General features: G+C 34.0%; 71 protein-coding genes and 1 pseudogene. 15 read left to right on the forward strand and 57 right to left on the reverse strand.

What is annotated here, in order from left to right:
• Positions 1-326: 326 nt before the first annotated feature.
• The 29 genes from rplQ to rpsJ form a co-directional block, all read right to left on the reverse strand.
• Positions 327-695 (reverse strand): 50S ribosomal protein L17, encoded by a 369-nt coding sequence (rplQ, locus tag ACM595_RS06065; RefSeq protein WP_002482638.1) that lies wholly within the window; start codon positions 693-695, stop codon positions 327-329.
• Between the two features lie 18 nt (positions 696-713).
• A complete protein-coding gene (locus ACM595_RS06070) occupies positions 714-1,658 on the reverse strand; it encodes a DNA-directed RNA polymerase subunit alpha (protein ID WP_419744477.1) in 945 nt (314 codons plus the stop codon).
• A 75-nt stretch (positions 1,659-1,733) separates the two neighbouring features.
• Positions 1,734-2,123 (reverse strand): 30S ribosomal protein S11, encoded by a 390-nt coding sequence (gene rpsK / locus ACM595_RS06075; RefSeq protein ID WP_002482636.1) that lies wholly within the window; start codon positions 2,121-2,123, stop codon positions 1,734-1,736.
• Positions 2,124-2,146: 23 nt separating this feature from the next.
• Entirely contained in the window at positions 2,147-2,512 is a 366-nt protein-coding gene (gene rpsM / locus ACM595_RS06080; RefSeq protein ID WP_002482635.1) for a 30S ribosomal protein S13, read from the reverse strand.
• Between the two features lie 21 nt (positions 2,513-2,533).
• Positions 2,534-2,647: a 50S ribosomal protein L36 gene (gene rpmJ / locus ACM595_RS06085; protein ID WP_002482634.1), complete on the reverse strand. Its 114-nt coding sequence runs from the start codon at positions 2,645-2,647 to the stop codon at positions 2,534-2,536.
• Between the two features lie 31 nt (positions 2,648-2,678).
• The gene (infA, locus tag ACM595_RS06090) at positions 2,679-2,897 is read right to left on the reverse strand and encodes a translation initiation factor IF-1 (RefSeq protein WP_001118443.1); all 219 of its coding nucleotides are present in this window, start codon (positions 2,895-2,897) and stop codon (positions 2,679-2,681) included.
• A gap of 171 nt (positions 2,898-3,068) precedes the next feature.
• Positions 3,069-3,719, reverse strand: coding sequence for an adenylate kinase (locus ACM595_RS06095; RefSeq protein ID WP_011302604.1), 651 nt, complete (start codon positions 3,717-3,719; stop codon positions 3,069-3,071).
• A 17-nt stretch (positions 3,720-3,736) separates the two neighbouring features.
• The gene (secY, locus tag ACM595_RS06100; protein ID WP_037537939.1) at positions 3,737-5,029 is read right to left on the reverse strand and encodes a preprotein translocase subunit SecY; all 1,293 of its coding nucleotides are present in this window, start codon (positions 5,027-5,029) and stop codon (positions 3,737-3,739) included.
• The gene (gene rplO, locus ACM595_RS06105) at positions 5,029-5,469 is read right to left on the reverse strand and encodes a 50S ribosomal protein L15 (protein ID WP_002482631.1); all 441 of its coding nucleotides are present in this window, start codon (positions 5,467-5,469) and stop codon (positions 5,029-5,031) included. Before rplO ends, secY begins: the two co-directional genes overlap by 1 nt.
• 18 nt (positions 5,470-5,487) lie before the next feature.
• Complete coding sequence (rpmD, locus tag ACM595_RS06110; RefSeq protein ID WP_002482630.1) at positions 5,488-5,667, reverse strand: 50S ribosomal protein L30; 180 nt, start codon at positions 5,665-5,667, stop codon at positions 5,488-5,490.
• 16 nt (positions 5,668-5,683) lie between these two features.
• Entirely contained in the window at positions 5,684-6,181 is a 498-nt protein-coding gene (gene rpsE, locus ACM595_RS06115) for a 30S ribosomal protein S5 (protein ID WP_011302602.1), read from the reverse strand.
• Positions 6,182-6,201: 20 nt separating this feature from the next.
• Positions 6,202-6,564: a 50S ribosomal protein L18 gene (gene rplR, locus ACM595_RS06120; protein ID WP_002482628.1), complete on the reverse strand. Its 363-nt coding sequence runs from the start codon at positions 6,562-6,564 to the stop codon at positions 6,202-6,204.
• Positions 6,565-6,595: 31 nt separating this feature from the next.
• Positions 6,596-7,132 carry a 50S ribosomal protein L6 gene (gene rplF, locus ACM595_RS06125; protein WP_002482627.1) on the reverse strand — a complete coding sequence of 179 codons (537 nt, stop codon included), beginning with the start codon at positions 7,130-7,132 and terminating at the stop codon, positions 6,596-6,598.
• A gap of 27 nt (positions 7,133-7,159) precedes the next feature.
• Positions 7,160-7,558: a 30S ribosomal protein S8 gene (gene rpsH, locus ACM595_RS06130; RefSeq protein WP_002482626.1), complete on the reverse strand. Its 399-nt coding sequence runs from the start codon at positions 7,556-7,558 to the stop codon at positions 7,160-7,162.
• A 31-nt stretch (positions 7,559-7,589) separates the two neighbouring features.
• The gene (locus ACM595_RS06135) at positions 7,590-7,775 is read right to left on the reverse strand and encodes a type Z 30S ribosomal protein S14 (RefSeq protein ID WP_002482625.1); all 186 of its coding nucleotides are present in this window, start codon (positions 7,773-7,775) and stop codon (positions 7,590-7,592) included.
• Between the two features lie 21 nt (positions 7,776-7,796).
• A complete protein-coding gene (rplE, locus tag ACM595_RS06140) occupies positions 7,797-8,336 on the reverse strand; it encodes a 50S ribosomal protein L5 (RefSeq protein WP_002482624.1) in 540 nt (179 codons plus the stop codon).
• 25 nt (positions 8,337-8,361) lie between these two features.
• Positions 8,362-8,679, reverse strand: a complete 318-nt coding sequence (gene rplX, locus ACM595_RS06145; protein ID WP_002482623.1) for a 50S ribosomal protein L24 — start codon at positions 8,677-8,679, stop codon at positions 8,362-8,364.
• Positions 8,680-8,720: 41 nt separating this feature from the next.
• Complete coding sequence (gene rplN / locus ACM595_RS06150) at positions 8,721-9,089, reverse strand: 50S ribosomal protein L14 (protein ID WP_002482622.1); 369 nt, start codon at positions 9,087-9,089, stop codon at positions 8,721-8,723.
• 31 nt (positions 9,090-9,120) lie between these two features.
• The gene (rpsQ, locus tag ACM595_RS06155; RefSeq protein ID WP_002482621.1) at positions 9,121-9,384 is read right to left on the reverse strand and encodes a 30S ribosomal protein S17; all 264 of its coding nucleotides are present in this window, start codon (positions 9,382-9,384) and stop codon (positions 9,121-9,123) included.
• A gap of 26 nt (positions 9,385-9,410) precedes the next feature.
• Positions 9,411-9,620: a 50S ribosomal protein L29 gene (rpmC, locus tag ACM595_RS06160; RefSeq protein WP_002482620.1), complete on the reverse strand. Its 210-nt coding sequence runs from the start codon at positions 9,618-9,620 to the stop codon at positions 9,411-9,413.
• A complete protein-coding gene (rplP, locus tag ACM595_RS06165; RefSeq protein WP_002482619.1) occupies positions 9,610-10,044 on the reverse strand; it encodes a 50S ribosomal protein L16 in 435 nt (144 codons plus the stop codon). The genes rpmC and rplP overlap by 11 nt, the downstream gene beginning before the upstream one ends.
• A gap of 2 nt (positions 10,045-10,046) precedes the next feature.
• A complete protein-coding gene (gene rpsC, locus ACM595_RS06170) occupies positions 10,047-10,700 on the reverse strand; it encodes a 30S ribosomal protein S3 (RefSeq protein WP_002482618.1) in 654 nt (217 codons plus the stop codon).
• A gap of 24 nt (positions 10,701-10,724) precedes the next feature.
• Positions 10,725-11,078 carry a 50S ribosomal protein L22 gene (gene rplV, locus ACM595_RS06175; RefSeq protein WP_002482617.1) on the reverse strand — a complete coding sequence of 118 codons (354 nt, stop codon included), beginning with the start codon at positions 11,076-11,078 and terminating at the stop codon, positions 10,725-10,727.
• 28 nt (positions 11,079-11,106) lie between these two features.
• Complete coding sequence (rpsS, locus tag ACM595_RS06180; RefSeq protein ID WP_002482616.1) at positions 11,107-11,385, reverse strand: 30S ribosomal protein S19; 279 nt, start codon at positions 11,383-11,385, stop codon at positions 11,107-11,109.
• Positions 11,386-11,449: 64 nt separating this feature from the next.
• Positions 11,450-12,283, reverse strand: a complete 834-nt coding sequence (gene rplB, locus ACM595_RS06185) for a 50S ribosomal protein L2 (protein WP_002482615.1) — start codon at positions 12,281-12,283, stop codon at positions 11,450-11,452.
• 30 nt (positions 12,284-12,313) lie between these two features.
• Positions 12,314-12,589 carry a 50S ribosomal protein L23 gene (gene rplW / locus ACM595_RS06190; RefSeq protein WP_002482614.1) on the reverse strand — a complete coding sequence of 92 codons (276 nt, stop codon included), beginning with the start codon at positions 12,587-12,589 and terminating at the stop codon, positions 12,314-12,316.
• Positions 12,589-13,212, reverse strand: a complete 624-nt coding sequence (rplD, locus tag ACM595_RS06195; protein ID WP_002482613.1) for a 50S ribosomal protein L4 — start codon at positions 13,210-13,212, stop codon at positions 12,589-12,591. Before rplD ends, rplW begins: the two co-directional genes overlap by 1 nt.
• A 26-nt stretch (positions 13,213-13,238) precedes the next feature.
• Positions 13,239-13,898: a 50S ribosomal protein L3 gene (gene rplC / locus ACM595_RS06200; protein ID WP_037537923.1), complete on the reverse strand. Its 660-nt coding sequence runs from the start codon at positions 13,896-13,898 to the stop codon at positions 13,239-13,241.
• A 27-nt stretch (positions 13,899-13,925) separates the two neighbouring features.
• A complete protein-coding gene (gene rpsJ / locus ACM595_RS06205; protein WP_002482611.1) occupies positions 13,926-14,234 on the reverse strand; it encodes a 30S ribosomal protein S10 in 309 nt (102 codons plus the stop codon).
• Between the two features lie 358 nt (positions 14,235-14,592).
• On the opposite strand from rpsJ, the gene ACM595_RS06210 reads away from it, so the two are divergent.
• Complete coding sequence (locus ACM595_RS06210) at positions 14,593-14,979, forward strand: hypothetical protein (RefSeq protein ID WP_041079114.1); 387 nt, start codon at positions 14,593-14,595, stop codon at positions 14,977-14,979.
• Between the two features lie 265 nt (positions 14,980-15,244).
• On the opposite strand, the gene ACM595_RS06215 is transcribed toward ACM595_RS06210, so the two are convergent.
• Positions 15,245-16,579: an NCS2 family permease gene (locus ACM595_RS06215; protein ID WP_011302596.1), complete on the reverse strand. Its 1,335-nt coding sequence runs from the start codon at positions 16,577-16,579 to the stop codon at positions 15,245-15,247.
• A 110-nt stretch (positions 16,580-16,689) separates the two neighbouring features.
• Positions 16,690-18,828, reverse strand: coding sequence for a DNA topoisomerase III (locus ACM595_RS06220; RefSeq protein WP_002482608.1), 2,139 nt, complete (start codon positions 18,826-18,828; stop codon positions 16,690-16,692).
• Positions 18,829-18,951: 123 nt separating this feature from the next.
• Between ACM595_RS06220 and ACM595_RS06225 the strand changes: the two genes are divergently transcribed.
• The 3 genes from ACM595_RS06225 (at position 18,952) to ACM595_RS06235 (ending at position 21,809) form a co-directional block, all read left to right on the forward strand.
• Positions 18,952-19,824, forward strand: coding sequence for a GNAT family N-acetyltransferase (locus tag ACM595_RS06225; protein WP_069821518.1), 873 nt, complete (start codon positions 18,952-18,954; stop codon positions 19,822-19,824).
• Between the two features lie 199 nt (positions 19,825-20,023).
• Positions 20,024-20,881 carry a RhaT/GlcU family sugar-proton symporter gene (locus tag ACM595_RS06230; RefSeq protein ID WP_011302593.1) on the forward strand — a complete coding sequence of 286 codons (858 nt, stop codon included), beginning with the start codon at positions 20,024-20,026 and terminating at the stop codon, positions 20,879-20,881.
• A gap of 136 nt (positions 20,882-21,017) precedes the next feature.
• Entirely contained in the window at positions 21,018-21,809 is a 792-nt protein-coding gene (locus tag ACM595_RS06235) for a glucose 1-dehydrogenase (RefSeq protein WP_002482605.1), read from the forward strand.
• A 169-nt stretch (positions 21,810-21,978) separates the two neighbouring features.
• On the opposite strand, the gene ACM595_RS06240 is transcribed toward ACM595_RS06235, so the two are convergent.
• The gene (locus ACM595_RS06240) at positions 21,979-22,887 is read right to left on the reverse strand and encodes an AEC family transporter (protein WP_002482604.1); all 909 of its coding nucleotides are present in this window, start codon (positions 22,885-22,887) and stop codon (positions 21,979-21,981) included.
• 149 nt (positions 22,888-23,036) lie between these two features.
• On the opposite strand from ACM595_RS06240, the gene ACM595_RS06245 reads away from it, so the two are divergent.
• Positions 23,037-23,213, forward strand: a complete 177-nt coding sequence (locus ACM595_RS06245) for an SE1832 family protein (RefSeq protein WP_002482603.1) — start codon at positions 23,037-23,039, stop codon at positions 23,211-23,213.
• A gap of 64 nt (positions 23,214-23,277) precedes the next feature.
• Positions 23,278-23,595, forward strand: coding sequence for a membrane stabilizing protein MspA (gene mspA / locus ACM595_RS06250; protein ID WP_037537921.1), 318 nt, complete (start codon positions 23,278-23,280; stop codon positions 23,593-23,595).
• 344 nt (positions 23,596-23,939) lie between these two features.
• Here mspA and ACM595_RS06255 read toward each other — a convergent pair whose 3' ends face one another.
• The 3 genes from ACM595_RS06255 to ACM595_RS06265 all read right to left on the reverse strand — a co-directional run bounded on the left by ACM595_RS06255 (position 23,940) and on the right by ACM595_RS06265 (position 29,728).
• Complete coding sequence (locus ACM595_RS06255) at positions 23,940-27,113, reverse strand: efflux RND transporter permease subunit (protein WP_419744478.1); 3,174 nt, start codon at positions 27,111-27,113, stop codon at positions 23,940-23,942.
• Positions 27,114-27,350: 237 nt separating this feature from the next.
• Entirely contained in the window at positions 27,351-28,598 is a 1,248-nt protein-coding gene (locus ACM595_RS06260; protein WP_002482600.1) for a lipid II:glycine glycyltransferase FemX, read from the reverse strand.
• A gap of 368 nt (positions 28,599-28,966) precedes the next feature.
• A complete protein-coding gene (locus ACM595_RS06265) occupies positions 28,967-29,728 on the reverse strand; it encodes a VOC family protein (RefSeq protein WP_002482599.1) in 762 nt (253 codons plus the stop codon).
• Between the two features lie 395 nt (positions 29,729-30,123).
• On the opposite strand from ACM595_RS06265, the gene ACM595_RS06270 reads away from it, so the two are divergent.
• Together ACM595_RS06270 and ACM595_RS06275 are read left to right on the forward strand one after the other, a co-directional pair.
• The gene (locus tag ACM595_RS06270; protein WP_037537915.1) at positions 30,124-30,555 is read left to right on the forward strand and encodes a MarR family winged helix-turn-helix transcriptional regulator; all 432 of its coding nucleotides are present in this window, start codon (positions 30,124-30,126) and stop codon (positions 30,553-30,555) included.
• A 4-nt stretch (positions 30,556-30,559) separates the two neighbouring features.
• Complete coding sequence (locus ACM595_RS06275; protein ID WP_069821520.1) at positions 30,560-31,771, forward strand: MFS transporter; 1,212 nt, start codon at positions 30,560-30,562, stop codon at positions 31,769-31,771.
• A 223-nt stretch (positions 31,772-31,994) separates the two neighbouring features.
• Here the strand turns inward: ACM595_RS06275 and ACM595_RS06280 are convergent, their stop codons facing one another.
• From ACM595_RS06280 to glp, 7 genes are all read right to left on the reverse strand, one after another.
• Positions 31,995-32,345 carry a transcriptional regulator, SarA/Rot family gene (locus ACM595_RS06280; protein ID WP_002482596.1) on the reverse strand — a complete coding sequence of 117 codons (351 nt, stop codon included), beginning with the start codon at positions 32,343-32,345 and terminating at the stop codon, positions 31,995-31,997.
• Positions 32,346-32,749: 404 nt separating this feature from the next.
• Positions 32,750-33,772, reverse strand: a complete 1,023-nt coding sequence (gene moaA / locus ACM595_RS06285) for a GTP 3',8-cyclase MoaA (protein ID WP_069821521.1) — start codon at positions 33,770-33,772, stop codon at positions 32,750-32,752.
• 14 nt (positions 33,773-33,786) lie between these two features.
• Positions 33,787-34,395, reverse strand: a complete 609-nt coding sequence (gene mobA / locus ACM595_RS06290) for a molybdenum cofactor guanylyltransferase MobA (protein WP_002482594.1) — start codon at positions 34,393-34,395, stop codon at positions 33,787-33,789.
• 6 nt (positions 34,396-34,401) lie between these two features.
• Entirely contained in the window at positions 34,402-34,635 is a 234-nt protein-coding gene (gene moaD, locus ACM595_RS06295; protein WP_002482593.1) for a molybdopterin converting factor subunit 1, read from the reverse strand.
• A 5-nt stretch (positions 34,636-34,640) separates the two neighbouring features.
• Positions 34,641-35,087: a molybdenum cofactor biosynthesis protein MoaE gene (locus ACM595_RS06300; protein ID WP_069821522.1), complete on the reverse strand. Its 447-nt coding sequence runs from the start codon at positions 35,085-35,087 to the stop codon at positions 34,641-34,643.
• Positions 35,088-35,579 (reverse strand): molybdopterin-guanine dinucleotide biosynthesis protein B, encoded by a 492-nt coding sequence (gene mobB, locus ACM595_RS06305; RefSeq protein ID WP_037537907.1) that lies wholly within the window; start codon positions 35,577-35,579, stop codon positions 35,088-35,090. It abuts the gene before it with no gap.
• Positions 35,576-36,835 (reverse strand): gephyrin-like molybdotransferase Glp, encoded by a 1,260-nt coding sequence (gene glp / locus ACM595_RS06310; protein ID WP_419744479.1) that lies wholly within the window; start codon positions 36,833-36,835, stop codon positions 35,576-35,578. The genes mobB and glp overlap by 4 nt, the downstream gene beginning before the upstream one ends.
• Before the next feature lie 64 nt (positions 36,836-36,899).
• Between glp and moaC the strand changes: the two genes are divergently transcribed.
• On the forward strand, positions 36,900-37,388 hold the full coding sequence (gene moaC, locus ACM595_RS06315) for a cyclic pyranopterin monophosphate synthase MoaC (protein ID WP_037537903.1): 489 nt from the start codon (positions 36,900-36,902) through the stop codon (positions 37,386-37,388).
• A gap of 137 nt (positions 37,389-37,525) precedes the next feature.
• Here the strand turns inward: moaC and ACM595_RS06320 are convergent, their stop codons facing one another.
• Positions 37,526-38,026, reverse strand: a complete 501-nt coding sequence (locus tag ACM595_RS06320; protein WP_069821523.1) for a MogA/MoaB family molybdenum cofactor biosynthesis protein — start codon at positions 38,024-38,026, stop codon at positions 37,526-37,528.
• 14 nt (positions 38,027-38,040) lie between these two features.
• On the reverse strand, positions 38,041-39,045 hold the full coding sequence (locus ACM595_RS06325) for a ThiF family adenylyltransferase (RefSeq protein ID WP_069826091.1): 1,005 nt from the start codon (positions 39,043-39,045) through the stop codon (positions 38,041-38,043).
• 236 nt (positions 39,046-39,281) lie between these two features.
• Here ACM595_RS06325 and cudC point away from each other — a divergent pair, with 236 nt between their 5' ends.
• Positions 39,282-39,848, forward strand: coding sequence for a choline uptake/conversion transcriptional regulator CudC (gene cudC / locus ACM595_RS06330; protein WP_002482586.1), 567 nt, complete (start codon positions 39,282-39,284; stop codon positions 39,846-39,848).
• An 87-nt stretch (positions 39,849-39,935) separates the two neighbouring features.
• Here cudC and ACM595_RS06335 read toward each other — a convergent pair whose 3' ends face one another.
• From ACM595_RS06335 to ACM595_RS06370, 8 genes are all read right to left on the reverse strand, one after another.
• The gene (locus tag ACM595_RS06335) at positions 39,936-40,769 is read right to left on the reverse strand and encodes an MBL fold metallo-hydrolase (protein WP_069821525.1); all 834 of its coding nucleotides are present in this window, start codon (positions 40,767-40,769) and stop codon (positions 39,936-39,938) included.
• A 165-nt stretch (positions 40,770-40,934) separates the two neighbouring features.
• Positions 40,935-41,540, reverse strand: a complete 606-nt coding sequence (locus ACM595_RS06340; RefSeq protein ID WP_002482584.1) for an ATP-binding cassette domain-containing protein — start codon at positions 41,538-41,540, stop codon at positions 40,935-40,937.
• Positions 41,541-42,212: a molybdate ABC transporter permease subunit gene (gene modB / locus ACM595_RS06345; RefSeq protein ID WP_002482583.1), complete on the reverse strand. Its 672-nt coding sequence runs from the start codon at positions 42,210-42,212 to the stop codon at positions 41,541-41,543. It lies immediately after the preceding gene.
• Between the two features lie 12 nt (positions 42,213-42,224).
• A complete protein-coding gene (gene modA / locus ACM595_RS06350; protein ID WP_037537991.1) occupies positions 42,225-43,007 on the reverse strand; it encodes a molybdate ABC transporter substrate-binding protein in 783 nt (260 codons plus the stop codon).
• A gap of 198 nt (positions 43,008-43,205) precedes the next feature.
• Entirely contained in the window at positions 43,206-44,696 is a 1,491-nt protein-coding gene (gene galT / locus ACM595_RS06355; RefSeq protein WP_069821526.1) for a UDP-glucose--hexose-1-phosphate uridylyltransferase, read from the reverse strand.
• A gap of 3 nt (positions 44,697-44,699) precedes the next feature.
• Positions 44,700-45,701 carry a UDP-glucose 4-epimerase GalE gene (galE, locus tag ACM595_RS06360; protein WP_069821527.1) on the reverse strand — a complete coding sequence of 334 codons (1,002 nt, stop codon included), beginning with the start codon at positions 45,699-45,701 and terminating at the stop codon, positions 44,700-44,702.
• 35 nt (positions 45,702-45,736) lie between these two features.
• Entirely contained in the window at positions 45,737-46,897 is a 1,161-nt protein-coding gene (locus ACM595_RS06365) for a galactokinase (RefSeq protein ID WP_011302569.1), read from the reverse strand.
• Between the two features lie 104 nt (positions 46,898-47,001).
• The gene (locus tag ACM595_RS06370) at positions 47,002-48,006 is read right to left on the reverse strand and encodes a LacI family DNA-binding transcriptional regulator (protein ID WP_115338414.1); all 1,005 of its coding nucleotides are present in this window, start codon (positions 48,004-48,006) and stop codon (positions 47,002-47,004) included.
• 206 nt (positions 48,007-48,212) lie between these two features.
• Between ACM595_RS06370 and fdhD the strand changes: the two genes are divergently transcribed.
• Positions 48,213-49,010, forward strand: coding sequence for a formate dehydrogenase accessory sulfurtransferase FdhD (fdhD, locus tag ACM595_RS06375; RefSeq protein ID WP_002482577.1), 798 nt, complete (start codon positions 48,213-48,215; stop codon positions 49,008-49,010).
• Positions 49,011-49,078: 68 nt separating this feature from the next.
• Here fdhD and ACM595_RS06380 read toward each other — a convergent pair whose 3' ends face one another.
• From ACM595_RS06380 to ACM595_RS06395, 4 genes are all read right to left on the reverse strand, one after another.
• On the reverse strand, positions 49,079-49,816 hold the full coding sequence (locus ACM595_RS06380; protein ID WP_002482576.1) for a GNAT family N-acetyltransferase: 738 nt from the start codon (positions 49,814-49,816) through the stop codon (positions 49,079-49,081).
• Positions 49,817-49,852: 36 nt separating this feature from the next.
• A complete protein-coding gene (locus ACM595_RS06385; protein WP_011302565.1) occupies positions 49,853-50,401 on the reverse strand; it encodes a biotin transporter BioY in 549 nt (182 codons plus the stop codon).
• Positions 50,402-50,798: 397 nt separating this feature from the next.
• Positions 50,799-51,713 carry an ABC transporter substrate-binding protein gene (locus tag ACM595_RS06390; protein ID WP_041079134.1) on the reverse strand — a complete coding sequence of 305 codons (915 nt, stop codon included), beginning with the start codon at positions 51,711-51,713 and terminating at the stop codon, positions 50,799-50,801.
• A 183-nt stretch (positions 51,714-51,896) separates the two neighbouring features.
• The gene (locus tag ACM595_RS06395) at positions 51,897-53,048 is read right to left on the reverse strand and encodes an acyl-CoA dehydrogenase family protein (protein ID WP_037537889.1); all 1,152 of its coding nucleotides are present in this window, start codon (positions 53,046-53,048) and stop codon (positions 51,897-51,899) included.
• 151 nt (positions 53,049-53,199) lie between these two features.
• On the opposite strand from ACM595_RS06395, the gene ACM595_RS06400 reads away from it, so the two are divergent.
• From ACM595_RS06400 to ACM595_RS06415, 4 genes are read left to right on the forward strand one after another with little or no spacing between them, the layout of a single operon-like run.
• Positions 53,200-53,946, forward strand: coding sequence for an amino acid ABC transporter ATP-binding protein (locus ACM595_RS06400; protein ID WP_069821529.1), 747 nt, complete (start codon positions 53,200-53,202; stop codon positions 53,944-53,946).
• 26 nt (positions 53,947-53,972) lie between these two features.
• The gene (locus ACM595_RS06405) at positions 53,973-54,800 is read left to right on the forward strand and encodes an amino acid ABC transporter substrate-binding protein (RefSeq protein ID WP_370874424.1); all 828 of its coding nucleotides are present in this window, start codon (positions 53,973-53,975) and stop codon (positions 54,798-54,800) included.
• A complete protein-coding gene (locus tag ACM595_RS06410; RefSeq protein ID WP_037537886.1) occupies positions 54,800-55,483 on the forward strand; it encodes an amino acid ABC transporter permease in 684 nt (227 codons plus the stop codon). Before ACM595_RS06405 ends, ACM595_RS06410 begins: the two co-directional genes overlap by 1 nt.
• Before the next feature lie 13 nt (positions 55,484-55,496).
• Entirely contained in the window at positions 55,497-56,195 is a 699-nt protein-coding gene (locus ACM595_RS06415) for an amino acid ABC transporter permease (RefSeq protein WP_002482569.1), read from the forward strand.
• 351 nt (positions 56,196-56,546) lie between these two features.
• Here ACM595_RS06415 and ACM595_RS06420 read toward each other — a convergent pair.
• Positions 56,547-57,557: pseudogene (locus tag ACM595_RS06420) on the reverse strand (PTS sugar transporter subunit IIC); the annotation flags it as partial.
• Positions 57,558-57,671: the final 114 nt, after the last annotated feature.

Below are 57,671 nucleotides of genomic sequence, written 5' to 3' on the forward strand. Positions count from 1 at the left end.
ATTGCATAAGACCCCCTAAATTCCTTTGGAATTATGGTTCAGTCGATTACTATTGCTCCGCAATTGCATAAGACCCCCTAAATTCCTTTGGAATTATGGTTCAGTCGATTACTATTGCTCCGCAATTGCATAAGACCCCCTAAATTCCTTTGGAATTAAGGGGGTCTAATAATATAAAAAAGCGCGCACCCCATCATCATTTTTGAGTTCACGCTTTAAAGTTTTATTTAGTTTTGATGGGGTACTCTGAGCTAGACAATATTTGTATGTGGCAAACATTATCGTTGCACTCATTTGCTTTATATATAGTAGTACATGTATTTAAATTAAACTAATTCAATAATTACTGATTCAGCACCATCGCCGCGACGAGGACCTACTTTAAGAATACGAGTGTAACCGCCTTGACGTTCTGTATAACGTTCAGCAACTTCACCGAATAATTTTTGTAATGCAGTTTGTACTGTTTCATCTTCGTTTAAGATTTCAACATTACGTAAAGTTTTAGCTGCTTGACGACGTGAAGCTAAATCGCCTTTTTTACCTAAAGTGATTAATTTTTCAACAACACTACGTAATTCTTTTGCACGCGCTTCTGTAGTTTCAACACGTTCACTAACGATAAGTGAAGTAGCTAAGTCACGTAACATCGCTTTACGTTGATCAGAAGTACGACCTAATTTTCTGTAACCCATGAGTTAACCTCCTTTATATTAATCTTCTTTTCTTAAACCTAAACCTAGGTCTTCAAGTTTATACTTAACTTCTTCTAAAGATTTACGACCTAAATTACGTACTTTCATCATATCTGCTTCAGATTTATCAGCTAATTCTTGAACAGAGTTGATACCTGCACGTTTTAAGCAATTGTATGAACGTACTGATAAGTCTAATTCTTCAATAGACATTTCAAGTACTTTTTCTTTTTGATCCTCTTCTTTTTCAATCATGATTTCAGCATTTTGTGCTTGATCAGTTAATCCAACGAAGATATTCAAGTGTTCAGTTAAGATTTTTGCAGCTAATGAAACTGACTCTTGTGGTGTGATTGAACCATTTGTCCAAACATCCAATGTCAATTTATCAAAATCACTACTTTGACCCACACGTGTGTTTTCTACAGTGTAGTTAACACGTTCAACTGGAGAATAAAGTGAGTCGACTGGAATTACACCAATTGGTAAATCACTAGTTTTGTTTTGTTCTGCTAATGCGTAACCTCTACCCTTGTTAGCAACTAGACGGATTTTTAAATGTCCACCTTTTGAAACTGTTGCAATTTTAATCTCAGGATTTAAAATTTCAACATCACTATCATGAGTAATGTCACTTCCAGTTACATCGCCTTCATCTTTAACATCAATTTCTAAAGTTTTATCTTCTTCAGAATAGATTTTCAATGCTAGTTTTTTGATGTTCATAATAATTGTAGATACATCTTCAACGACATTGTCTATTGCTGAGAATTCGTGTAATACGCCTTCGATCTCAATGTACTTAACGGCTGCACCTGGTAATGAAGATAGTAGGATACGACGTAAGGAGTTTCCTAGTGTAGTACCGTAGCCACGTTCTAGTGGTTCAACAACGAACTTACCGAATTTAGCATCTTCACTAATTTCAATTGTTTCAATTCTAGGTTTTTCGATTTCAATCATTTACAAATATCCTCCTTGTTTACGTCGATTGATTTTTACTGTATTTCTCAGTGACCTGCGACAATAACAATAAAATTATACGCGACGACGTTTTGGCGGACGACAACCATTATGTGGTACTGGAGTAACGTCACGGATTGCAGTTACTTCTAATCCAGCTGATTGTAACGCACGGATAGCTGATTCACGACCAGGACCTGGACCTTTTACAGTAACTTCAACAGATTTTAAACCATGTTCCATAGCTGTTTTTGAAGCAGTTTCTGATGCCATTTGAGCTGCAAATGGAGTTGATTTTTTTGAACCTTTAAATCCTAATGCACCTGCTGATGACCATGATAACGCATTACCAAATTCATCAGTAATAGTTACGATTGTATTATTGAATGTTGAACGGATGTGTGCCACACCATTTTCAATATTCTTTTTCACTCTACGTTTACGAGATACTTGTTTACGTGCCATTTAAATTTTGCCTCCTTTACCTATTATTTTTTCTTGTTAGCTACAGTTTTAACTGGGCCTTTACGAGTACGAGCATTGTTTTTTGTTTTTTGTCCGCGAACTGGTAATCCACGACGGTGACGGATACCACGGTATGATGAGATTTCCATTAAACGTTTAATGTTTAAGTTTTGCTCACGACGTAAGTCACCTTCTACTTTATAGTTGTCAACAACTTCACGGATACGACCTAATTCATCATCAGTTAAATCTTTAACGCGTGTTTCTGGTGATACGTTAGCTTCTTCAGCAATTTTGTTAGCTGTAGTAGTACCGATACCGTACACATAAGTTAATGAAATAACAATACGTTTTTCACGTGGAATATCTACTCCTGCAATACGTGCCATAATTATTTACACCTCTCTTTATTAACCTTGTCTTTGTTTATGTTTTGGGTTGCTACAAATTACCATTACTTTACCTTTACGTTTAATGACTTTACATTTTTCGCAAATTGGTTTTACTGATGGTCTTACTTTCATTTTTAAACCTCCCTATATTATGGAGTGACGATTATTTATAACGATACGTAATTCTTCCGCGTGTTAAATCATACGGAGACATTTCTACTGTTACTTTGTCGCCAGGTAGAATACGAATATAATTCATTCTAATTTTACCACTTACGTGAGCTAAAATTTCATGACCATTTTCTAATTCTACTTTAAACATTGCATTTGGTAAAGTATCTAATACAGTACCTTCTAATTCAATTACATCTTGTTTAGCCATTAATTAACTTCCCCCTTTATGAAATAGTCGGTTATCGTCAAAAATCAACTCTAACCATACGTGTCTATAAGTGTTGTTAATCAGTTTAACAAATATAATGAATTACGTAATCGCATTGTCACTCTTATTTAATTATACCTTTGACATTACATAGACCGTACAAAGTTGATCTTATTTTAAATCTTCTAAGATATCAATGACGTCGTTTGTAACGACTTTAATATCTCTAGAACCATCAATGTTTTTCAAAACATTTTTATTATCATAGAATTCTAAGATAGGTTTAGATTGTTTTACATTGACGTTTAAACGATTAGCAACTGTTTCTGGGTTGTCATCTTCACGTTGATATAATTTACCACCGTCAAGATCACAAATACCATCAACTTTTGGAGGATTGAATACAAGATGATAAGTTGTTCCGCATTTCTCACAGATTCTACGACCAGTGAGGCGGTTCATTAATTCTTCTTCAGGTACCTCTATATTGATAACAGCATCAATTTCTCTATCTAATTCTTTCATGATATTACTTAATGCTTCAGCTTGTTCAATAGTACGAGGAAAGCCGTCAAGTAAGAATCCTTTTTTCGCATCGTCTTCAGATATTCTATCTTTAACGATACCCACAGTAACTTCATCAGGGACTAATTCTCCACGATCCATGTACGATTTAGCTTCTTTACCTAAATCCGTTTCATCTTTAATCGCTTTTCTGAACATGTCACCAGTAGATATGTGTGGAATTGGGAATTTCTTAACAATTTCACTCGCTTGAGTTCCTTTACCTGCACCAGGTAAACCCATTAAAATGATATTCATAAATGCCCTCCTACAATTTATCTACCACCAAAGCCTCTATAATCTTTTTGGCTCACTTGAGCTTCTAGACTTTTCATTGTTTCAATCGCTACACCAATTACAATTAGTAAGCTCGTACCACCAACCTGAATAGACTGTGGTAAGCTCATTACTTTCGTTGCAATAATTGGCAGAATCGCTATTACAGCTAAGAATATTGATCCGACAAAAGTTAAACGATAGAGAACTCTAGTAATATATTTTTTGGTTTGTTCGCCAGGTCTAATACCTGGAACATAACTTCCTTGTTTCTTCAGGTTATCTGCCATCTTTTCAGGATTAACTTGTACAAATGCATAGAAGTAAGCAAATGCTATGATGAGTACAACGTACACAATCATACCAATGTTATTCGATGGATTTGCCACGTCTGATACCTTTTGCGCCCAACTTGCGTCAGGGAAAAACAATGTCAATGTTCTTGGTAACAAGAAGAATGCCATTGCAAAGATAACTGGGATAACACCTGCAGAGTTAACTTTCAAAGGTAAATATGTTGCTTGTGAACCTAATCGTTGTGCTGATTGTTTCTTCGCATATTGAATTGGAATTTTACGAATAGCTTGTAGTACATATATTGCACCAACCGTTAATAATATCATTCCAATAATTAAGCCAATTACTTTCAACCAAGCCATAGAAGTATCATCTTGGCCAACAAAGGCCTGTTGATAAAACTGGATTAGTGATGAAGGTAATGAAGACAAAATACCAGCGAAGATGATAATGGAAATACCATTACCAACACCGAATTGAGTGATTTGTTCACCTAACCATATTAAGAATGCTGTTCCAGCTGTTAAAACAACAGCGATTAATAAATAACTAAGAATCGATTGATCCATGATCAATTGACCTTTTAAATAATTATTAAATTGGAAAGCCATCCCAATAGATTGGATAAAAGCAAGTACAATAGCAAAATAACGCGTTACGTTATTAAGTTTCTTTCTACCTGCATCACCTTGTTTTGCCCACTCTGAAAACTTCGGAACAATATCCATTTGTAATAACTGCATTACGATTGACGCAGTAATATAAGGCATTATACCCATGGCAAAGATAGAAAAGTTCTTCAAGGCTCCGCCACCAAATGTATTTAACAAGTCAGTGACACCTTGAGAACCTTGTTGACTGTCAAAAGCAGCTGGGTTAACACCAGGTGCTGGAATATAAGTACCTATTTTAAAAATAACTAACATTGCGAGAGTAAAAAAGATCTTGTTACGAACTTCTTTTGTTTTAAAGAAGCTCACAAGCGTTTCAAACATTAGATCACCTCGTGTGCTCCGCCTTTTGCATCAATAGCTTCTGCTGCAGATGCAGAGAATTTGCTAGCTTTAACTGTTAGTTTTTTATCAAGAGAACCAGTACCTAGTATTTTAATACCAGATTTTTCACTCTTAACTACACCAGATTCTACTAATAAAGCAGGAGTTACTTCAGTACCATCTTCAAATTTATTAAGTTGGTCTAAGTTAACAATAGCATATTCTTTACGGTTGATGTTAGTAAAACCTCGTTTTGGTAAGCGACGGAATAATGGTAATTGTCCACCTTCGAAGCCTGGTCTTACACTACCACCTGAACGCGCTTTTTGTCCTTTTTGTCCACGACCACTAGTTTTACCGTTACCAGTAGCTGCACCACGTCCAACGCGGTTACGAACTTTACGAGAACCTTCTGCTGGTTTTAACTCATGTAATTTCATATCGGCACCTCCTTAAAATTATTTTTCTTCTACTGTCACTAAGTGACTTACTTTGTTGATTTGCCCACGAATAGCAGGGTTATCTTCAACAACTACTGAAGAGTTTGTTTTTTTCAAACCTAAAGCTTCAACAGTTTTACGTTGTGTTTCTGGACGACCTATAACACTACGAGTGAGGGTAATTTGTAATTTAGCCATAACTTATTTTCCCTCCTTAATTGTATAATTCTTCTACTGATTTGCCGCGTAATTTCGCAACATCTTCAGCATTTTTAAGGTTTTTTAATCCATTGATTGTAGCACGAACCATGTTAATTGGTGTATTTGAACCTAAAGATTTACTTAAGATATCAGTGATACCCGCTAATTCTAATACCGCACGAACAGGGCCACCTGCGATTACACCAGTACCTGGTGCAGCTGGTTTCATAAATACACTGCCTGAACTGAAACGTCCAGTAATTGTGTGAGGTGTTGTACCTTCAACACGTGGAACTACAACTAAATCTTTTTTAGCTGCTTCAACTGCTTTTTTAATTGCTTCAGGTACCTCTTGTGCTTTACCAGTACCGAAACCAACGCGACCGTTCTTATCTCCAACTACTACTAATGCAGTGAAACGGAAACGACGACCACCTTTTACAACTTTCGCAACACGGTTAATTGTAACAACGCGTTCTTCAAATTCTTTCGCTTCTTCTCTACGAGCCATGTAAATGTCCCTCCTTTAAATTAAAATTCTAAACCATTTTCACGAGCTGCATCTGCTAAGGCTTTAACACGGCCATGGTATAAATATCCTCCACGGTCAAATACAATTGTTTTTACGCCTTTTTCGCTAGCTCTTTTAGCTACAGTTTCGCCAACTTTAGCTGATAATTCAACTTTTGATCCAGATTCATTTGCTAAATCTTTTTCTTGAGTTGAAGCTTGTGCTAATGTTTTACCATTTACATCATCAATGACTTGTGCATAGATGTGTTTATTTGAACGATAGATGTTCAAACGTGGTTTTTCTGCTGTGCCAGCTAATTTATTACGTACACGCGCATGTCTTTTAAGACGCACTTTGTTTTTATCAATTTTGCTGATCATCTTAATACTCCTTTCTTCTGAAAGTTATTTATTATTTACCAGTTTTACCTTCTTTACGGCGAACGTATTCACCTTGGTAACGAATTCCTTTACCTTTATAAGGTTCTGGAGGTCTTACTGAACGAATGTTTGAAGCGATTGCTCCAACTTGTTCTTTAGAAATACCAGCAACAGTTACTGTTGTGTTTTTCTCAACACCGAAAGTAATACCATCATCAGCTTTAATTTCAACTGGGTGAGAGTAACCAACGTTTAAAATTAAGTCATTACCTTGCATTTGAGCACGGTAACCAACACCAACAAGTTCAAGTGTTTTTTGGTATCCTTCTTTAACACCTTGTATCATATTGTTAATTAAAGCACGAGTTGTACCATGTACTGTTCTATCATCTTTAGAATCAGTTGGTCTTACAACTTCTAAAGTGCTTTCGTCTTGTTTATATGTCATTCTTTCATTCATTGTTCTTGATAATTCACCTTTAGGACCTTTAACAGTGATTGTGTTACCTTCAACACTTACTGTTACGTCGCTAGGGATGTCAATAATTTTTTTACCAACACGACTCATGTTATCGCACCTCCTTATTATTTATTATTACCAAATGTAACCTAGGATTTCTCCACCGATGTTACGTTTTCTAGCTTCTTTATCAGTTACAACACCTTCAGAAGTTGAAACTAATGCAATACCTAAACCATTAAGTACTTTAGGTACTTCGTTAGCTTTAGCATATACACGTAAACCAGGTTTTGAAATACGTTTTAAACCAGTGATAACACGTTCATTGTTTTGACCATATTTAAGGAATAAACGGATAACCCCTTGTTTATCGTCTTCAACGTATTCTACGTTTTTAATGAAACCTTCACTTTTTAAAATTTCAGCAATTTCTTTTTTAATGTTTGAAGCAGGTAATTCTAACTTATCGTGACGCACCATGTTTGCGTTTCTTACACGAGTTAGCATATCTGCAATTGGATCGTTGATTGTCATTGATTGTTGCCTCCTTTCAGACTATTTTCTATTACCAGCTAGCTTTACGAACGCCAGGGATTTGGCCTTTATAAGCTAATTCACGGAAACAAATACGGCATAATTTAAATTTACGATATACAGAATGTGGACGACCACAGCGTTCACAACGAGTATACTCACGTACTTGGAACTTTTGTTTTTTTTGTTGCTTAGCAACCATTGAAGTTTTAGCCACTTAATTAGCCTCCTTTAGAGATTATTTGTGAAATGGCATACCGAATTGTGATAACAATTCACGAGCTTCCTCGTCAGTGTTAGCAGTCGTTACGATAACGATATCCATTCCTCGTACTTTATTTACTCGGTCATAGTCAATTTCTGGGAAAATTAATTGTTCTTTAACACCTAAAGTGTAGTTACCTCTACCATCGAATGCAGTTTTAGATACACCTTGGAAGTCACGTACACGTGGAAGTGAAACAGCAATTAATTTATCTAAAAAGTCATACATTCTTTCACCACGTAGTGTTACTTTCGCACCGATAGGCATACCTTCACGTAAACGGAATGTTGCTACTGATTTTTTAGCTTTTGTAATTAATGGTTTTTGACCAGTGATAGCTTGTAATTCTTCTACAGCATCATCTAATACTTTAGTATTTTGAACAGCGTCACCGACACCCATATTTACAACGATTTTTTCTATTTTTGGAACTTCCATTACTGAACTGTAGTCAAATTGCTTAACTAAGTTTTGAGTAACTTCAGAATTGAATTTTTCTTTTAAACGGTTCACAGTGGATCCTCCTTTCAATTAATTATTAATTATTAGATTTGATTTCTTCGCCAGATTTTTTAGCGATACGAACTTTTTTACCATCTACGAATTTATGACCTACGCGTGTTGGTTCATTCGTTTTAGGGTCTAATAACTGTACATTAGAAACATGGATTGCTGCCTCTGTTTCTAAGATTCCACCTTCAGGATTAAATTGAGTTGGTTTTTGGTGCTTTTTAATTATATTGACACCTTCCACAACGACACGGTCTTTTTTAGGTTCAGTTGAAACAACTTTACCTTCTTTACCTTTGTCTTTACCTGCGATAACTTTTACGTTGTCACCTTTTTTGATATGCATGTGTGGCACCTCCTTAAATTTATATATTTATAAATGTTTTATTAAAGTACTTCTGGAGCTAATGATACAATTTTCATGAAGTTGCCTTCACGTAATTCACGAGCAACAGGTCCAAAAATACGAGTACCACGTGGGCCTTTGTCGTCACGAATGATGACACATGCATTTTCATCAAATTTGATATATGAACCATCGTTACGGCGTACACCTGATTTAGTACGAACTACAACAGCTTTTACTACTTCACCTTTTTTGACAACGCCACCTGGTGTAGCATTTTTAACACTTACAACGATAACGTCACCAATGTTAGCTGTTTTACGACCAGATCCACCTAATACTTTAATTGTAAGAACTTCACGCGCACCAGAGTTATCTGCTACTTTTAATCGTGTTTCTTGTTGGATCATGAGTTAAACCTCCTTTATCTTCACTATTTAATTAAATAATTACTGATTCTTCAACAATTTCTACCAAACGGAAACGTTTAGTTGCTGATAAAGGACGAGTCTCTTGTATCTTAACTGTGTCCCCTAATTTAGCTGAGTTGTTTTCATCATGAGTTTTGTATTTTTTAGAGTATTTTACTCGTTTACCATATAACTTGTGTGTTTTGTATGTTTCAACAAGTACAGTTATCGTTTTATCCATTTTATCGGAAACGACTCTACCTACATAAACTTTACGATCATTTCTTTCGCTCACTTTAGTAACCTCCTCTTTCAATTGAATTATTGATTCGCTTTACCTTGTTCAATTTCTCTTTCACGAGCAACAGTTTTTAGACGTGCAATCGTTTTTCTTACTGTGCGAATACGTGCAGTTTCCTCTAATTGACCTGTAGCTAACTGAAAGCGTAGGTTAAAAAGCTCTTCTTTTGAAGATTTGATTTGTTCTTCGATTTCTGAAGTGGTTAAGTCTCTAATTTCCTTAGCTTTCATTTGTTTCACCACCCAATTCTTCACGTTTTACAAACTTAGTTTTAACTGGAAGTTTGTGACTTGCTAAACGTAATGCTTCACGCGCAACTTCTTCGTTTACGCCTGCGATTTCAAATAAAATTCTACCTGGTTTTGCTACTGCAATCCAACCTTCTACTGCACCTTTACCAGCACCCATACGTACTTCTAAAGGTTTTTGAGTGTAAGGTGTATGTGGGAAGATTTTAATCCAAACTTTCCCGCCACGTTTCATGAAACGAGTCATTGCAATACGAGCTGATTCGATTTGACGAGATGTGATCCAAGACGTTGTAGTTGCTTGTAAACCATACTCACCAAATGTTACATAGTTACCGCCTTTAGAACGACCAGTAGTTTTAGGACGATGTTGACGACGATATTTTACACGTTTTGGTAGTAACATTACTATTTTCCTCCTTCACTAGTGTTCTTAGTAGGAAGAACTTCTCCACGATAAATCCATACTTTGACACCTAATTTACCGTAAGTAGTGTCAGCTTCTGCATGTGCATAACCAATGTCAGCACGTAGTGTATGAAGTGGAACAGTTCCTTCTGAATATTGTTCAGCACGAGCGATGTCAGCTCCGCCTAAACGACCTGAAACTTGTGTTTTGATACCTTTGGCACCAATTTTCATTGCTCTTGTAATAGCTTGTTTTTGTACACGACGGAATGAAGCACGGTTTTCTAATTGGCGTGCAATATTCTCAGCAACTAATTTAGCATCTAAATCAACTTTTTTGATTTCGATAACGTTGATGTGTACTTTTTTGTTTGTTAATGAGTTTAATTTGTTACGTAATTTTTCAATTTCTGAACCGCCTTTACCGATAACCATACCTGGTTTACCAGTATGAATAGCGATGTTGATACGATTAGCAGCACGTTCAATTTCAACGTGTGAAACTGATGCTTCTTGTAATGCGTTATCAATATACTTACGGATTTTTAAATCTTCGTGTAATAATGATGCGAAGTCTTTTTCTGCATACCATTTAGCTTCCCAATCACGGATTACACCAACACGAAGTCCGATTGGATTAATTTTTTGACCCACAGTGTACCCTCCTTAAAAAATATATTAAGCTTCTTTAGCTTCTTCTTTACCGTCACTTACGACGATTGTAATGTGGCTTGTACGTTTGTTAATTGCACTTGCACGACCTTGTGCACGTGGACGGAAACGTTTTAATGTTGGTCCTTCATTAGCATAAGCTTCTTTAACTATTAATTCATCAGTGTTCATGTCATAGTTATGTTCAGCATTAGCTAAAGCGGACATTAGTAATTTTTCTACTACTGGTGATGAAGCTTTGTTTTTTAATTTTAAAATTGCAATAGCTTCTCCAGCGCTCTTACCTCTAATTAGATCTAATACTAATCTAACTTTACGAGGTGCGATTCTTATTGTTTTAGCAACCGCTTTTGCTTCCATTCGAATTTCCTCCTCTACCTGTTAGAAATTATCTTCTAGTTTTTTTGTCGTCTGCAGCGTGTCCTTTGAAAGTACGAGTTGGTGCGAATTCTCCTAATTTATGACCAACCATATCTTCTGTTACGAATACAGGCACATGTTTACGTCCATCATATACAGCGAATGTATGTCCGATAAAATCAGGGAAAATAGTTGAACGACGTGACCAAGTTTTGATTACTTGTTTTTTCTCGCTTCCGCTTTGAGCTTCAACTTTTTTCTTTAGATGATCGTCAGCGAAAGGTCCTTTTTTAATACTACGAGCCATAGTGGCGCCTCCCTTCTTATTGTGTGCGTGCAGCTATTAAGCCGCACACGCAAATAAGTTATTTTTATTTTTTCTTACGTCCACGAACGATAAGTTTGTCTGAAGATTTTTTACCACGACGAGTTTTCTTACCAAGCGTAGGTTTACCCCAAGGTGACATTGGAGATGGTCTACCGATAGGTGCACGACCTTCACCACCACCGTGTGGGTGATCGTTAGGGTTCATTACAGAACCACGAACTGTTGGGCGAATGCCTTTCCATCTAGAACGTCCTGCTTTACCAACGTTTACAAGTTCATGTTGGATGTTACCAACTTGACCAATAGTAGCACGGCAAGTTGAAAGAATCATACGTACTTCGCCAGATCTTAATCTGATTAATACATATTTACCTTCTTTACCAAGTACTTGTGCACTAGCACCAGCTGAACGAGCAATTTGTCCACCTTTACCAGGTTTTAACTCGATGTTATGGATTACTGTACCTACTGGAATGAATTGTAATGGTAATGCATTACCTACTTTAATATCTGCTTCTTCACCGCTTTCAAGAACTTGACCTACTTTTAGGTTTTTTGGAGCGATGATATAGCGTTTTTCACCATCAGCATAAACTAATAACGCAATGTTTGCTGAACGGTTTGGATCATATTGTATTGAATCAACTTTAGCATTGATCCCATCTTTATTACGTTTGAAGTCAATAACACGGTATTGACGTTTGTGTCCTCCACCGTGGTGGCGAACTGTCAATTTACCTTGGTTATTTCGTCCCGCTTTTTTCGGTAGCGGTTGTAATAATGACTTTTCAGGTGTAGTTTTCGTGATTTCAGCGAAATCTAAACTAGTCATATTACGACGACCATTAGTAATTGGCTTATATTTTTTTAGAGCCATTGTCGTTTACCTCCTTATTGGTAATGTTTTTTAGTTGAAAAGATCGATTGATCCTTCTTTTAATTTAACGATTGCTACGCGTCTTTTGTTTGTATAGCCTTGGTAACGGCCCATACGTTTTTTCTTTGGTTTGTAGTTAATGATGTTTACATTATCAACTTTTACATCAAAGATTTCTTCAACAGCGATTTTAACTTGTGTTTTATTAGCACGAGTATCAACGTCGAATGTGTATTTGTCTTCAGCCATAGCAGCTGAAGATTTTTCAGTGATTACGGGGCGCTTAAGAACGTCTCTTGCTTCCATTATCCGAGCACCTCCTCAACTTTTTTAGCAGCTGATTCTGTAATTACTACACTGTCAGCGCTTGTGATATCTAGAACGTTTAAACCTTGAGCTGTAGTTACTTGAACACCAGGGATGTTACGTGCTGATAAAGCAACATTCACATCTTCAGATTCTGTTACTACTAATACTTTTTTAGGTTGTTCTAAATTAGAAAGTACAGTTTTGAACTCTTTTGTTTTTGGAGCATCTAGGTTTAATGCATCAACAACAGTTAAGCCTTTCTCTTGTACTTTGAAAGATAATGCTGAGCGTAATGCTAAACGGCGCATTTTCTTAGGCATTTTGTATGAGTAGCTTCTTGGTGTTGGTCCGAATACGATACCACCACCACGCCATTGTGGAGCACGGATTGTACCTTGACGCGCACGTCCTGTACCTTTTTGTCTCCATGGTTTACGTCCACCACCACGTACTGCTGAACGGTTCTTAACAGCGTGAGTACCTTGGCGTAATGAAGCACGTTGTAAGTTAATTGCTTCAAAAAGAACGTTGTTGTTTGGTTCGATTGCAAATACTGCATCGCTTAGTTCAACTGAACCTGATTTAGTTCCATCTACTTTTAATACATCATAATTAGCCATTATGCAATTCCTCCTTTCGTTGTATATTATTTATTACCTTTGATTGATGATGTGATTTCTACAAATCCTTTTTTAGGACCAGGTACATTACCTTTTACTAAAATAACATTGTTTTCAGCGTCAATTTGTACAACTTCTAAGTTTTGAACTGTTACAGTGTTACCGCCCATACGTCCAGGCATTTTTTGTCCTTTAAAGACTCTTGAAGCATCTGATGCCATACCTACAGAACCTGGGGCTCTGTGGAAATGAGAACCATGTGACATTGGACCACGTGCTTGATTATGACGTTTAATGGCACCTTGGAAACCTTTACCTTTAGATACGCCTGTTACATCAATTACGTCTCCAGCTTCAAATGTATTAACTGAGACTTCTTGACCTACTTCGTATTCATCAACATTAACGTTTCTGAATTCACGAATGAAGCGCTTAGGTGCTGTGCCTGCTTTTTTAGCATGTCCTTCAGCTGGTTTGTTAGCATATTTGCTTGATCTGCTATCTTTTTTATAAGCTTGTTTGTCTTCATAGCCTACTTGGATAGCGTTGTATCCATCAATCTCTTCAGATTTCTTTTGTAATACAACGTTTTGGCTTGCTTCTACTACTGTTACAGGGATTAAATCACCGTTTTCTCCGAAAACTTGTGTCATCCCGATTTTTCTTCCTAAGATTCCTTTGGTCATCGAAAGTCCACCTCCTAATTTTTTCTATTATAATTTGATTTCGATGTCTACGCCAGATGGTAAGTTTAAGCCCATAAGAGCATCAACTGTTTTTGGTGTAGGGTTAACAATATCGATTAAACGTTTATGAGTACGTTGTTCGAATTGCTCACGTGAATCTTTATACTTATGCACGGCACGAATAACAGTATAAACTGATCTTTCAGTCGGTAACGGAATTGGTCCAGAAACATCTGCACCAGAACGTTTCGCTGTTTCAACAATTTTTTCTGCTGATTGATCGATTACTCTGTGATCATAAGCTTTTAATCTGATTCTGATTTTTTGTTTTGCCATAATTTTCCCTCCTTATATCGTCTACATTTAAGTGATAGACTTCTCCACGAAAACTATCTCACACAGCGCCATGGCAAAGCGGCCGGGTGTGTCAGTAACCTTTCGCTTCATCGCGTGTTCTTAAAGTCCAACATTAGATATGATACATGATAAACAGTGATTTATCAAGCTTTTCTGCAAAAGTTTTGAAACTTTTTGTCTAACACATACTTTGTTATTGTACTTTATTAGGAAACGCACTTCAACCTCTTTTGTATTTTTTTTAGTTCTTTGTAAAATTTTTATTAATCTCTCTTCATATTATTATTCTAATAGTTTACTTTCCTTTATAATTAAAAACAGTTAGGTGGTGAATTATATGAAACGTGGTATACGTATGACATTGTTAGTATTATCTGTCTTACTCATAGTTAGTGAATTGGTTTACGGAATTCCATTCTTAGGTGGAAGCATTGTTTTAAGTTTTGGTTGGCAACCTTTACTTATTAACGCGCTACTCTACTTTATAATGATGATTATATTAATAGTAGATAAACAAAATTCTATTAAGCCAATGATGTTTATTCCTTTATTAGGTGTGATTGGTTCTTTCTTGGCTTTCATTCCACTTGTTGGTATGGTTATCCATTGGATTTTATTCTTTTTAATGCTATTTTTCATTTTCATTTTATTATCTACACCACTATATGTACCAAACAAATACGCAAAGGTAATTTATACGGAAGATCGACGTAAGGATCATTAATTATTATCGTAGGATACCTGCCCACCTCAAATGTAATTAGCGCAATCCAACGGTATGTGTCATAAATTCTTCTAAGCATTTTGATCTGGTTATCCGCTTAAACTACTATAACTTTAAAATATATATAATGAAGAAACTCGATTTTAGTTATTTATGCAAGAACAAAACTAATTCCTAAACACTTATACTTTCATTCAAATAATAAAATTAAAAGCACATTGTTCAATGTCTAAATGACAGAACAATGTGCTTTTATTTCGTTTTGTTATCCGTGAACAAAGATAAAGTACAATATAAATAAAATCATCAGTGCATACATTATTGGATGTACTTCTTTATGACGTTTTGAAATTAACATTGTAATTGGATAAAAGATAAATCCACAAGCAATACCTGTTGCAATAGAATAAGATAAAGGCATCATAATAATCGTTACAAATGCTGGAACTGCTACTTCGAATTTTTTCCAATCAATTTCAGCAAAGTTAGCTGCCATTAAGACACCTACTACTACTAACGCAGGCGTAGTCACCGCACTGGTTACTACCTCCATCAATGGACTAAAGAAAATAGCTAACAAGAAGCAGAAACCTGTAACCACACTCGCAAAGCCGGTTCTTGCACCTACTGCCACACCTGAGCTTGATTCAATGTATGAAGTCGTCGTAGTTGTACCAAAGATTGCACCAACGATTGTTGCTAGTGAGTCAGAGAACAACGCACGTCCTGCTCGTGGTAATTTATTATTTTTCATAATCCCAGCTTGAGTTGCCACAGCAACGAGTGTACCAGCTGTATCAAAGAAATCAATGAATAGGAAAGTTAATATAACGATTAAAAATTGAACCGTTAATAATTGACTAGGATCCTTAAATGCTTCAAACGCAGCGCCAAACGTCGGTTCAATACTAGGTACTTGTCCAACGATACCACTAGGTGTATGTATCAGCCCTGTGAACATACCTACGATAGATGTTAAAACCATTCCTATAAAAATCGCGCCAGGTACTCTAATAGCATAAAGTATTACTGTCACAACGATACCGAAAATAGTAAGTAATACAGGTCCGTCTGTGATATGTCCTAATGTAACTAGTGTAGAATCATTTTTAACAATTATACCTGAACTTTGTAAGCCGACAAAGGTAATAAATAATCCAATCCCAGCCGAGACAGCCATTTTCATTTGATAAGGTATGGCATTGATGATGACCTCTCGAAGCCCCGTCATCGTTAACACTGCGAAAACTAATCCTGAAAATAATACGCCTGTAAGTCCGACTTGCCATGGTATACCCATTGTTAAAACAACAGTAAATGCGAAAAATGCATTTAATCCCATACCAGGTGCTAATGCAATCGGATACCTTGCTATTAATCCCATAAATAACGAGCCTACAAACGCCGCTAATGCTGTAGCTACAAATATTGCGCCTTGGTCCATTTTCATATTTTCAGAAACACCATCGACGCCGGCTAAACTAAGTACTTGAGGGTTAACAGCTAAAATATAAGCCATCGACAAGAATGTTGTAAGCCCGCCAAGTATCTCTTTCTTATAGTTTGTTTCGTGTTTATCAAACTTGAAGTACTTTTTCACGGTTAGTTCTCCTTTTTTTAAAATACTTACATATTTTAATACCAAACGAACTATTTTACAATAGCAAACACGAACCTTACTTAAAATTTTTAACTATTTGTTCGAATTATTTAGAACTTTAAACCCTTCAAAGCATCTTGAAACGGGTTATTTTCAATACCTTCATCATTATTCATATATTTTTTCAGATCTTTTTTATTTACTTTATCTGATTTTTTATTTTTGTGTCGTTTATCCATTTGAGCTTGTGTTTCAGTATGTCCACAAACACAACGATATACTGCGTCTTTGCCTCGACCAAACAGCGTCATTTTTTTATGACAGTTTGGACAACGTGCGTTTGTTTTACGTTGTACATTTTTTTTAGTTTTACACTGTGGATCCTGACACACTAACATTTGGCCGTTTTTCGTCTTGACTTTAATCATAAATTTGCCGCACGTAGGACATTCAGTCGTTGTTAGGTTGTCATGTTTATAATTTTGTTCACTTTCTTTAATCTCATTGACTACCTGATTTGTAAAAGCTTTCATTTCAGAGATGAATTGGCTCGCATTATATTTCCCTTGTTCTATGAGTAGAAGTTTTTCTTCCCATTCTGCTGTTAATAATGGAGAAGTGAGTTTTTGTGGCGCTAATTCCAATATTTGTTTCCCTTTTGACGTAACTTTTATTTTACCATCACGAGCTTCAATAGCGTTCATATTAAATAGCTTTTCTATGATATCCGCTCTCGTTGCAACCGTACCTATACCGCCAGTATCTTTTAATGTTTTATCGTGTTTTTTATCGCTTAAATCAAAGAATTTTTGTGGGCTTTCCATCGCTTTCAAAAGTGATCCTTCATTAAAATAAGGTGGTGCCGTTGTCTCATGTTCTTCTATTAGAATTTTAGTTACATTAAGCTTTGTACCCTTCTGTAACTGATCTATCTGAGTATTTATACTTTCTTTATTTTCATAAATTGCTTTAAACCCTAATTTAGTAGTTACTTTGTCCTTAAAAGTAAATGTATGCTGCCCTACTTTGAGTTCAATGGCGATTGCTTCGTATTCATGTGGTGGCATTAGGTTTTCTAAATATCTCTGAGCAATCATCATATAAATTTTAGATTCCCTTTGGCTAAGTTGATTGATATCTGGACGCACTTCTGTGGGAATAATTGCATGGTGATCAGATACTTTATTATTATTAACAAATCTTTGTTTTGATGAAAATGTTTGTGACATTTGTGCTTTAGCCATATCTTTTAATGAAGTGGCCATAATCGCTTTCAATCTATCTTTAAGCGTATCAACCATATCATCTGTTAAATAGTTAGAATCAGTACGTGGGTAAGTTACTAACTTATGACGTTCATACAACGTTTGCAAGGTATTCAAAGTTTCTTTTGGTCCAAGATGAAATCGTTTATAAGCATCTTGTTGTAAATCCGTTAAATTATATAATTGTTGTGGATATGCTTTTTTATGTGTCTTGCTAATCGATGCAATGTGCCCGGATTGCCCATCGATTGCTTTTTTTATACTTTCCAAAACAGTTTTATCAGGATGCGACTGTGGCTTAGTACAATGGAAAGTTAAACCAGCCGCATTGAGTTTCATTGTATAATAGGTCTGAGGTTTAAAGTGATTAATTTCATTTTGTCTCATTTGAACTAATTGTATGGTCGGAGTCTGTACACGACCCAATGAGAGTTGTGCATCATATTTTGTAGTCAGTGCACGTGTAGCATTAATACCAACTATCCAATCTGCTTCACTTCGTGCTAAGGCAGCATGATATAGATTATTAAACTTACGTCCATCTTGCAGTTTATTGAAACCTTCTTTGATTGCTTTATTGGTTACAGAACTAATCCATAAACGCTTGATCGGTTTTTTATTATGCGCTTTATCCAATATCAAACGAGCAACCAGTTCTCCTTCTCGTCCTGCATCTGTCGCAATAATAATATCTTTTACTTTATTATTATTAATTAATGATTGCACTGTCGAAAATTGTTTTCTCGTTTTACTTATCACAATTGTTTTCATTTTATTGGGTATAATCGGTAAATCATTCAATTTCCATTCTTTATAACTTGCATCATATTGTTCTGGTGTCGCATTTGTTACTAAATGCCCTAATGCCCATGTAACAATATATTTATTATTTTCAAAATATCCATTACGTTTTTCATTAATGTTTAGCGTATTGGCAATGTCTCTACCAACTGAAGGTTTTTCAGCTATAATCAGTGATTTCATAATTTCGCCCTTTCAAATTCAGTATTATATTTATTGTAACATGTATGTAGCACATCAAAACTTCCATTTACATCGAAAAGTTCTTATAATTAACTTAATAGATCATTATACGGAGGTATTGTTATGAAAATTGTTCAATTAAATAACTATGATCAAATTGTAAAGTTTATAAATGAAGCCGATTACCACTACACATCGTACTTATACAAGCTGCCACAAGCACACGATGATGTTGAAGCAACGATTAGACAATCCTTAGAGGATCCAGGCGTATTTGCACAAGTTGATGACCAAGTACAAATTGAAATGCTCATGCTTGCATTTAAATATGAAGAAAATAAATATAAAGTGCTCGGTCCTTTTGTCAGGAAATCACTTTCACTCACTGAAGAAAATTTTAAAACTTTATTTGAAGCTTTGGTTCAAAGCAAACCGGAGACTGCGAATTTTAATTTTTCATTCGAGGAAACGGAACAAGATTACATGCCTTTTATGAAAGAAATTGAAGCTTCCTATAGTTTTACGGATTATCATCTCATATCTACACAAGATATAGGCAAAATTGATCATGCTCAAAACATTACCACCTACCAACCTGCTTATTATCGACTATTCGAGAAGTTACACCATGATACCTTTAAACACGATGTGATGACTGCAGAAGAAATCATTGAATCGTTAGATAGTCACAATAAATTATTTATATTTATGTCTGAAGGCTTATTAAAAGGTTATCTTTATTTACAAGTTTTTGAAAATACGAAAAAAGCTGAAATCAAATATTTTTCTTCACACACTGACTATAGATTTATGGGTATTGCTTTTGATTTATTATCTTACGCGCTTCAATATACATTTTCAAATTATGATGTTGATAAGATTTATTTCAAAATTCGCAGTAAAAATAATACACTCGTGGAACGATTTCATGAATTAGGCTTCAACATCAATTATGAATATAAAAAATTCAAATACGTTGCTGCACATATTGGCTGATTTTTAATTAAGAAGCAAGCAAAACAAGTTCGTTAATACACAAATAAAATGTATGTTTAAAACATAATAAACAAAGAAATCGTTCTTTTTAATTTAATATTTTTTACTAACGTAATATTTTGTTTTAAACTAGAAGTTCAGGAACAACCAAAGATGGTTATTCTCGAGGGACAATATAATAGAAAGAGTGAGTATATATATGGATTTGTTAATTGCGTTATTGCCTGCATTATTCTGGGGTAGTGTTGTTTTAATTAACGTGCTTGTTGGTGGTGGCCCATATAATCAAATTAGAGGGACAACATTAGGTACATTAATTATCGGAATTATTTTACTACTTACAGGTAATGCAAAATTTGATGACCTCGCCGTCATTATTGTTGGTTTAATCTCAGGTGCATTTTGGGCGCTTGGTCAGGGTTATCAACTTAAATCAATTAGTCTAATTGGTGTTTCAAAAACGATGCCAATCTCTACTGGTTTACAATTAGTTGGTACGACATTATTCAGTGCTATTTTTCTTGGAGAATGGAGTACAGGAATTCAAGTTACATTAGGTTTAGTTGCTATGGTGTTATTAGTAATTGGTATCGCATTAACTTCAATTAAAGGTAAAAATGAAGCTTCAGGCGGTAACAATAAATTCGGCAAAGCAATTCCTATATTGATTATTTCTACAGTAGGTTACGTTGTTTATGTAGTCGTAGCACAAATATTTGGTGTAGATGGAATGAATGCCCTCTTCTTCCAATCAATAGGTATGGCTATTGGCGGTTTAATACTTTCTGCTAAACATGAGACATCAGTAAAAAGTACTATGTGGAATATTATCCCAGGTGTCATTTGGGGAATTGGTAATTTATTTATGTTCTATTCACAACCTAAAGTTGGTGTAGCAACAAGTTTCTCATTTTCACAATTATTAGTAATTGTATCTACACTTGGTGGTATCTTCTTACTAGGAGAAAGAAAAGACAAACGCCAAATGATTGGTATTTGGGCTGGGATTGTATTAATAATCATTGCAGCCTTTATATTAGGTAATTTAAAAGGTTAGGCATCATTTAATATATTACACATCATTAAGTTTAGAACATCGACATAGCGTTCAACGTTAATTATACTATTCCAAATTAACAACACGTCTGTTCTAAACCTTTTTGTAGGAATAACTTTTAAGGAGGCTTCAATATATGTTTACAGATTTAGAAAATAAAGTAGTTGTGATTACAGGTGGTAGTAGCGGTATTGGTAAAGCAATGGCAGAACAATTCGGTAAAGAAAAAGCAAATGTTGTCATTAACTATCGTTCAGAAAGTAGCTTAGATGCTGTTGCCGAATCTATAAAACTAATAGAAGACGCTGGTGGTAAAGCGATTAAAGCATATGCTGATGTTTCTAAAGAGGCAGACGTCGAACAATTAGTCAAAATTGCAGTTGATACATTTGGTACTTTAGATATCATGATTAACAATGCTGGTTTTGAAAAACCAATTCCTACGCACGAAATGCCCTTAGATGAGTGGCAAAAAGTCATTGATATTAATTTAACCGGTGCATTCATAGGTGCTAAGGCCGCTGTTAATCAATTTTTAAAAGAAGATAAACCAGGTATTATCATTAATACATCAAGTGTTCACGATAAAATTCCATGGCCAAACTATGTGAATTATGCTGCAAGTAAAGGCGGTTTAAAATTAATGATGGAAACAATGTCAATGGAATATGCACAGTATGGCATTCGCATTAACAATATATCTCCTGGTGCTATCGTAACAGAACATACAAAAGAAAAATTCTCAGATCCGCAAACGCGTGCAGAAACACTTGAAATGATTCCAGCCAAAGTTATAGGCGACGCACAACAAGTGGCTAATGTTGCAAGATTCCTTGCTTCAGATTTAGCAGACTATATTCACGGTACAACAATATATGTTGATGGTGGTATGACAAACTATCCTGCATTTATGGGTGGTAAAGGCTAATCTCATTGCTATCAACAAAAGACAGAAAGCGAATGCTATCACGCGCTTTCTGTCTTTTTATTTATCTATATATTAATTGCATAAATTAATACTTATTAAGAAACAAAACATGACCAATAATCGTTTTATATTGATCATGTTTCTTTTTATTATTAAATTTTAGAGCACTTTAAACAAACAACATCTGATAAATATACAAGATAATAATACTAATCACGATTGTTAAATTAGTAACCATCCCTACTAGAGGCAATGTTTTATATTTAAACTGAATTGAATAAGGTATAATCGCTACACCTACTGGTAAGAGCCATGCTACTTGTAATGTAGTCTTTATCATTTCATCATTCACTGGCAAGAAAAAGTGAACAAGTAAGCCAGCAATGATACCAAGACCATAATGCGCTACTAAATACTTAATAGCAATTGGTAAAAAGCGTTTATCTATACTAAAATTCAACATTAACCCTAGAAGTATCATTGATAATGGCATATTTGCACCTGATAATACAGAAAAGAAATCAATGACTGGGTCTGGAAAATGAATATTCATCATATTTAAAATAAACATAATAATATATGTCATAAGTGGTACAGACTTCAATAAATTTTTTCCTAAATATTTAAAATCAAAACTGTCTCCACCACTGCTAAAATAGCTTCCTACAAAATAAGTCACACCAAACATAATGATTGCGCCACCAATATCGGCCATACCAAAATAAATCATACCAGTTTCTGGCCAAATCGCCTCAACCAGAGGGTAAGCAAATAAGCCAATATTTAAAGAAGCCATCATCATACCTGTTGCACCACGAATTTGATTATCATATTTTATAAAGAACCATACAATTATTACTTTTGTAATGACACCATATAAAATCATCATAATAGGTAAAATAGATAACGAGACATCCAATTTAGCTTCATTCAAATTCACGATAACTAAAGAAGGCAACGTGACATTTAATACTAATGTCGACAGTACTTGGCTATCATTTGCTTTAAAGTAATTGATTCTTTTAAGCGTATAACCTAATGCAATGAGTAAAATAATTATGATAAATTGTTGTGTCACAATAATCCTTCTTTCACTAAGTTATTTCGTTTTCATTCTATTTTCATACCTTAACATATAAATTGGTTATTTTAGAAGCTTTCAATTTCATGTTATAATTCAATTCAAACTGGTGTAGGCGTTTTCTACCCGCAAAGGAGTGTGCGATAATGGATTTGAATGAAAAATTAGCTGAACTAAAATATGATTATGTTCGATTACAAGGTGACTTAGAAAAAAGAGAATCTGTTAATCAACAAGTCGACCCTTTAGTAAAGCAACTTGAAGAAATAGAAAAAGAAATTGCATCTGTACGTTCAGAAATTAGTCAAAAAGAACATAAATAACATCCTAGTAAATATTTTTTTTACATGCTAAGATTAAAGGCGAACATAGAAAGGATGTAACAATATGCTACTCTATCTTATCTTTTTACCAGTACTCTATCTAATCGTGTGTTACATAAGCATATTTAGAATGGATACGATTATCACGCGTATTTTGCGTATTATAATGGCCTTGCTCTTATTATTTGTTGTTGCAATTACGACATTATCATTCCCTGCAATTAATTGGTGGGTTTTCATCATATTATTATTATTAGTTGGTAATGTTGAAATCACTGCTTTCAAACATAGTAAGAAAGACCCAAAAGCGGTTCAAATCTTAAATATCATCAGTATTATATTATTTATAATCTATGCTATTTTAACATTAGTTTTATATTAATTGGTAATTCTGATACTCAAAAATATTTTAGCTATACGCTGTTTAATTAAAAGAGTCTGGGACATAAATTAGTTGTCTCAGACTCTTTTTCGTTTAGGCAGTAAATGACTGAATTGAAAATGTAAAGTATCACTGATTTAAAGAACTACTCATTTTCATAAATTGAAAAAGTAGTTCTTATGCAAAAATATATGAGGTATGTCACATAAAAATGCTAGTGAGACTTATGCATGAGCTTTAGCTCAGGTAAACATTTCAATCCTAGTCATCCTTGCCTTGATTGCATACGTGGGACTACGAAATCTCTATTTAAAAATTTGATTTCTGTCCCATTCCCTTATTTTTTATTTATTATGTTTTTGTCGATTCACTATTTTACGTTTAAGGGTAAACAATATTTCATATATAACCGGAACAACAATCAATGTTAGCAATGTAGATGAAATTAATCCACCTACAACCGTTGCAGCCATACCTTTTGAAATAATGATTGAACTATCTTCACCAAATAGCATTGGGGCTAGAGCACCGATTGTTGCAAGTGCCGTCATTAAAATTGGTCTGATACGCGTGCCACCCGCTTCTAATAACGCTGCTTTCATTTCAAGCCCTTGTTTTTCCTTATTAATCACTCTATCAATCAATACAATCGCGTTCGTTACTACGATCCCAATCAGCATTAACATACCTATCATACTTGTTACCGATATTGTCTCTCCCGTTATAACTAAAGCCACTACTACACCTATAATGGTATATGGTAATGAAAATAGAATTGTGAAAGGTGCCAGTGCGCCTTTAAATGTCAATACAAGCACTAGATATACAATGATAATAGCGGCTAACATAGCCATCGCTAATTGTGTTATGGCATTGCTAATATCTTCATTTGCACCACCAACGTTAACTTTTACATTGCTTGGTGTATCGATATGATTTACTTTCGACATTATTTTCTGTGATGTACCACCTACGTCATCATTTGTAATTTTAGCTGAAACGGTTGCGATTTCATCTCCAGCCTTCGTTTCAATTTTGTTTGGCGTTGTCGATTCTTCTAACTCAGCAATATCACTTAATTCCACAGACTGACCTGTAGGAGATTGCAACTCTGTGTTTTCTAACTTATCTTTTGACCAATCTGTTTGCTTATCTTCCTTAATTTTAACATCTATGGACTTCCCTTTTTCTTTAACAGTTGTCACACTTTCCTCAGGTGTATTCTGATTCAAGGTCATTGCTAACTGTGAAGCAGATAATCCATAACTTGCTGCCTTATTCTGATCTATTTTAATATTATATTGATCATAGGTTTGTGTTAAATCTGATTTAACATTTGCAGTCCCACTGACATCTTTTATTTCATCTTCAACTTTCTTCACTGAACCTTTAATTGATTCTAATGATGGACCACTAACAGTAATTTCTAAAGCATTATTACTGCCACCAGTACCCATATCTTGATTTGACCACTCACCAGGATGTTTGTATGTTTCAATATGCTGTAACACCTTATCGGGTTCTTCATCAAAATGAGGTGTGTTCGAATCGTACTCAACCATAATCGCCATACTATTAGAGTTACCAGTTGGATCATTAGGTGTTGGACCGCCAACTGAGTATTGAACTGTACGCACTTTATCTTTACTATTCAGATATTTTTGTACTTGCTCTGCATGGTCTAATACCCCTTTTTGCGTTTCTCCAGGTTTAGGCGTATAAGTTAATGCCATATATTTATCTTCACCCGTAGAAATAAAGCTAGTTCCTAGTTTAGCAGCCCCAAGTCCAATACTTGCAATTAATATAATTGTACTGATAATAATGACTATCCATTTGTGATTTAATGACCAGTTCAAAACGGATTTATACTTTCTACCGATAAATCCTAACGATGTTTCCTGTTTATGCTGTATTACACCTTTTTTAAAGAAAGTAGCACTTAATGCAGGAACAATCGTAATAGATACAAGTAATGAAGCTAGTAAACTAAATGCGATTGCCAGTGCAAATGGTCTAAACATTTCTCCTACAGAGCCACTTACAAAAGCTAATGGCAAGAACACGACAATTGTAACAATCGTCGATGACATGATTGGTTTAAATACTTCGCTTGTAGCACTTACAATGAGTTGATCACCTTTAAGTGCTTCTGATTTATCAGATAATCGTCGGTAAATATTTTCAACAACAACGATAGAATCATCAATAACACGACCTATCGCAACAGTTAATGCTCCTAACGTTAAAATATTCAATGAAACATCTGATAATTTCAACGCAACCATTGCAATTAAAATGGACATGGGTATAGATACAATTGAAATGGCAGTCGTTCTGATATTTCTTAAAAATAATAGAATTACGATAATCGCTACAATGGTACCTAGTGCAGCTTTCTCAATCATTGTATACAATGCATCTTCTATTGGTTTTGCTGTATCCATCACTTTTGTAGCAACCATTTTCGGATTGTCTTTTATAAATTGATCAATTTCTTTTTTTGTATCTTTGGCAACTTGAACAGTGTTTGCATCTTGTGCTTTTGTAATTTGAACATTAACTGCATCTTTACCGTTTGTTTTAGATATAGATGCCCGCTCATCGCCTGCAGATACTTGTGCAATTTCTTTTAATTTTACGGATGGTACTTCAGAATCACTTGATTGGCTACTCGATGCTGTAGTTGCAGATTGGGAAGCAGAAGCTTGTTGCTCAGCACCTTGACTTGACGCTCCGTCATCACCTTGAGATTGACTATCTCCTGCTGCTGCAGATAACGGAATTTCTAAATTTTCAAGTGCTTTAACGGATGTAAATTGACCATCAATAACGACAGATTTCTCAGTATCATTAAATTGAAATAGGCCTAGTGGTGTTTCACTTGTAGCACTTTTCAAATACTGTTGAACACGCTCTTTAGTTAACCCACTTGCTTCTAATTTATCTTGGTCAAATTTTATTGATACTTCTCGTGACGTCTGCCCATTAAGTTGCGCATTTTGGACCCCATCAATTGTTTGAAGTTTTGGTAATAACTGATTATTAATTTTTCGTGTTGTATCTTTTAAATCATTATCATTGGTAGTAAATGAATAAGCAACTATTGGAAAAGCATCTATAGAGCTTCTTGTTAACTCCGGCTCTTCAACATTCTCCCCAAATTTTATTTTATCTAACTCTTTTTTGAGGTCGTTCTCTGCTTTATCTAAATTAGTACCTTCATTATATTCAACCGTAACCATTGATGCATTCTGTATAGATTGAGCATTAACATTCTTAACACCTGCCATCGATCTAATTTGATCATCAATCTTATCACTTACATCTTCTTTTACTGTTTCTGGTGTAGCACCTGGCATGGAGGTTTGTACGGTAATCATTGGTGGCTCAACGTCAGGTAATAATTCTAATTTCATTTTGCTACTGGCATAAACACCGCCCAATATAACTAACAAAACCATTAAAAATATTGCAAATTTATTTCCTAATGAAAACTGCAATAATTTTTTTATCATGTGTTTTTCTCCTCTCACATATCCCTTTAACAGTTCTAATTTACCACAAGTATGGTCCTGAAAATATGTAGTTTATTAATTATAGACAATTTGTCCTGTGACATTTAGTTGAACTTTTAAATTTCAACATCACTATACGTATCATTATTCCATGGCAATCATAAAAAATGCGTGCTATAAAGTTGAATCAATGTATTCTAGCTCTATATAGCACGCGTCTATTTATTCTGAAATGCTTTATTTTTTTAATTTTCGAGACAGTTTAATTTTGGCTTTTGTAAGTTTTGGTTTAATATTCTCGATAATTTGATATAAAGGTGCATTTAACACATAGTCGAATTCACCAATTTTTTCACTTAAATATGTGCCCCAAACTTTTTTAAATGTCCATAAACCATAATGGTCTGAATCTTTATCAGGATTATTATCAGTTCCACCAAAGTCGTATGACGTTGCACCATGTTCTCTTGCATATTGCATCATAGCAAATTGCATATGGTGGTTTGGTAAGAAGTTACGATACTCATTTGATGAAGCCCCATATAAGTAGTAAGATTTTTTACCAGCAAACATTAATAAAGCACCTGATAAATAAATGCCTTCTGGATGCGTTGATTCTAAAGTAACCATTTCATCAATGAGTTCTTGAGTTTTGGTTATTTTATTATCAGCATCATTTATTTTATTAAGTGTCTTCTTATCCTGCTTTTTATCTGCAAGTTTTGCTTTTTCAACTTCTAGTTCATGCAATTCTTGTCTTAGATCTTCTAAAACAGGTTTAGGTTCTAACTTCACTAAAAACAACTCAGCATCCCCATCAGGGTGTAATGCATCATATATATTTTCAAAATAACTAATATCTCTAGTTAAAAAACCATCTCTTTCGCCTGTTATTTGCATTAAATTAGCAAATGTTTTCAAACCTTCTCTATTTGAACGTTCAACTGTAGTACCACGTTTTAAAGCTAATCTCACTTTTGAACGATTTCTACGTTCAAAACTTTGAATTAATGCTTCATCCGTTTTTTCTATTGGTGTAATCATAGTCATTCTTGGTTGAATATAATCTTTAGATAAGCCCTCTTTAAACCCTTTATGTTTAAACCCAAGCGCTCTTAAATTAGACAAAGCGTCTGCACCTTTATCTACTTCAACATCTGGATCAATTTTAATAGCATATGCTTTTTCTTCTTTGGCAATTTGCATTGCAGCTTCAAGTAAAGTTTCTAATGCCAACTTGTTACTATAATCTGTTACAAATCCTCTTGAAATATAGCACAGTGTATAAGGTAGTTTAGGTACTTTTTTAAATAGTAGTTGTGCTACCCCTACAATTTCATCGTCTTCTCCAACTGCGATACGTCTTGAGTACCATCCAGTTAATGTTTTAGTTTCTGCCCACTGCGTTAATTGTAATAAGTCACCTTGTGGGTGTGCTTTAACAAATGCATCATGTGCTTGATCTGTAATATTCATTTTTTCCATAAAAACTGATGTCTCCTTTATCAATTCAATACTTTGGTATTATACAATGCTTTTAGCAAACTTTCACATAGAATTCACTCATTTGATATACTATAATAAATTTAGAAATGAGGTGTAACTATGCGTAGTATTATTATTGGATTGTTTTTAATTATTAATTTAGTTTTCGTTATTCAAGCTTTTATTGAACCACTGACAATTTCATATTTAAGTCTAAGAATTATTTTAGCAGCATTAACTTTTGTTATATCTATTTACTTACTGTTATTGCGTACTAATAAGTTTTCCACTTATTTAACTATTTTAACACTTATTATTTCATTGATACACATATTCATTATCGCTCATAGTGCTTATATTTACATTTATTAATCTGCCTCAAATATATAACTTAACCCTCTTATAATTAAAGTATATGGAGAAGTCGTTTTACTATCTTTAATTGTTATTGATTTATATCCTGAGTTAGGACCATCACTTATTTTAAATATCAAATCATCATGTTTTAATTTAAGTATTGTGACTTTCTCATCTTCACTAACTATGTCCATATCAAACCAATGTTGCCATTTTTTCACAGTATGTGCGCGTTCGGTACTATGCAAATTAATGGATTTAATCATAAATTCTTTTTGGCGAAGTGCTTCTAATTTTTCATTCCTTTTTTGCTCGTTCTCATCCCACTGTATAAAGAACGGTGGCTTCACTCTATAGTCTGGATCTGCAATATATAATAATTTCCAGGATGTTTTATCACCTTTAATGTTTTCTCTGTGCATTTCAATCGGACCGATAACATCTATACCTTTTTCTTCTAAATCTTCCTTAAGTTGATTGATGTCAGCCGTACTTAAAGCTAATGTCTTCATTCCTTGACTATATTGGTCTTGCACAATTTTAGATGGGAATGATACACGCCCTTCATCCGATTTCACTATTTTTTGCAAAACTTCCGGTTTATAAACATCCAACAATTCTACGTAAGCATTTTCTAAATAAGCTAATCTATTAAATGTACCAAAACGCTCATGTTGTCCACCTTGGTTCAAAGTTAATAAATGACCTGGAAATTTAAAGTTCTCTAACTGATGAATATAATGGATAATATGATCTAATTTCAAATATTGCATTAATTTCTCTCCCCTAAGCTTCCTTTAGCTTCATCATAACAAATTGCATACGACTTTACTTCTCATAACACATCCATACAACTTTCTTTCATATTAAACTCACCAAATGTCGGCGCTTATTGTCACTTTTCCTCAACTATTTATACATTGACTCAATTACAAATGTGAGAAATGACAAATTTTCTGAAATTCCCACCAGCTTGCCCTCATTTCAATCACTATTTCTTCATTTATTATCAATGCATGATTTTTTATGTTCGCTTAAGTCTTTTTAACATCAAACAGGTTATAACTTGATTTTAAAAATAAAATACTATTGCTTTATCCTACAAAAAGGTTTACAATATTGTTTGTTGTTAAATAGGTTAGCCTAGCTAACTATTAAGGAGGATCTTATGGACTCACAAAGTATATTCAATCATCTAACAGCTATTTATAGACCCTACACTAAATTTTTCCAACCGGTATTTGAGGAATTTGATGTTTATCCCGCACAATGGTTGGTATTAAAAGATATTGCTCAAAACGCACCAACGACACTCGTTCAAATTTCAAAGCGTCGAGCAATTGAAAAACCAACTACAAGAAAGATTTTAAAAGTACTTTCTGATAAATCATTACTTACGATTGAACTTGGAGAAGATAAAAGAGAAAAATTATTATCTTTTTCTGAAAAAGGACAGCAACTTTATGGTGCAATCAATACACGTATATGTGATGTACAGGATAAAATTATTGAAAATACTGGTTTATCAGATGATGAACTTAACTATGCAATACAAGTCATTCAAAAGATCCATGAACAAATTATCAATATGGAGGAATAGTCAAATGAATCAATCCACTTCTCTGAAATCACCGATTTGGACAAAAAGTTTTAACATTAACTTTTTTACTAATTTTTTAATTAATCTATGTATGTATCTACTGATTGTTATTATTGCTAGTTATACAAAATCAGAGTACCACGCCTCAGATAGTGTTGCTGGACTAGTTACAGGGCTATTTATTATCGGCTCATTAATAGGTAGATTTACGACTGGTAAATATGTTAATAAAATTGGTCCTAAACGTATATTACTCATTGGTTTAGGCTTTTTATTAGTTACACAATTATTTTATTTTATAGAAGGTTCTTTAGCTTTCTTAATGGTAACTAGACTCTTTAATGGTATTGCTACAGGTATTACTACAACTGCTACAGGAACAATTGCAGCTTATGTCACACCAAATGACAGAAAGAGTGAAGGCATTAGCTTATTCTCCTTAAGTTTGGTCATAGGTGCAGCAATCGGACCATTCTTCGGTTTATTACTAATCAATAGCTTCCCTATTAAATTATTATTCACAATCTGCTTACTCTGTGGCATTATCAGCTTTATTATTTCTTTCTTTGTTAAATTACAATTTGAAGTAGAAAGTAACACAGAGTCTAAAAAGCAAACGACTCAATCTAAAAAATTCAATATTCACAATTATATTGCAAAAGAGGCTGTACCCGTTGCAATTATCATGTTGATTTCCGGTTTAACCTATTCATCAATTCTTACATTTCTTCAATTTTTTGCCCAAGAAATTAATCTTGTAACAATATCAAGTTACTTCTTTATATTCTATGCAATTGCTTCACTTATTACACGCCCAGTTGCTGGTCGATTAATGGATCAAAAAAACGAAAATGTAGTAGCTTATCCAGCATTCATATTCTTAATCATTACTTTCCTTACTTTAAGTATTACAAACAATGGTTGGTTACTCATAATTGCTGGTTTATGCTTAGGTGCTGGTTACGGCAATATTTCATCTTGTATGCAAGCCATTGCGATTAAAGTCTCACCGCCGGCTAAATATGGTATTGCGACTTCTACTTACTTTATTGGTCTTGATTTAGGTTTAGGATTTGGACCTTATGTATTAGGGTTCTTTACATCAGCTGTGAGCTACGCACAACTTTATGCAATAATGGCAATCATCGTTTTAATCACAGGGATCATTTACTACTTTGTACACGGCAGAAAAGTTAAAAATTTAAGTTCATTTTAATTAAAAAATTAGAGTCTGAGACACCGCTTGATGTCTCAGACTCTTTTTAGTTCGACAGTAAATAACTATAAAGTATATTCCCCTACGATATTAAGTTAGTAGATTTTCTGGATCAGTTAAGGTAATCCACTCCTAGCCATTCCTTATCGAATATAAACCCACAGAACTTTTATGGATATTTGATTGTAATCCTATCTGATTGTTTTAATTTATGTATATCACACTATTGTGCTATTTGAATTTTTTCAATTTCATTGATAATATCATCTAATAATTTACTCTGTATATCATTATAATAATAAAAAACTTGTCTTTCATCCGTTTCTGAACGCACTTTAGAAATGAGCTCTTTTTTATAAATTTTTCTAATAATAACGTCAATTTTACTCGTATCCCAAAGCATTTCAAAATGCAAGGTATCTCTTAACTCTTTACCGCTCATTTTCTTTGCTTCATACACTTTATACAATATGACAAATTCTTCTATTGATAAGCGATGTACAGATTTTAACCAATGTTTTAATTGACTTAATGCTCTTTCAGAATTTATAAAATATGATACTTTACTTTCCATAAAAAATGGCCTCCTTATTGACTACTCTCGTTGTGTTCTATGGCTTTATTTAATGAATAAGCTTCAAAAGTATTATATAACACTTTCTTCATTTAATCTATTATTTTTATTGAAACAGATAAATATTATCTTCAATTGAATATAATTTATATAATCTCAAATGAACATCTTAAAAAAATTTGTATTACTCAATATCTTTAGACATATATTAACAAATTTTATCTATTTTATATTTTGCGAAATTAAATATCATTAAAGGTTAAGCATCCTATCATTTTGACCTTGAAATTTATTAAAAAGGCAATTAAAATTAGGCATCTTTCCATTTTCAATTCAGTCATCTACTGCCTTAATGAAAAAAAATCTGAGACATCTATTTTGTCCCAGACTCATTTCATTTTTTATTATCCACCTATATAATTCATGTTTATTTTTTTACGTTTTCTATTTGCAACTGTTTGTTCAGTTCGTTCATCAGAATAGCGGTCATCTCTGATATTCCATAATGCTTTAAATTGTTCGAATAATTCATTATCAGTTGCGCCATTGCGCATAAATGACTTAACATTAAATCCATCTACAGTACTAAATAAACATCCATAAAACTTACCATCTGATGAAAGACGTGCACGTGTACAAGTAGAACAGAATGACTGAGAAACACTTGTTATCAAACCAAATTGTGCTTTATTATCTTTATGCTGATAATATTTTGCAACTTCACCATAATATTTCGGTGCCACTGGCTCAATATCAAAATTCTGCTCTATCATTTCAAGCATTTCGTCTTTTGACACAACTTTACTAAAGTCCCAACCATTATCATTACCAACGTCCATAAATTCAATAAATCGAATTTGTACATCTTTATCTTTAAAGTATTGCACCATAGGTACAATCTGGTCATCATTTACACCTTTTTGTACCACTACATTTACTTTCACTTGAAATCCTATAGCAACTGCATAATCAATTTGTTGTAAAATCGTAGAAGCCTTAATATTTCTATTGTTTATGGCTTGGAACACAGCATCGTCTATTGCATCTAGGCTGACATTGATACGTCTCAAGCCAGCATCGTATAATTTTTGACCGTGTTTTTTTAATAATAAACCATTTGTCGTTAAACCAATATCTTCTACACCTTCTAATTGATTTAACTGGTATATCAATTTATCTAAATCACGTCTTAGTAATGGTTCCCCACCTGTAATTCTTATTTTTTTCACGCCTAATTGCGTGTATACCTGTGCAATACGTACCATTTCATCAAAGGTAAGCAACTCATCTTTAGGTAAGAATACAAAGCCATCACCAAATATTTCTTTCGGCATGCAATAATCACAACGGAAATTGCAACGATCTGTAACTGACAGTCTTAAATCACGAATCGGACGTCCAAGTTTATCAGTTATTTGCTCTACCATAACATTAGGTCCCCTTATCTATTTAATATATCTTGTTGTAAAGAGTCCAAATCTTGTTGATAATTAATATTTTTGTACCAATAATCTGGTGATTCAATTAAATTTACATCTAACCAATCACTTTTCACTTTATTATAAACACTTTTCAAACTATAATCGTTTGAATTTAATGCATCATCAATATATGGCAATGTGTGCGGACTATAAAAAGCAATAGTCGGTATGGGTCTGCCCTTTTCCTTAAACCCAGCGATATCTAATTGGTCTTCTATAAGGTGTTCTACCATGAATTGATATAGTTTACTCACAGCTTTTTGAGAAATCATAGGTGTATCAACCGACACAACAAAGAACAGTTCCTCACTTTCATAATGCTGAATGACTGACTGAATACCTGCCAAAGGACCTTTATCCTTATTTTGATCTTCATCAATAATAATATCAGAATGATCAAATTGAGATGCTAATGTCTCATTTGTACTGATAATAACTTGATTAAACATATTTGTACCCTCTAAAACGTCAATAATACGCTTATAAAATGGTTGCGCATTTATTTGAGCAAAAGCCTTTGGTTCGCCGAATCTTTCTGATTGTCCTCCGGCAAGTATAATTGCTTTCATGTTTTTTTACCCTCCGCTAACTGGTGGAATTAATGCCACTGTATCATCTTGATGTACGATGTCATCACTTTTGACGAATTCTTCATTTACTGCAATTTGAAATTGCTTATCCTTGATTTGAGGATAACGTTCAAATAAATCTTTAGTAAAATCATCTACCGTAATATCATAACTTAAATCAATTGTTTCAGTCTGTTTAGCTAAAATTTCTTTTAATTCTGCAAAGTATAGTATTTTCATAATTACTATTCCCCCTCAACTGCATCATTGTGATTCCCATACTGATGCCCTTGCCATTGAGCGCCATCTTCCCATATTTCCTTTTTCCATATAGGCACAATTGCTTTGATTCGTTCGATGGCATATTCATTTGCGCGATATGCATCCTTTCGATGTGGCGAGGATACACTGATAAGTACAGCAATATCAGATATATTCAGTGGTCCAATTCTATGAACAATTGCTGTTTTTGTTCCAGGCCATTTCTGTGATATTTCGTCTCCAATTTGAGCGAGCTTCTTCTCAGCCATAGGAATATATGCTTCATATTCTAAGTATTCTGTTTTAACACCTTTCGTCCACTCTCTTACATGACCTGTAAAAACAACTACCGCGCCTTGATTTTCATCCAAGACATAATCTCTATATGGCTCAGTTTGTATCGGGTCACACTTCACTTCGAATTGCTTCATTTAATGCATTCCTTCTATTTTAAAATAATGAAATAGCCATTGATTATAAAGCGTCAATGCATCTGTTTCGGCCAAATTCACATAGTATTTTACATTCGTTAAATGGCTTAGACTTTGACGTTCTTTCTCATCTTGATAAACAACTACTTTATCGAATCGTGCAGATTTAAAGCCTTCTACGAGTATCACGTCACAATCTATTGTAACAGATTCGCTGATAATTTCCTCAAGACTTTGATTTTCTTTTCTTGTTACCGACTGTTGATAAGACTTACCTTGTACAATACTTTGATCAGCGCCTGCATTAAAATGTTTCATATGGTCAACTTGATCATTTTGTAATGTGATATCCGCTTCTTGATTAACTAATTGGTTAAATCCGTGATGTTTAACAGTTGCCACTGTTAACAAATGTGATTTTAAAAATTGGATTGTATGTGACATTAACGTCGTTTTTCCAGCGTTTTTATAACCCACAATTTGTAAAATCATATAAAACATGTCTTTTCGTATGTTTGTGATTCCGTCAATATGACGTTAACCGTATGTCCTTGACTATAGCCTCTCGTTCCACCTGGAAGCATAATCATAGCATTACTATGGGCTATCGCAACTACAGCGCCTGATTTATTAAACCCTGATGGTACTACCGTCATTTCTTTTCCATTCAACGTCGCTGTGGCACGTATAAATCTTGTAAATGGGTTCGCCTTTTTAAAATCTTCCATTAATGTCGCTTGTATTACTTGAGGATATATTGCATTAGCACCCATCATATGAAGTACTGCCGGTTTAACATATAACTCAAAACCAGTATAGCAAGCCGATGGATTCCCAGATAATCCAAATAGATAGGTTTCATTTGCAACTGCTACAGTCGTAACACTACCTGGTCGCATCGCTATTTTATTGAATAGTACTTCTGCATTTAATGCTTCATATATTTGTGGCAGATAATCGAAATCACCCACCGATACGCCACCAGTCGTAATGACAATATCATGTTTAGCCATTGCTTTTTTTACGACTTGAATACTACTGTCCAAATCATCTTCTTGAATTTGATATGCAATAGCACTTAACCCTAATTTTTGCGATAAGGCTGTAATCATAGGACCATTTGAATTCCTAATTTTCCCTGATTCTAAAGCATCATTCACATCCAATAACTCACTACCAGTAGCTATAACACCTACACTTGGCTTTTTATTTACTTTTACTTGTGTATAACCGTAAGTTGCTAATACAGCAATGGCACCGGAATTAATTAATTGTCCCTTTTGCAGTACGATATCTCCTATCTCTGTTTCCTCACCCTTTAAAGAAACATTTTCATTTGGCTCAAAGGGTTTTCTCAAAGTAAAACTATGTCCGTTTTCAACAGTTTGTTCTAACATAACCACTGCATCTGTACCTTCTGGTAGAGCAGCCCCTGTCATAATCCGAACCGCCTCGAAAGCGCCTACCGTTTTATCAGAAACAGATCCTGCACCAATATGATCAATCACATTAAAGCTTACACGTTGTTCACCACTAGCACCTACCGTATCCTTACTGCGAATAGCAAAGCCATCATAGGGAGATTTATTAAACCGTGGAATTTCATATGTCGCAATGATATCTTCGGCTAAAATATGATGGATACTCTCATTTAATGGAACTTCTACTTGTTGCGTATAAATCGATTGATTGACTACACGTTCAATTGCTTCACTTACAGGAATTGGCGTTCTTTTTTCTACTGGCATTTTAAATCTACTCCTTACATAAATTAATTTCGTGATATACTAAGAAACGATTAGGAGGGATATTTTGTCTGAATTTACGCATATAAATCACCAAGGCAATGCTAAAATGGTAGATGTTTCAGAAAAAAACATTTCTAAACGTACTGCAATTGCACATTCAAGTATCACAGTTAACTCGGAAATTTATAAACAAATTGTCGAACATACAAATCAAAAAGGGAATGTTTTAAATACTGCTCAAATTGCGGGGATTATGGCCGCTAAAAATACTGCAGATATTATTCCTATGTGTCACCCATTACCACTAACTGGCATAGATGTAACATTTGATTGGCAAGAAAATGAACAATCATACACACTTAATATACAGACGATTGTCTCTACTACAGGTAAAACTGGCGTTGAAATGGAAGCACTAACAGCTGCTACTGCTGTTGCCCTTACCGTATATGACATGACAAAAGCATTAGATAAAAGTATGGTAATCGGTGAAACCTATCTGTTATCCAAATCAGGTGGGAAATCAGGCGACTATCAGCGCCAAGATAATTAAAGATAATGACTCCTTGAATTACCCAAAGTAAACTGAAGTCATGACCATCATTTTTTAGTAGAAACTATATAAACTGAGCGCGAAGTGTCGCAATTCTATTAAATAAATCAGAATTCAAGCTACACTTGGCGCTTTTGTTATTTAGTGATTTCATTCACTAGGTGATTTAATTCTGGTTTTATCAACTTGTTCAACGCTAATTTAACAGCGCCTGTTGAACCAGGAATGCTAAAAATCAACTTATCTCCAACTGCGCCTGCAATCGCTCTTGATAAAAGTGCGCGTGTTCCAGCATCTTCGGTATAACTCAAATATCTAAATAATTCACCAAAACCCTCAATTTCTTTTGTGATTAGTGCTGATACAGCTTCTATTGTAACGTCCCTCTGAGCAATCCCTGTACCACCAGTTGTAATAATGACATCTATATCTTCCTTTAACCATTCTTGTAGTTGTTTTTGAATTAAGTCTTGTTCATCTTTAACAATTCGATAATGCTCAGTAGCAATACTTACATTCAATTCAGAAAGTAGTGATTGAGCCAATTGGCCCCCCCTATCCGTTTCATAATCTCTTGTATCAGAAACGGTTAAAATAGCACATTTTATATCTTTGTCTAATTGCACATTTGTATGCACGATGCCCACCTCATTTATCCAAATAATTGATTTATTAATTTAATTGCTTCTTGTGGTTGCTTCATGCCATGTATCAGCATACGTCCACCTTTAAAACTGACGATACGATAACCTTTATATTGAAATTGAATGATATAAGGGTTACGTTTAAATGCGATTTTGTGTTGATTTAAAAATACACCTAGCATTTCCTGGGAAATATTAGGGTTTTCATATTGCACCGTATCTCTTCCACACAAACTAACATACTGACGTTTGGTTTCATTTAAATGGGGATATGTTGGATTTTGACCACAAGTTGGACAATTTGTTCTATATAATTTACTAAATCCAAAGCTAAAATGTGTACCTTCCCATAAATCACCATAAGTCAATTTAGTATCAGGCGTATGTTCTATCAATAGTTTCAATGCATCGCGTACTTGTAAACTTGTCGTCATCGTTACAGCGGGTTGTATAACACCTACCGTATCACACGTCATATTGATGGTTGGCAATTGTGGTACCATGCAATTAAAGCACGGTGTTGTGCCAGGTATAAATGCAGCTTCTATATAAGTACTTTGCACTACACCACCATAAATCCATGGTATATTCTGTTGATACGCATAGTCATTAATTAATTGCCGCGTTTCAAAATTATCTGTAGCATCTAAAATCAAAGAAATATTTGTAGCATGCGCTTCTAAAAATTGACGATCAACATGTGCGATATGACTGTGTATGACGACATCTTTACGAATTGCTAATAATTTTGTTTCTGCAGCAATGACCTTAGGCAATGCTGCATCTGCATCCGCTTCTGAAAATAATGTTTGCCTTTGAAGATTACTGTATTCAATATAATCTCTATCCACAATCGTAAGTTCACCTATGCCAGAGCGCACTAAACCCTCTGCAAGATGTGTACCTAAAGCACCCATACCAACAATAAGTACATGCTGTCTCTTAATTTTATCCTGTCCGTTTGATCCAATATGTTTAAATAACATTTGTCTTGAATATCGATCCTGTGTCACACGAATAACCCTCTCTTCACATCATTATTTCTATTATAAATCTTGGTCTCCAATGTAACAACGGTTTAAAATTAATATTGTTATAAAGTAGTGTTTCCCCTTATCTTTATTCAGCTCTAATGCGTGTTTTTATTTTATCTTTCATTAATATAGACAAGTATTTTCAACATTCTGAACATATCCTATTATCTTAACTTCATGGTACAATGAATCAAATATTATTTTGAGGTGAATTCATGGCGCGATCAAAAAACTTTGAACAACTATTAGAAGAAGCGAAAGATATCGTAATTAACTCTATTGGAGAAACAATGGATCTTTACGGTGTCAATCGGAGTGTAGGTAATCTTTATGGCACGATGGTTTTCGAACAAAAAAGCATGACATTAGATGAAATGCGTTATGAGTTACAAATGAGTAAACCAAGTATGAGTGCCGGTGTTAAACGACTACAAGAATTTGATGGTGTAAAGCAACAATTTATTAGAGGTAGCAGAAAACAACACTTTACAGCAGAAAAAGATTTCTTTACGTTTTTCGGTAATTTTTTCTCGCAAAAATGGAATCGTGAAATCAAATTAAATTTAGAAGCCATTCAACGAGCAGAAAAATTACTCTTCCCTATTATTGATTCTGAAGATGCAGAACCAGAATGGATTGAAGATGCCAATAAAATGTTAGAACAAATTGAACATTCCAAAGTCTATTATGCTTGGCTATCTACACTTTCCGAAGCACTACATTCCGGAGAAATTTTTGATTATTTTCCTATTCCAAATCAAACTAGCGCTTCACAAAGCTGATCAATATTTAACTAAAAAAGTACCCTTCTCCATTTCACTTTGTTGTGTAGGCTTTGAAGGGTACTTTATTAATGGTTGTTGCCATATTTATTCTATTGTAATTTGTAAACCATCGTAAGCAATGGTAGTCAACAATCCTTCCTCTTTTAATTGCTGTTCTAATTGTTCAATGTGTGTTTCATTTAAGTTTTCCGTTGCTTCTATGTGTGTAAAGTAAGTGTGTGTTGCATTGATTTCACGCGCGATAGTCACACTTTCTTGAAAAGTAATTTCACCTAACGCTGCTAGCATACCATTTTCGTGAATTCGTTCTTTGGTAACTGGATTAACTTCATTACTACCAAATGGTAAAATCGCAACATCAACGTTCTTCAATTTTTCTATTGGGTGATAACCTTTAATTTCATCCGGGATAATTAAAATGCGTAATGTGGATGTCGTAATATAAAATCCAAATGCAATGTCTTCTGCTAGCTGAATCCACTCTATAGTCGTTTCACCTATCTTTATTTGACCATTGTTAGGAATAATCTCTTTTTCAATTACACCTAAATCACCTAGATAGTTTAAATGATCCCAATGACCAAAATATTTTTTAAAATCATTTACATGTTGCTCTGTAAGGATTATTTTCGATTTTTTGGATTGTGGTACTTTATTTATAAAATCAAAATTTAATGTTTCCCAAATTCTTATACCCATCGTATGATCAGGATGCCAATGCGAATATATGCCATATTTTATATCATAAATTTCTGAACGGCGTAATTGATAAAATATATCCTCAGAAGTATCAATTAATAATTGGAGGTCATGTATATAAATAGCTGGTCCAGTTCTATGTATTGCTTGTAAATGTTGCGAATGGGACTTATAAAGTGACGGAAACCCACCTGCTGTTCCTAAAAATTCTATCTTCATATATACACCCCTTCTAAAATAAAATGATGCTTATTATCATTTGAATTTATCAAAAAATACATTCATATTATAGATGTTTGTCTTATACTTTTAAAAAAACCTGTATAGCTATTATCTATGTCATACAGGTTTTTAAGTATTGAAGTTTATATTTGGAAAATGATTTTAGCCAATAGTGATGATTTCATGCGCTAGTGAGGTGGCCTCATAATTTGAATGTGTAACAAAGATAATAGAAATTTGCCACTTTTCAAATATACGTTGCACAAGTTGGATACTTTCATGCTTAGTCGAATCGTCTAGACTTGAAAATGGTTCATCTAACAGAATCAAGTCTGGCTTTGTACTCAGTGTTCTAGCTAAAGCCACGCGTTGTGCTTCTCCACCTGATAAACGCATAGGATATTGATCTTTTAGGTGATCAATATTTAGTTGTTTCATCAATTTATCGATATGATCAGAAGGTTGTGCCATGAAAGTAATATTTTGATAGACATTCATGTTAGGAAAAAGTTGGTAATCTTGGAAAAGATAGCCAATATTTCTTTTTTGAATTTTCACATCAATCGCATGTGCTGAATCTGAAATAATACGTTTATTCACTTGTATAAATGCGTTGTCAGGTTGCCTTAAACCCGCTATCATATTTAATATTGTCGTCTTGCCAATACCGGAGGGCCCTTTAATTGCATATATCTTTGGTTTATCATCATTAATTTGTATGCTTAATGGTGTTGCTTTAAGCTGATGTGTCAGATGTATATGTAACAATTAATCTACCTCCCGATAACGATCTTTATTTAATAAATTAATTGTACCTATAACAGTTATCGCAAATGCTACCAATACAATCACCCATAACCATGCTTGATTTTCCTTACCTTGTTCAACCAAGAAATAAATCTCTAATGGTAATGTATTTGTCTTGTTTGGAATATAGCCAGCCACCATAAGCGTAGCGCCAAATTCACCAATTGCTCTTGCAAAGCTCATCATTACACCAGATAATATTGCACGTTTAGATAGCGGTAGAATTAATTTAAAAAATATTTTACTTTCACTGGCTCCCATTGTCCTAGCTGTATTTAGCATCTTATGATCTATACTGCGGAAACCTTGTACAGTATGTTGGTACATCAATGGAAAACTGACGATCACAGAGGCAATGACTGCACCAGTCAATGTAAACACTACGGGTAAGTGTAATACATTAGCAAAAAATGCCCCAATATAACTTCTTGGTGAAAACACTATGAGCAAGATGAACCCCATCACAGTCGGTGGTAAAACAATAGGTAAGACTATGATACTTTCTAAGATTCTAGCAATGATACCATGGCGTCTATATAACCATTTTGAAATGACTACGCCAATTAAAGTTACTATGATAGTACTTATAACGGCTACTTTAAGTGATATCCAAAATGGTGTAATATCTGGCATTGCTAAATCCTCCTATGCATCAAATTGATATTTTTTCAAAATATCTTTGGCCTTATCTGTTTTTAAGAAATCTATCCATTCTTTCGCTAACTTTTTATCTGTTGTAGTAGCTGCTTTATAAGTAATTGGTTTTTTCAAATCGGCTGTATTGATTTCTTTCACTTTACTACTACCATTTTGTTGTGATTGATATAAATCTGTTTTATACACATAACCTAATTGTGCATTACCTTTTTCAACATAGTTTAATACTTGACGCACATCTTTGGCATAAACTAAATTTGGTTTCACTTTATCGAATAAATGATTATCTTTTAAATATTGCTCAGCATATTTACCTGCAGGTACTGATTTTGCTTCACCAATGGCTAACTTATCATCGCCTTGTATATCAGTTACCGAATGATAGTTGCTATCTTTTTCACCAATTAATACTAGTTGGTTTTTAGCATACTCATATGTATTTTGTGCTTTGTCTTTATCAACTAGTCCGTCCACATCTTTTGTATTTGCAGACATAAATACATCTACTGGTGCACCTTTTTCTATTTGTTGTCTTAAAGCACCTGAACCACCATAATTAAAAGAAACGTCTACATCTTTATGATCTTTTTTAAAAGCTTTTTCTAAATCCTTAGTGACATCCGTTAGACTTGCTGCTGCAGAAACATGTAATTCTTGTTTTGCTTTTTCATCGCTTTTCGTTTTACTATTATCCTTATTATCACCATTTGAACATCCTGCTAACACAAGACATAAAACAATAAATGAAATAATTAAATATTTAAATTTAATTTTCAAAATAATCACTCCTATTTTCTTTTATTATATGCTTGTAATCAAGAAAATAAAAGAGCGGAGTGAAGAAATCAATGAGTCCAGTTTGATTTCTTCACTCCGCCTTGAGACAAAAATATTTTCAGTTTATAACATGTCATAAAATATAGCGCGTTTTTAAACATAGCCTAATCAATTCGACATGCGCTGCTTTTATTATAAATGTTTGATAAAGCGTTTAAATGCTTGGCGTCCAGTATCGGTATTTTTAAAAACACCTGCATCTTCTAACACACGTTTAAATTTATAACCGACTTCTTTATCAACGATGTCGTCAACATTTTGTTTATTGATATCATAAGTGCGCTTCATATTTTCAGCCCATTGTTGGTGCATACCTAAATCTAATTGGTTATCACCCACAAGATACGTTTTTACTTGTTGTAATTCCTCTTTTAAGCGCCCTGGTAATATCGCCGTACCCATCACTTCTATTAAACCGATGTTCTCTTTTTTAATATGTTGTACATCCTCATGTGGATGGAATATGCCATCTGGAAATGCTTCGGAAGTTTGATTATCTCTTAAAACGATATCTAATTCATATTGTGATTGTCTATAACGTGCAATCGGTGTTACAGTATGATGTCTTTCACCATCATTACTAAATGCCCTTACATCTATCGTTTCATCTGAGTATTGATTCCACGTATTCATCACATATGTTGCTGCATTAATTAATTCATCGCGATTTTCGCTTTTTAATCGAATCACACTCATTGGCCAATTCAATGTACTCGCTGTTACCGATGAAAATTCATTCATTGTAAACCGCTCTATTTCTGCCGCATTATCCATAGGAAATACATGTTTGCCAGCCTGATAATGATTATGTGATAAAATCGATCCACCAACTAATGGAATGTCTGCATTAGATCCAATAAAATAATGTGGAAATTGTTCAATAAACGCTAACAAATTAACAAATGTTTGTTTATTAATTTCCATAGGCACATGATGTTCAGATAACACAATGCTATGCTCTGGAAAATAAGCATATGGTGAATATTGGAATCCCCACGACTTTCCGTCTAATTTCAATCGTATAATACGATGATTCGTACGAGCTGCTTGTGTAACCGAACCTTGGTAGCCTTCATTTTCAATACATAGTGCACATTTAGGATAATGTTTAGCTGGTTCAGCTTTAGCTTTCGCAATTTGCTTTGCATCTTTTTCAGGTTTAGATAAATTGATTGTAATTTCAATATCATCGTATTCTGTTTCTACTTCATAATTAATATTATTAGCAATAGCATCTTCTTTTACATAATGATTCCGTTTAGTTATTTCATAAAAATAATTAGTAGCTGTTTCCGGTGATTTTTTATAGGCTTCTACAAAATTTCGATTAATAACTGAAGGTCGAGGTGTTATTAAATCTAATATTTGTGCTTCAACGATTTCTTTTTTATATAATGCATCTTCTAGGCAGTTTTCATTAACTGCTTGTTCAATCCAATACTGAGCAATCGCATTTGCAGTGGCATCTTGGTTTAGTGGTGATTCATTATCAACATCAATACCTATTGCATTTAAAATTCGGAGCAGTTGATTTTGAATATAAATGTTATCTTCTTGTTCATAATCACCAAATGCAATTGCCTGTGTGACAAATTGCTGTACTAATTGTTGATTTAATAACATGCCTTATACCTCCGTATCTTCTTGATAACCGTTTGGATGTTGATTATGCCAGCGCCAAGCTGAATCAATAATGTCATGTATATTATCATGTTTTGGTTTCCAACCAAGTATTGATTGTGCTTTATCACTTGATGCAACTAATTTACTAGGGTCTCCAGCTCTTCTAGGTCCAACCTTCGCTTCAATTGGTTTGTTTGTCACCTTTCGAGCCGCTTCTAATATCTCAAATACTGAGTACCCTTGACTACTTCCTAAATTAAATGCGCCAGATTCCCCACCATTTTGTAAATGTTGGTAAGCTAAAATATGTGCATCTATTAAGTCGACAACGTGAAGGTAGTCACGAATACATGAACCATCTTCCGTATCATAGTCATCACCAAATATCGTTAATGCTTCTCTTTGTCCCAATGCAACTTGTAATACAATTGGCACTAAATGCGTCTCTGGACGGTGGTCTTCACCTATAGTGCCCTCTTCTTTTGCACCCGCTACATTAAAGTAACGCAAGGCTGCATAATTAACACTGTAAGCATTGTGACTCCAATGCATCATTTTTTCCATCATTAACTTACTTTCACCATAAGGACTCGTCGGTGTTTTAGAATCTGCTTCAGTAATAGGCACTGTATCTGGTTCTCCATATACTGCTGCAGTTGAGGAAAAGATAATATGTTTTACTTGATGATCATACATGACTTCTAATAACACTTGTAAACCATTCACATTATTGTTGAAATACGCTAACGGTTTCTCAACAGATTCACCTACTAACGAATATGCACAGAAATGGAAGACACCTTCTATTGTTTCAGTTGTAAACACCTGATCTAAAAATGGCTTATCACGTATATCGCCTTCATAAAATCGTGCATCTTTATTTACAGCTACACGATGACCTGTCCCTAAATTATCTACAACAACGACGTCGTAACCTCTACTTATTAATTGATCCACCGCATGACTACCAATATATCCAGCGCCACCTAATACTAAAACAGACATATTCAAAATCCTTTCTTTTAATCATTTTGTATTGCTTACAAAGCCTTAACGCCATCACTTATACCCACATGATAAAACGAAGGTGCATAACCAATTTTATCAATATATGCTTTTGATACTTCATCTTCTAACTTCTGTATACTATTTTTATCCACTAAAGCAATGGCACATCCTGCAAAACCAGCACCTGTCATTCTTGCGCCTAATACACCCTCTACTTGCTGAGCTGTTTCAGCTAAGGTATCTAATTCAATACCTGTAACTTCGTAGTCTTCTTTTAATGATTTGTGTGATGCATTGAGTAATTGCCCAAATTGTTCAAAGTTATTATCAGCCAATGCTTTATGTGCAAGCTTCGTTCTCTCATTTTCTGAAATCGCGTGTTTGGCACGTCTACATACGACCTCATCAGTAATAAGTGATTGGTACTTCTCAAATTGCGCTAAAGATAATTCACCTAAAGATGTGATTTCTAATTGCTGCTGTAATTGTGAGAGTGCGTTTTCACACTCAGATCTACGTTCATTATATTTACTTTCAGTTAGTGAACGTCTTTTATTTGTATTCATAATTGAGATGACATAATCTCCAAATTTAGCAGGTACATAGTCAAAATCAAGTGTAGCGGTGTCTAATAATATGGCATGCTCTGCTTTACCCATACCAATAATAAATTGGTCCATTATACCTGAATTCACACCCATAAATTTATTTTCAACGACTTGTCCTAATTTAATTAACTGTAAGCGCTCTAAATGCAAATTAAATAATTGTTTAATTAGCCAGCCAGTTAGTAATTCAATAGAAGCTGATGACGATAAACTCGCACCATTCGGTATATTTCCTTCAACTAAAATATTGAATCCTTGATTGATATCATTAAATTCTTCTTTTAAATATTTAACGACACCCTTAGGGTAGTTTGCCCAATCGTGTTGCTCATTAAATTCAAGTTCATCTAATGTAAAAGATACAATACCTGTATCTTCAAAATTATTTGAATATAATTGAATGATACGATCCGTTCTTTTAGATGCTAAACCATATGTCCCCAGTTCTATTGCAGCTGGAAATACATAACCACCGTTATAATCAGTATGTTCCCCAATTAGATTAATTCGTCCCGGTGCAAACGCCCTCACATCTGCTTTTACATCAAATAAAGATTCAAACTTTTTGTGCATTTCCTGTAACATAAGCTTGCCACTCCTTTTTCTAAACCATCTCACATACCTATCGGCCCTTTAGTAAACACAATTAAAGTTTACTTGTTTACTAAATGTTTTGTCAATAAAGTTAACTATACTTTAAATGTGTTTCTTGCTTTGAGTTTCGCTTCTACAACAACATGAATTGCGATTTGCCTTGTGTTATTGATACGTTCTTCTGCCATTCTGACAGCAGTTCTCCCAAATTCATCGACAGGAATATGCACGCTACTAATTGAAGGCACTGCATATTGAATCACTTCTAAATCATTAAAACTAATTAATTTCACTTCTTCAGGGATTGCTTTTTTATTTAGTTGCAATTGTTGTAAAATACCGATTGCAATCATATCGTTGCCAGCAATAAATACTTGAGGAAACGCATGATCACTTTCTAAATAAACTTTCACTGCATCCTCTCCCTGTGTTTTTCCCCATCCATTGAGTAACACTATTTCTTCGACGTCATGTTTTTCACACCATGATTGATATGCTTGGTATCTAACATCTGCTGCGTTAGTAGTTGTTATACCATTCAACTCTCGTATTGTATGGTGCCCACCAATATATGCAATTTTCGTTAGACCTTTATCTAAAATGCGATTAAGCAGTTCTGTCATTGCATCATCCAAATCAGAATACACAGCATCAATAGATTTAGGTGTATTTGGATTATTAATGACCACCATGTTAGCGTTGTGCGTTTTCAATTTGTTCAATGCATCTACAGAAAAATTCCCAATTACAATAATGGCGCCTGCATTTTCAATTTTGTTTAAATCGATATGATCTTGTTGCCCATCAATTCTAATTGTTCGCTTAAGGGATAAGTTTAATCTTTTAACTTCTGCTTCTATCGCTAATCGGATTTCTCTATAATATGGATCCGACATTTCTTTCTCTCGAGAAGCGTATGTAATAATTTGGATACGTTTATTTTTTCTAGTAACTTTTTCGTATTGTAACGCTTGTGCGATTTGATTTATGCGTGTCCGCGTTTCTTTAGCAACGGATAAAGTTGGATCATTGTTTAAAACACGTGAAACAGTACCTGGACTTACTTCAGCTTGACGTGCAATATCCCTAATACTTGCCATTCATGTATCACCTCTATTAGTATTGTTTACCTTAAGTTTACTTCTCACTTTATGTTAAATCAATTGTGACGTAACTAAATCTGATTAATCGTTAAAAGCAACTTATAAACAGAATCGTGTAATGATAATACCTTTATAAACCGAATCATTTTTTTACAACTAAAAATAAGCTAAAATAATAATAGAATATGAAATGAGGTGCTTGTATGCATGAAGATGTTTTGACAAATCAAACAATTGTACGCTTTGAAGATGGTAAACTGATAGAAAAAAAAGATCACTATGTTACTGAATTTCCATTAACTATTATGGTGAATGGTGAAGAATTTGCTACAGTTATTTGTAGTCCAAATCATATGGAAGAACTTACACTTGGTTTTTTAGCTTCTGAAGGTGCTATATTAAGAAGCGATGATTTAAAGTCTATTCAAATAGATGATAGTAAGGGGTTTGCGCACGTTGAGTTAACAAAATCCTTAGGAGAACGCTTCGAGTATTCTACTAAACGCATGATTGCATCCTGTTGTGGTAAAAGCAGAGAATTTTATTTTCAAAATGATGCAGCAGTAGCAAAGACGTCAATGTCAAATATTGAATTAAATCCTCAACAAGTACTGAATATGATGACACGTTTACAAAGCGCTAGTGAAGTATTCAAACAAACAGGTGGTTTACACAATGCAGCCATTAGTGATGGAGATACGTTTTTCGAACATCGTCAAGATATCGGACGCCACAACGCACTGGATAAACTTTATGGTTACTGTATCGAAAGACATATACCAGTACGTAATAAAGTACTTATATTTAGTGGTAGAATCTCTTCTGAAATATTAATTAAAGCCGCTAAAATCGGTGTGGGCGTTATTCTTTCTAAATCCGCGCCAACCACGCTAGCCATAACACTCGCACAAGATTTAAATATTACAGCCATTGGTTTTATTAGAGAAGGAAATTTTAATATTTATAGTCACCCTGAACGCATAAAAATAGCGGAGATGTAATTAGTTGATAAATCAACAAACTACGTCTCCGCTTTACTCCTATTATAATAGTATCGTTTGATATTATTTTAAATATGCTCTTTTAGTATTTGATAACAGTAGCTAATAAAGATATAACCTTGCTTTATATACATATCTTTCGCGCTATCCTCACCATCAGCTATCAATATTATCGTTTTGTCTTTCGCAATCTGTGCTACAAATGATTGCATCACACTGCCTATGCCTTGCCTTTGATATTCATCCAACACGCCAAATCCATCTATTTCCATCGCCGATGCGGACACAATTAAATCTAATATACCTACTGGGACTTCACCCTTATATGCTAATATTCTCAATTTATTTTCTTGTGGAAATTGATTACGAATCATCTGTATACTTTCTTGTGCATATGCTAGCCCATACGGTTCAGCAAACCTACGATAAATAGCTATATAATCTTCAAGTGTTTCATCGTTCACGATTGTAACATCTATTTCTGAGTTTATAGCTTGATGGATATGCTGAGGTTCGATAGCGTAAAGCTCCATAATCCCTAACTCAAATTCTAATGCTTTTATTTCATCCAACCATTGTTGATCTAGGTGCTCATTTTCAGGAAAAGTAAATGCAAGGTGGGAAGATCCTTGTTGTTTATGCATAAATTGTTGGTAAGCCATATCTAATTTCCAAGAATTAAGCGTAGGCATTCGCTTATATATCCATTTGTTTGTATCATATACTAACGGTTCCTCAGGTGTTAAATAAATGGTTTTACTATTATCATCTTGATAAACCGTGCCTTGTTGAAAAATATCATTCATAGAAATGACCAATTTATACACCTTCCCTATATGTTTTTACTTCATTAATTGTTTGAATTGACTATGGTTTAACATTGTATTGCCTATTAAACTCGCAATAATCGCTTTTAATAAATCTCCAGGCATAAAGACGAATGAAAGCATTACTGACTTAGATATTGGTAAATGTGTTATCCACCCCATAATGATAGTGCCTACAATATCCAACAGTAATACACCGAACACAATTGTTGTACCTAATAATACAACAAAATTCATTTTATTAAAATATAAATCTCTCACTAAACCAATCAGGTATGTAATCACTGGATACATAAATAAAAAACCTGCTGAAGGTCCTGCAAATACACCAATACCGCCACGGCCGCCAGATAATAATGGTAGACCTGTTGCTACTAGTAATAGTAAAACAATGACACTTAAAGTCCCATATTTACGTCCAAGAAGTATCGCTGCTAGAAATATACCTATATTTTGTAAAACAATGGGTACTGGCATTACCGGCAATGGTATCGCAGGCACAAAGCCTAGTACCGCTATCATTGCTGTCATCAATGCTGTATATACTAATCTTTTTGTTGTCATAGTTATTCCTCCTCGATGAAGAAATTATATCACGAATGTAAACTTTAAAAAATAAAAAGTTTACATTAGGTTGCATTTTTAGTATTTTAACCATTAAATCATCACAAGCATAAGACCACATAAACTCTTTAATAAAATAAATATATTGCACCCATTTTATAACATGCTGATGTTTAATATCATATTATGAATGAAAAACTACATATTTATACCTTACCCTTAGCATATACATGCAGCGCCTTCCTCTTTGAAACTATAAAAATAGCTATGAAAAAATCTATTGTAAAGATTTCTTCATAGCTAATCTTAGAATGTTTTAAAAATGAGTCTTTCTGTCCTAAAGCACTTATTATTTACTACATACAATCAAATTGATTTAGCGTACTGATAATTTAGTTTAATTGTTTAAAAATTTTTCTTTTAAATCTTTTCTCATAAATTCTAATGTGTATGGATCATTGTACCAATATGTCTCAGCTTGAACTTTAATTACATGATCTTGTTGTACCGCTGGAATATTATTCCATAAGTCTGTTTTTTCATAAGCAGGTGTTGATTTACCTTCACTTGTTGAAACAATATAGTCGCCGGCATAATAAGCAATTTTTTCTTGTTTAACTTCTGCCCATCCTTCTTTTTTAACTAAATCATTTAGTTTATCAGGTATCTTCAGACCAAATGCTTGATATAATACTTCGCCACCACGACCCCAGTTAGGACCATAGCTATATAGTTTTTTATCAAATTCATCAAAGATTGAAACAGTAGCATCTTCGCCTATTTTATCTTTTATTTCTTGTCCATCTTTTTTAGTTTGTGATTTCCATTTATCTTCCCAAGATTTTACTTCATCTTCTTTACCTAATAATTTCCCTAATTCTCTTTGTTGATCTAAATACTTATGTTTACCATAGTCATACACAACTGTAGGTGCAATTTTTTCATATTTTTTAATATTTTTATCTGTTGAATAAACAACGATTAAATCAGGTTTTGTTTTTGCAACCTTTTCTACATCATTTTCCCCAATTTTTTCTACACCTTTAAATTTATCTTTAAGTAATTTGCTGTTATCGACTTGTTCATTTACTGCCACAATCTTACCACCAAGATATTTAATACCACCGGCATATGTAGGCGCCACAACGGCAATACGCTCTGGATTTTTAGGAATATCGATACTTTTTCCACTATCTAATTTATATGATTTTGTTTCTTCCTTTTTGTCGCTATTTGAGTCACTATCTGATTTATTACCACATGCGGCTAAAATAAGCATTAAAGCAAGTAACGGAAACAATAATTTTTTCATAATTCTCCTCCATTGAAAATGATTATCAGTACCAATTGATTATATAATGACTCTAGTAATTTTACAATAGTAAAAAGTCAATTTTTAGCTTTTTAAGTTATTAAAAAAATGCATTCAGACACTATGTCTAAATGCATTTTAATTACAACTATTAAATGAAACTTTCTCAAGTCTTTATACTTTCTAAAATCTATCTAATACACTCTTAGCAATATTAGTATATGCCATATCTTCCATTGGTGGATTGTGTAAACCTGCTCTCATATCTCGATAATAACGTTGTAACGGACGTTCCATTTCAAGGCTCTTAGCACCGACAATACGCATGGCAATATCAATTACTTCGAGTCCTTGATTCATGACTAACACCTTACTAGCAGATGTTTCATTCCATATAGCTTTATCTGAATGGGTATTTGAATATAATGATGCTGTACTCCATAAAAAGTGACGCGCAGATAATAGCAAGGATTCCATTTTGCCAATATTTTGCTGAACGGTTGTTATATCTCCTATCGTACCTTCTATACTATTAGGGCTATAAGTTTTAGCAAAGTCAACAGCATAATCTCGTGCTGCTTGCGCAATGCCTAAATAAGTACTTGGGATATGTAGAATCCAGCCGTTTGGTTTTTTACCACCAGCGCCTCTAATTTCTACAAAATTCTGTTCTGGTATTTGAACATCATTTAATATTAAATCGTGACTTTCTGTAGCTCTCATTCCTACCATATTCCAATTATCTGCAATTTCTACGCCTGGTGTATCCTTTTCTATAAGATAAAATCCTACTTGCTCAATCGTTTCATCATATGCACTCACAATAAAATGCGTGAGCCCCTTACTCATAGAAGTAAATGTTTTAACACCATTTAATATATAGCCATTTTCATTTTTAATTGCATTCGTAGCAGGTCTACCACCTCGTGTAGGACTCCCTGTTTCCGCTTCACTTACAGCTCTATTAACCAGTGCACCTTTTCTGATAGATTCCGCAAATTGATTTAACATGGATTCATCCCACATCTTTTGTTCATATAATTGACCCACAACACTAAGATGCCAGCCAATTGAAAGTGCCGTTGCACCATCAATAGAGCCTAAATAGGTTTGAATAATAACCATATCTTCAACTGAGGCACCTTCGCCACCGTATGCTTTAGGTAAAGTTAATAATGTATAACCTTCATTAACTAACCACTCAATATTTTCATATGGAAACCTAGAATGTTGATCATTATAGACTGCATGTGATCTAAATTTATCTTTTACTGTATTCAATTTTGCTATCCATTTTTCTTGAATATCTGTATGTATTAATGCAGAATCTTCCATTTTTTCCACCTCGTCCATTATATTTCTTTCTATATAAGTATAAGTTTAACACTCGATATGGCTTAAATAAAGGTTTCTACCCCAAATCCTTACTTTACCGATAAGATTTATTATGATAATTTATAATTATTGGTATATTGGGGGGACACATATGATTACAGTTAATCATCTTATACATAAATACAATGAGAATACGATACTGAATGACGTCAGTTTCTCACAGGATAAAGGTACAGTCACAGCTATTATCGGACCCAGTGGTTCTGGTAAAACAACACTCTTACGCACACTAAATGCACTTGCTTTAGCGAAATCAGGGACTATTACTATTGGGGATACAAGCTTTGATGCTTCTAAACATAATAAAAAAGATATATTCAAATTACGTCAAAAATCCGCGATGGTTTTTCAAAATTATAATCTTTTTAAAAATAAAACAATATTAGAAAATATTACTGTCGGTTTAAAATATGGGGAAAATTATAGCCATGCTGAAGCCAATGACATCGCACTGTCTTATTTAAATAGAATTGATTTATTAAAACAAAAAGATAAATATCCAAGTCAATTATCTGGTGGGCAAAGTCAACGTATCGGAATCATTCGTGCACTTGCCTTAAATCCTGATGTACTACTGCTTGATGAACCAACCTCAGCCTTGGATCCAGAATCTATACAAAGCGTACTCTCTCTAATCAAATCGATTGCCCAAGAAGGTATGACAATGGTCTTAGTTACTCACGAAATACAATTTGCAAAAGCAATCGCTGACCAAGTGCTATTTATTGATGATGGACACATTATTCATCGTGGTACACCACATGAAGTATTGGAAAACACTAAGTCAAAAAGAATCCAGCGTTTCTTAAATCATGTTGGCACGGAGCGTGATGTTTAATGCTACGACACAAAAAATATTTCTTCATGATGTTATGCGCTTTATGTTTCTTATTGTCTGCTTGTAATGCTACTCATAATGATGATACTTCATCACACAAAAAGGAAATTAAAGTCGCATTGTCAGCAGAAGTTAATCCACCCTACTTATACACTACGAAAAACAACGAATTTATTGGACTCGATATGGAATATATGAAATTACTTGAAAAAAAATTACCACAATATGATTTCAAATATGAAGTAGGCGAAGAAGAATCCAACTTGGTAGGCATTGGTGCTGGAAAGTTTGATATGGGGATTAACTGGTTCTTCAAAACACCTGAACGTGAAAAACAATTTCTATATCAAGATGAGCCATATAGTTATGCTTTACCTTTGCTCGTTGTTAACCGTGATAACAACGACATACATCATTTAGATGATTTACCAGGGAAAAATATTACACCAATGGCTCCTAGTGGTGGCTTGTATTCTATCTTATCTGAATATAATAAAAATCATACAGATAAGATTCAAGTCAATACGATACAAGAACCTTCGAATGGCGATAATTTAAAAATGGTTAGTCAGCAACGTCGAGACGCCATGCTTTTGAATTGGAACACTTATAAAGCCATACAATCTCAAGTCAAAGAAGATGTAAAAATCGGTGGTATTGTTAAAAAAGAACCATTACACATCGTTTACAATAAAAAGCATCAACAATTACATGATGACATTGACCAGGCTACGATTGAATTGAAGAAAGAAGGCAAACTACAAGCGCTTTCAAAAAAATATTTTGATATTAATGTCTTTGAAGATTTAGATGATATTAATAAGAAAAAATCACAATTGGAGGTGCATCGCTAATGCAATCAGTAAATTGGTTGGATTTATTATATCAAGTCTTGCAACAATTACCTTTGACATTATTGATGATTGTTTTATCGCTCATTTTTGCACTGATACTCGGTTTTATTTTAGCAACCATACGAATACAAAAAATTAAATTATTGTCACCTGTCGTCAAAGTCTATATTTCTTTTATTCGTAGCACACCTTTACTATTACAACTTTTCTTAGTTTATTTTGCTTTACCTCAGTTATTGTTGTTTGTACATATTGATATCAATCATTTCAGTAGATTATTTTTTGTGATTTTAGCTTTCACATTACACACTGGTGCTTATTTATCTGAAATTATTCGCGCAGGTTACCAATCTGTAGACTACCGACAAATTGAAGCAGGTTTATCCATAGGTTTAACATACCCTAGAATATTAAAAGAGATCATCTTACCACAAGCGCTGCGCAATAGTATTCCAAATTTAACAACACAAATCATCGAACTTGTAAAAGATACTTCTTTGGCTTTTACTATCGGAATCATCGACATGATGGGACAAGTCAAATTAATTATTGGTAATAATTATGGTTTAGGTATGTTAGAAGTATATATTGTCATTTCTGTTGTTTATTGGCTCATCGCTTTAATTATCCAAGGCGTATTTACAATCATTGATAAACGTGCCCAAAAACCATACCAAATTTAAGGAGGACAGACCTATGTCATTTATTTTTTATACTATATTTGAAGTACTCAAAGGCGTGCCAAATACAATCATGATTTCACTTGTTGCCATTATCATTGGTCTGTTCATTGGATTAATCTTCGCAATGATTCGCTTAAAACGTATACCTGTATTATCTCAGTTCATTATAATATACAATTCTTTTTTCAGAAGTACACCGCTGATCGTTCAGTTATTCATTGTCTATTATGGTCTACCAGCCTTTATTTTATTCTTAAACGAGCATTTGCAATGGCATATAAATCCTGATATTTTTTCTCCATTAATCATTGCATTTATTGTATTTTCATTACATGCTGTTGCCTACCTTTCAGAATCTATTAAAAGCGGATTGCAATCTGTCGATTATGAACAAATAGAAGCTGCACAATCTGTAGGGCTTACGAGATTTCATATATATAAAGAAATCGTGCTACCTCAAGCATTTGCTTATGCGTTACCTAATATTGAAAATCAATTCATCATGTTAATCAAAGGAACTTCCCTAGCGTTTGCAGTTCAAGTCACTGAAATTATGGCAGTCAGTCACATTATTGCCAATGAAGGATACCGTTTCATAACAGTCTACACTGTTGCTGCAATGTTTTATTGGTTATTAGCAATGATTTTAGAATATATATTTAATAAAATGGAAACAAGCTCATTACGTTATATGCAAACGAATGCGTCATAAAATTTTTATTCCAGAAGTTATATTAAAACGCGCCAGTTGAAATTCGAACATTCAACCGGCGCGTTTTTATTTTATAAGTATACATAACAAATGCTAGATTTTCGTCAATAATTATCTACTACTTGTTACAGATGAATGATTACTAGTTAAATAGGAAGAAACTAGATTTTTTTGTCCTTCAACAATAATCATAGAAGATCAATTTTTTATGAATTATGACAGACCCATAGGGCGTCGTCTCATTTTTCTATAATAATTTCGTGATTTCAATCCCTGTTTTATTATGCTAAGCTTTCTGCACATTGTTTTTTTTAATTTATAATATTGTTTAAGTTTTTTGGGCATTGTACCATTTTGCAATTCGTACTTTGTAATAATTGGATAGTTTTTAAATACGAGTGACCCTAAATAACCACAAATTGCACTGCTTAATGCACACATCAATGCCACTGTAATCACAGTAAGTGCATTGTTAAACCCAAACATTAACATCAGTCCTGCAATTGGCGTAGCTGTTCCAGTTGCTTCATTCACCAAACCAAATGAAGCAATGATTACGCCTGATATTGCGCCACCAACAAAATTTGTAATATAAACAGGTACTGGGTTTGCAGTTACGATATCTGCTTGTGACAAAGGTTCAATTGCAACTGAAATGGTTGTTTTGCGATCACCAAACTTCATTCTTTTGAATAATACAAAATTCATGAATGACGAACCAAACACTGCTAATGCTCCGATAGCCATAGGTGTACCAGTTAATCCAAATAAAGCAGTTAATGCCATTGAACTTAATGGTGCAGTAGCTACAACCGTGATAATACTACCTAATACCACACCCATTAGTATTGGACTCGAAGTTGTAGACTCTTTAATGATATTACCGATTTGCATTAAAGAAGCATCTACAACTGGCGTCATACCCGTTGCAATCAATCTTGTAATAGGTGCGATGACAATGATTGCCGCTATTAAATCAAGCCCATCAGGTAACTTTTCTTCCATCCATTTCATACCAAAACTTGCAATATAAGCCGCAACAAAACCTGGTAACAAGTCCATATTGCCACATGAAACTGCAATAACAAATGCATAAACAGGAGACACACCCATAGCTAGTGCTACTAACCCTGCTGCTGCAACACCACCAAGCCCACCTGCCGCTTCACCAAGTTGACCTAAAAAAGGTAACCCAATTAAATCACCGCCGACATATTTGTGAAATGCTTCAACTAAAAATGATGCAATGGCAGCATTTGCAAGTGCCCCCATCGCTTTACTACCATTTGGTGCTTTGCTTGTGAATAATGTAAATAAGCATAACACGATGCCCAAGAATATAATCCCTATAAGTAAATTCATAATAACACCTTTCCCGCTTTTATGCATGCGCTTTCATTTAACAAATATAAGTATACCACAGTTAATTTGTTTTCAAAAACATATTATAGTACAATATATAACTAATAATATAAA

It is taken from the genome of Staphylococcus sp. LKG3-1 (genome assembly GCF_048568385.1).
Taxonomy (GTDB): Bacteria; Bacillota; Bacilli; order Staphylococcales; family Staphylococcaceae; genus Staphylococcus; species Staphylococcus saprophyticus.

Coding starts and splice junctions, on each gene's coding strand:
- secY (WP_037537939.1), bottom strand. CDS start 5,029: ATGTTTGAAACGCTTGTGAGCTTCTTTAAAACAAAAGAAGTTCGTAAC.
- rplB (WP_002482615.1), bottom strand. CDS start 12,283: ATGGCTCTAAAAAAATATAAGCCAATTACTAATGGTCGTCGTAATATG.
- rplP (WP_002482619.1), bottom strand. CDS start 10,044: ATGTTACTACCAAAACGTGTAAAATATCGTCGTCAACATCGTCCTAAA.
- rpsS (WP_002482616.1), bottom strand. CDS start 11,385: ATGGCTCGTAGTATTAAAAAAGGACCTTTCGCTGACGATCATCTAAAG.
- rplO (WP_002482631.1), bottom strand. CDS start 5,469: ATGAAATTACATGAGTTAAAACCAGCAGAAGGTTCTCGTAAAGTTCGT.
- rplD (WP_002482613.1), bottom strand. CDS start 13,212: ATGGCTAATTATGATGTATTAAAAGTAGATGGAACTAAATCAGGTTCA.
- infA (WP_001118443.1), bottom strand. CDS start 2,897: ATGGCTAAACAAGATGTAATTGAATTAGAAGGTACTGTATTAGATACT.
- rpsK (WP_002482636.1), bottom strand. CDS start 2,123: ATGGCACGTAAACAAGTATCTCGTAAACGTAGAGTGAAAAAGAATATT.
- ACM595_RS06070 (WP_419744477.1), bottom strand. CDS start 1,658: ATGATTGAAATCGAAAAACCTAGAATTGAAACAATTGAAATTAGTGAA.
- ACM595_RS06300 (WP_069821522.1), bottom strand. CDS start 35,087: ATGAAGCAATTCGAAGTGAAGTGTGACCCGATACAAACTGAGCCATAT.
- ACM595_RS06385 (WP_011302565.1), bottom strand. CDS start 50,401: ATGACAACAAAAAGATTAGTATATACAGCATTGATGACAGCAATGATA.
- ACM595_RS06280 (WP_002482596.1), bottom strand. CDS start 32,345: ATGGAAAGTAAAGTATCATATTTTATAAATTCTGAAAGAGCATTAAGT.
- rpsE (WP_011302602.1), bottom strand. CDS start 6,181: ATGGCTCGTAGAGAAGAAGCGAAAGAATTTGAAGAACGCGTTGTTACA.
- ACM595_RS06370 (WP_115338414.1), bottom strand. CDS start 48,006: ATGGCAAGTATTAGGGATATTGCACGTCAAGCTGAAGTAAGTCCAGGT.
- ACM595_RS06225 (WP_069821518.1), top strand. CDS start 18,952: ATGAAAATTGTTCAATTAAATAACTATGATCAAATTGTAAAGTTTATA.
- rpmC (WP_002482620.1), bottom strand. CDS start 9,620: ATGAAAGCTAAGGAAATTAGAGACTTAACCACTTCAGAAATCGAAGAA.
- cudC (WP_002482586.1), top strand. CDS start 39,282: ATGGCGCGATCAAAAAACTTTGAACAACTATTAGAAGAAGCGAAAGAT.
- ACM595_RS06405 (WP_370874424.1), top strand. CDS start 53,973: ATGATGTTATGCGCTTTATGTTTCTTATTGTCTGCTTGTAATGCTACT.
- modB (WP_002482583.1), bottom strand. CDS start 42,212: ATGCCAGATATTACACCATTTTGGATATCACTTAAAGTAGCCGTTATA.
- ACM595_RS06230 (WP_011302593.1), top strand. CDS start 20,024: ATGGATTTGTTAATTGCGTTATTGCCTGCATTATTCTGGGGTAGTGTT.
- mobA (WP_002482594.1), bottom strand. CDS start 34,395: ATGAAAGCAATTATACTTGCCGGAGGACAATCAGAAAGATTCGGCGAA.
- ACM595_RS06260 (WP_002482600.1), bottom strand. CDS start 28,598: ATGGAAAAAATGAATATTACAGATCAAGCACATGATGCATTTGTTAAA.
- mobB (WP_037537907.1), bottom strand. CDS start 35,579: ATGATTTTACAAATTGTGGGTTATAAAAACGCTGGAAAAACGACGTTA.
- ACM595_RS06245 (WP_002482603.1), top strand. CDS start 23,037: ATGGATTTGAATGAAAAATTAGCTGAACTAAAATATGATTATGTTCGA.
- mspA (WP_037537921.1), top strand. CDS start 23,278: ATGCTACTCTATCTTATCTTTTTACCAGTACTCTATCTAATCGTGTGT.
- ACM595_RS06415 (WP_002482569.1), top strand. CDS start 55,497: ATGTCATTTATTTTTTATACTATATTTGAAGTACTCAAAGGCGTGCCA.
- ACM595_RS06390 (WP_041079134.1), bottom strand. CDS start 51,713: ATGAAAAAATTATTGTTTCCGTTACTTGCTTTAATGCTTATTTTAGCC.
- ACM595_RS06395 (WP_037537889.1), bottom strand. CDS start 53,048: ATGGAAGATTCTGCATTAATACATACAGATATTCAAGAAAAATGGATA.
- ACM595_RS06410 (WP_037537886.1), top strand. CDS start 54,800: ATGCAATCAGTAAATTGGTTGGATTTATTATATCAAGTCTTGCAACAA.
- rplW (WP_002482614.1), bottom strand. CDS start 12,589: ATGGAAGCAAGAGACGTTCTTAAGCGCCCCGTAATCACTGAAAAATCT.
- ACM595_RS06255 (WP_419744478.1), bottom strand. CDS start 27,113: ATGATAAAAAAATTATTGCAGTTTTCATTAGGAAATAAATTTGCAATA.
- ACM595_RS06400 (WP_069821529.1), top strand. CDS start 53,200: ATGATTACAGTTAATCATCTTATACATAAATACAATGAGAATACGATA.
- ACM595_RS06270 (WP_037537915.1), top strand. CDS start 30,124: ATGGACTCACAAAGTATATTCAATCATCTAACAGCTATTTATAGACCC.
- rpsH (WP_002482626.1), bottom strand. CDS start 7,558: ATGACAATCAACGATCCAATTGCAGATATGCTAACTCGTGTAAGAAAC.
- glp (WP_419744479.1), bottom strand. CDS start 36,835: ATGCCAGTAGAAAAAAGAACGCCAATTCCTGTAAGTGAAGCAATTGAA.
- ACM595_RS06275 (WP_069821520.1), top strand. CDS start 30,560: ATGAATCAATCCACTTCTCTGAAATCACCGATTTGGACAAAAAGTTTT.
- rpmD (WP_002482630.1), bottom strand. CDS start 5,667: ATGGCTAAATTACAAATTACCCTCACTCGTAGTGTTATAGGTCGTCCA.
- ACM595_RS06220 (WP_002482608.1), bottom strand. CDS start 18,828: ATGAAATCACTGATTATAGCTGAAAAACCTTCAGTTGGTAGAGACATT.
- ACM595_RS06365 (WP_011302569.1), bottom strand. CDS start 46,897: ATGTTACAGGAAATGCACAAAAAGTTTGAATCTTTATTTGATGTAAAA.
- moaD (WP_002482593.1), bottom strand. CDS start 34,635: ATGAAAATACTATACTTTGCAGAATTAAAAGAAATTTTAGCTAAACAG.
- rpsM (WP_002482635.1), bottom strand. CDS start 2,512: ATGGCACGTATTGCAGGAGTAGATATTCCACGTGAAAAACGTATTGTT.
- rplR (WP_002482628.1), bottom strand. CDS start 6,564: ATGATCAGCAAAATTGATAAAAACAAAGTGCGTCTTAAAAGACATGCG.
- rplC (WP_037537923.1), bottom strand. CDS start 13,898: ATGACCAAAGGAATCTTAGGAAGAAAAATCGGGATGACACAAGTTTTC.
- ACM595_RS06380 (WP_002482576.1), bottom strand. CDS start 49,816: ATGAATGATATTTTTCAACAAGGCACGGTTTATCAAGATGATAATAGT.
- rplQ (WP_002482638.1), bottom strand. CDS start 695: ATGGGTTACAGAAAATTAGGTCGTACTTCTGATCAACGTAAAGCGATG.
- fdhD (WP_002482577.1), top strand. CDS start 48,213: ATGCATGAAGATGTTTTGACAAATCAAACAATTGTACGCTTTGAAGAT.
- ACM595_RS06095 (WP_011302604.1), bottom strand. CDS start 3,719: ATGAATATCATTTTAATGGGTTTACCTGGTGCAGGTAAAGGAACTCAA.
- moaA (WP_069821521.1), bottom strand. CDS start 33,772: ATGGTAGAGCAAATAACTGATAAACTTGGACGTCCGATTCGTGATTTA.
- ACM595_RS06335 (WP_069821525.1), bottom strand. CDS start 40,769: ATGAAGATAGAATTTTTAGGAACAGCAGGTGGGTTTCCGTCACTTTAT.
- galT (WP_069821526.1), bottom strand. CDS start 44,696: ATGTTATTAAATCAACAATTAGTACAGCAATTTGTCACACAGGCAATT.
- galE (WP_069821527.1), bottom strand. CDS start 45,701: ATGTCTGTTTTAGTATTAGGTGGCGCTGGATATATTGGTAGTCATGCG.
- rpmJ (WP_002482634.1), bottom strand. CDS start 2,647: ATGAAAGTAAGACCATCAGTAAAACCAATTTGCGAAAAATGTAAAGTC.
- rplF (WP_002482627.1), bottom strand. CDS start 7,132: ATGAGTCGTGTTGGTAAAAAAATTATTGACATCCCTAGCGACGTAACA.
- rpsJ (WP_002482611.1), bottom strand. CDS start 14,234: ATGGCAAAACAAAAAATCAGAATCAGATTAAAAGCTTATGATCACAGA.
- rplV (WP_002482617.1), bottom strand. CDS start 11,078: ATGGAAGCAAAAGCGGTTGCTAAAACAATAAGAATCGCACCTCGTAAA.
- ACM595_RS06235 (WP_002482605.1), top strand. CDS start 21,018: ATGTTTACAGATTTAGAAAATAAAGTAGTTGTGATTACAGGTGGTAGT.
- ACM595_RS06210 (WP_041079114.1), top strand. CDS start 14,593: ATGAAACGTGGTATACGTATGACATTGTTAGTATTATCTGTCTTACTC.
- rplX (WP_002482623.1), bottom strand. CDS start 8,679: ATGCATATCAAAAAAGGTGACAACGTAAAAGTTATCGCAGGTAAAGAC.
- ACM595_RS06265 (WP_002482599.1), bottom strand. CDS start 29,728: ATGCAATATTTGAAATTAGATCATATTATCCATTATATTCATCAGTTA.
- rplN (WP_002482622.1), bottom strand. CDS start 9,089: ATGATCCAACAAGAAACACGATTAAAAGTAGCAGATAACTCTGGTGCG.